This is a genomic window from Selenomonas bovis DSM 23594, from assembly GCF_000381005.1.
GTDB lineage: Bacteria > Bacillota > Negativicutes > Selenomonadales > Selenomonadaceae > Selenomonas_C > Selenomonas_C bovis.
The window spans coordinates 1-54,981 of sequence record NZ_KB908383.1; the positions used below are offsets into that span (position 1 = coordinate 1).

At 52.7% G+C, this 54,981-nt stretch carries 44 protein-coding genes; 41 read left to right on the top strand and 3 right to left on the bottom strand.

What is annotated here, in order from left to right; all coding sequences use genetic code 11:
• Window positions 1-252 precede the first annotated feature (252 nt).
• The 19 genes from F599_RS13540 to tnpC all read left to right on the top strand — a co-directional run bounded on the left by F599_RS13540 (window position 253) and on the right by tnpC (window position 24,254).
• Entirely contained in the window at window positions 253-2,355 is a 2,103-nt protein-coding gene (locus F599_RS13540) for a sulfatase-like hydrolase/transferase (RefSeq protein ID WP_019542258.1), read from the top strand.
• Between the two features lie 2 nt (window positions 2,356-2,357).
• Window positions 2,358-3,479 carry a phosphonopyruvate decarboxylase gene (aepY, locus tag F599_RS0104080; protein WP_019542259.1) on the top strand — a complete coding sequence of 374 codons (1,122 nt, stop codon included), beginning with the start codon at window positions 2,358-2,360 and terminating at the stop codon, window positions 3,477-3,479.
• Window positions 3,480-3,517: 38 nt separating this feature from the next.
• A complete protein-coding gene (locus F599_RS0104085; RefSeq protein ID WP_019542260.1) occupies window positions 3,518-4,213 on the top strand; it encodes an NTP transferase domain-containing protein in 696 nt (231 codons plus the stop codon).
• 31 nt (window positions 4,214-4,244) lie between these two features.
• Entirely contained in the window at window positions 4,245-5,543 is a 1,299-nt protein-coding gene (aepX, locus tag F599_RS0104090) for a phosphoenolpyruvate mutase (RefSeq protein ID WP_026327800.1), read from the top strand.
• A 116-nt stretch (window positions 5,544-5,659) separates the two neighbouring features.
• Window positions 5,660-6,784, top strand: a complete 1,125-nt coding sequence (locus F599_RS0104095) for a 2-aminoethylphosphonate aminotransferase (protein ID WP_019542262.1) — start codon at window positions 5,660-5,662, stop codon at window positions 6,782-6,784.
• Between the two features lie 272 nt (window positions 6,785-7,056).
• Window positions 7,057-9,300, top strand: coding sequence for a glycosyltransferase (locus F599_RS14725; RefSeq protein ID WP_071592839.1), 2,244 nt, complete (start codon window positions 7,057-7,059; stop codon window positions 9,298-9,300).
• A 156-nt stretch (window positions 9,301-9,456) separates the two neighbouring features.
• Window positions 9,457-10,317: a hypothetical protein gene (locus F599_RS15480; RefSeq protein WP_211209066.1), complete on the top strand. Its 861-nt coding sequence runs from the start codon at window positions 9,457-9,459 to the stop codon at window positions 10,315-10,317.
• A 172-nt stretch (window positions 10,318-10,489) separates the two neighbouring features.
• The gene (locus F599_RS14730) at window positions 10,490-11,998 is read left to right on the top strand and encodes a glycosyltransferase (RefSeq protein WP_071592840.1); all 1,509 of its coding nucleotides are present in this window, start codon (window positions 10,490-10,492) and stop codon (window positions 11,996-11,998) included.
• Window positions 11,999-12,030: 32 nt separating this feature from the next.
• Entirely contained in the window at window positions 12,031-13,806 is a 1,776-nt protein-coding gene (locus F599_RS13560) for an O-linked N-acetylglucosamine transferase, SPINDLY family protein (RefSeq protein WP_019542266.1), read from the top strand.
• A 97-nt stretch (window positions 13,807-13,903) separates the two neighbouring features.
• Window positions 13,904-15,514 carry a glycosyltransferase gene (locus F599_RS0104125; RefSeq protein WP_019542267.1) on the top strand — a complete coding sequence of 537 codons (1,611 nt, stop codon included), beginning with the start codon at window positions 13,904-13,906 and terminating at the stop codon, window positions 15,512-15,514.
• 92 nt (window positions 15,515-15,606) lie between these two features.
• On the top strand, window positions 15,607-16,776 hold the full coding sequence (locus F599_RS15075; RefSeq protein ID WP_019542268.1) for an FkbM family methyltransferase: 1,170 nt from the start codon (window positions 15,607-15,609) through the stop codon (window positions 16,774-16,776).
• 6 nt (window positions 16,777-16,782) lie between these two features.
• The gene (locus tag F599_RS0104140; RefSeq protein ID WP_019542269.1) at window positions 16,783-17,559 is read left to right on the top strand and encodes an XRE family transcriptional regulator; all 777 of its coding nucleotides are present in this window, start codon (window positions 16,783-16,785) and stop codon (window positions 17,557-17,559) included.
• Between the two features lie 292 nt (window positions 17,560-17,851).
• The gene (locus tag F599_RS0104145) at window positions 17,852-19,045 is read left to right on the top strand and encodes a glycosyltransferase family protein (RefSeq protein ID WP_019542270.1); all 1,194 of its coding nucleotides are present in this window, start codon (window positions 17,852-17,854) and stop codon (window positions 19,043-19,045) included.
• A gap of 102 nt (window positions 19,046-19,147) precedes the next feature.
• Complete coding sequence (locus F599_RS13570; RefSeq protein WP_019542271.1) at window positions 19,148-20,731, top strand: O-linked N-acetylglucosamine transferase, SPINDLY family protein; 1,584 nt, start codon at window positions 19,148-19,150, stop codon at window positions 20,729-20,731.
• A 688-nt stretch (window positions 20,732-21,419) separates the two neighbouring features.
• Window positions 21,420-21,692 carry a hypothetical protein gene (locus tag F599_RS0104160; RefSeq protein ID WP_019542272.1) on the top strand — a complete coding sequence of 91 codons (273 nt, stop codon included), beginning with the start codon at window positions 21,420-21,422 and terminating at the stop codon, window positions 21,690-21,692.
• 247 nt (window positions 21,693-21,939) lie between these two features.
• Complete coding sequence (locus tag F599_RS15080) at window positions 21,940-22,236, top strand: virulence factor (protein WP_071592841.1); 297 nt, start codon at window positions 21,940-21,942, stop codon at window positions 22,234-22,236.
• 382 nt (window positions 22,237-22,618) lie between these two features.
• Window positions 22,619-22,906 (top strand): IS66 family insertion sequence element accessory protein TnpA, encoded by a 288-nt coding sequence (gene tnpA, locus F599_RS16240; protein WP_420902056.1) that lies wholly within the window; start codon window positions 22,619-22,621, stop codon window positions 22,904-22,906.
• Window positions 22,907-22,919: 13 nt separating this feature from the next.
• Complete coding sequence (tnpB, locus tag F599_RS0104170) at window positions 22,920-23,279, top strand: IS66 family insertion sequence element accessory protein TnpB (protein ID WP_019542274.1); 360 nt, start codon at window positions 22,920-22,922, stop codon at window positions 23,277-23,279.
• 24 nt (window positions 23,280-23,303) lie between these two features.
• Complete coding sequence (tnpC, locus tag F599_RS0104175) at window positions 23,304-24,254, top strand: IS66 family transposase (protein WP_277613094.1); 951 nt, start codon at window positions 23,304-23,306, stop codon at window positions 24,252-24,254.
• A 280-nt stretch (window positions 24,255-24,534) separates the two neighbouring features.
• Here the strand turns inward: tnpC and F599_RS15485 are convergent, their stop codons facing one another.
• Together F599_RS15485 and F599_RS0104185 are read right to left on the bottom strand one after the other, a co-directional pair.
• Window positions 24,535-24,873, bottom strand: a complete 339-nt coding sequence (locus tag F599_RS15485) for a hypothetical protein (protein WP_020700492.1) — start codon at window positions 24,871-24,873, stop codon at window positions 24,535-24,537.
• Between the two features lie 93 nt (window positions 24,874-24,966).
• Complete coding sequence (locus F599_RS0104185) at window positions 24,967-26,247, bottom strand: IS256 family transposase (protein WP_420902055.1); 1,281 nt, start codon at window positions 26,245-26,247, stop codon at window positions 24,967-24,969.
• Between the two features lie 311 nt (window positions 26,248-26,558).
• Here F599_RS0104185 and F599_RS0104190 point away from each other — a divergent pair, with 311 nt between their 5' ends.
• The 19 genes from F599_RS0104190 (at window position 26,559) to F599_RS16000 (ending at window position 49,315) form a co-directional block, all read left to right on the top strand.
• A complete protein-coding gene (locus F599_RS0104190; protein ID WP_019542277.1) occupies window positions 26,559-27,248 on the top strand; it encodes a NeuD/PglB/VioB family sugar acetyltransferase in 690 nt (229 codons plus the stop codon).
• Window positions 27,223-27,696, top strand: coding sequence for a 3-hydroxyacyl-ACP dehydratase FabZ family protein (locus tag F599_RS13575; protein ID WP_081626324.1), 474 nt, complete (start codon window positions 27,223-27,225; stop codon window positions 27,694-27,696). The genes F599_RS0104190 and F599_RS13575 overlap by 26 nt, the downstream gene beginning before the upstream one ends.
• Complete coding sequence (locus F599_RS0104200) at window positions 27,693-28,469, top strand: SDR family NAD(P)-dependent oxidoreductase (protein WP_026327803.1); 777 nt, start codon at window positions 27,693-27,695, stop codon at window positions 28,467-28,469. Before F599_RS13575 ends, F599_RS0104200 begins: the two co-directional genes overlap by 4 nt.
• Window positions 28,470-28,474: 5 nt before the next feature.
• A complete protein-coding gene (locus tag F599_RS0104205) occupies window positions 28,475-29,296 on the top strand; it encodes a transketolase (RefSeq protein ID WP_026327804.1) in 822 nt (273 codons plus the stop codon).
• Entirely contained in the window at window positions 29,283-30,263 is a 981-nt protein-coding gene (locus tag F599_RS0104210; protein ID WP_019542281.1) for a transketolase family protein, read from the top strand. The genes F599_RS0104205 and F599_RS0104210 overlap by 14 nt, the downstream gene beginning before the upstream one ends.
• A 5-nt stretch (window positions 30,264-30,268) precedes the next feature.
• A complete protein-coding gene (locus tag F599_RS14740) occupies window positions 30,269-31,309 on the top strand; it encodes a radical SAM/SPASM domain-containing protein (protein WP_169337810.1) in 1,041 nt (346 codons plus the stop codon).
• Window positions 31,306-31,551 carry an acyl carrier protein gene (locus F599_RS0104220; protein ID WP_019542283.1) on the top strand — a complete coding sequence of 82 codons (246 nt, stop codon included), beginning with the start codon at window positions 31,306-31,308 and terminating at the stop codon, window positions 31,549-31,551. The genes F599_RS14740 and F599_RS0104220 overlap by 4 nt, the downstream gene beginning before the upstream one ends.
• 26 nt (window positions 31,552-31,577) lie before the next feature.
• On the top strand, window positions 31,578-32,405 hold the full coding sequence (locus F599_RS0104225; RefSeq protein WP_019542284.1) for a transketolase: 828 nt from the start codon (window positions 31,578-31,580) through the stop codon (window positions 32,403-32,405).
• Window positions 32,402-33,376 (top strand): transketolase family protein, encoded by a 975-nt coding sequence (locus F599_RS0104230; protein WP_019542285.1) that lies wholly within the window; start codon window positions 32,402-32,404, stop codon window positions 33,374-33,376. Before F599_RS0104225 ends, F599_RS0104230 begins: the two co-directional genes overlap by 4 nt.
• 14 nt (window positions 33,377-33,390) lie before the next feature.
• On the top strand, window positions 33,391-34,812 hold the full coding sequence (locus tag F599_RS0104235) for an AMP-binding protein (protein WP_019542286.1): 1,422 nt from the start codon (window positions 33,391-33,393) through the stop codon (window positions 34,810-34,812).
• Window positions 34,802-35,881: a LuxE/PaaK family acyltransferase gene (locus F599_RS0104240; protein ID WP_019542287.1), complete on the top strand. Its 1,080-nt coding sequence runs from the start codon at window positions 34,802-34,804 to the stop codon at window positions 35,879-35,881. The genes F599_RS0104235 and F599_RS0104240 overlap by 11 nt, the downstream gene beginning before the upstream one ends.
• The gene (locus F599_RS0104245) at window positions 35,865-37,055 is read left to right on the top strand and encodes an acyl-CoA reductase (protein ID WP_019542288.1); all 1,191 of its coding nucleotides are present in this window, start codon (window positions 35,865-35,867) and stop codon (window positions 37,053-37,055) included. The genes F599_RS0104240 and F599_RS0104245 overlap by 17 nt, the downstream gene beginning before the upstream one ends.
• A 294-nt stretch (window positions 37,056-37,349) precedes the next feature.
• Window positions 37,350-38,231 (top strand): hypothetical protein, encoded by an 882-nt coding sequence (locus F599_RS15490; RefSeq protein ID WP_156021930.1) that lies wholly within the window; start codon window positions 37,350-37,352, stop codon window positions 38,229-38,231.
• Between the two features lie 61 nt (window positions 38,232-38,292).
• The gene (locus F599_RS0104260) at window positions 38,293-39,405 is read left to right on the top strand and encodes a DegT/DnrJ/EryC1/StrS family aminotransferase (protein ID WP_033369058.1); all 1,113 of its coding nucleotides are present in this window, start codon (window positions 38,293-38,295) and stop codon (window positions 39,403-39,405) included.
• 171 nt (window positions 39,406-39,576) lie between these two features.
• Window positions 39,577-41,151, top strand: coding sequence for an AAA family ATPase (locus tag F599_RS0104265; protein WP_019542292.1), 1,575 nt, complete (start codon window positions 39,577-39,579; stop codon window positions 41,149-41,151).
• Between the two features lie 802 nt (window positions 41,152-41,953).
• The gene (gene ileS / locus F599_RS0104270; protein ID WP_019542293.1) at window positions 41,954-45,085 is read left to right on the top strand and encodes an isoleucine--tRNA ligase; all 3,132 of its coding nucleotides are present in this window, start codon (window positions 41,954-41,956) and stop codon (window positions 45,083-45,085) included.
• A 136-nt stretch (window positions 45,086-45,221) separates the two neighbouring features.
• Window positions 45,222-45,566, top strand: coding sequence for a metal-sensing transcriptional repressor (locus F599_RS0104275; protein WP_019542294.1), 345 nt, complete (start codon window positions 45,222-45,224; stop codon window positions 45,564-45,566).
• Between the two features lie 280 nt (window positions 45,567-45,846).
• Window positions 45,847-47,226 (top strand): NAD(P)/FAD-dependent oxidoreductase, encoded by a 1,380-nt coding sequence (locus F599_RS0104280; protein ID WP_019542295.1) that lies wholly within the window; start codon window positions 45,847-45,849, stop codon window positions 47,224-47,226.
• 289 nt (window positions 47,227-47,515) lie between these two features.
• Window positions 47,516-49,315 carry an ammonium transporter gene (locus tag F599_RS16000; protein WP_019542296.1) on the top strand — a complete coding sequence of 600 codons (1,800 nt, stop codon included), beginning with the start codon at window positions 47,516-47,518 and terminating at the stop codon, window positions 49,313-49,315.
• Between the two features lie 375 nt (window positions 49,316-49,690).
• On the opposite strand, the gene F599_RS0104290 is transcribed toward F599_RS16000, so the two are convergent.
• The gene (locus F599_RS0104290; protein ID WP_019542297.1) at window positions 49,691-50,950 is read right to left on the bottom strand and encodes a diaminopimelate decarboxylase; all 1,260 of its coding nucleotides are present in this window, start codon (window positions 50,948-50,950) and stop codon (window positions 49,691-49,693) included.
• 290 nt (window positions 50,951-51,240) lie between these two features.
• On the opposite strand from F599_RS0104290, the gene F599_RS0104295 reads away from it, so the two are divergent.
• The 3 genes from F599_RS0104295 (at window position 51,241) to F599_RS0104305 (ending at window position 54,814) form a co-directional block, all read left to right on the top strand.
• Complete coding sequence (locus F599_RS0104295; RefSeq protein WP_019542298.1) at window positions 51,241-51,609, top strand: YkvA family protein; 369 nt, start codon at window positions 51,241-51,243, stop codon at window positions 51,607-51,609.
• Window positions 51,610-51,785: 176 nt separating this feature from the next.
• A complete protein-coding gene (locus tag F599_RS0104300) occupies window positions 51,786-54,338 on the top strand; it encodes a DNA topoisomerase III (protein WP_026327811.1) in 2,553 nt (850 codons plus the stop codon).
• 104 nt (window positions 54,339-54,442) lie between these two features.
• Complete coding sequence (locus F599_RS0104305; protein WP_019542300.1) at window positions 54,443-54,814, top strand: endonuclease domain-containing protein; 372 nt, start codon at window positions 54,443-54,445, stop codon at window positions 54,812-54,814.
• The last annotated feature ends 167 nt before the right edge of the window (window positions 54,815-54,981 follow it).

Sequence of the window (54,981 nt, forward strand, 5' to 3'; positions counted from 1 at the left end):
AGGAACCACTGATTAATTCGGCACCCTGCCTTTGCGTATCTGCACTGTCCTCTCGTCGTCGACAAATCCTCAGCGTAGCTCTGCTACGCCTCCGGTTTGTCTCCTAGAGAGATACAGCGCATCTACGCAAATTCAGGGCACCTCATTTAATCAGCGGTTCCTTAACGATAACGACTATGAGATTTGAGCCATGCGGGATATGTGGATAATAGGAATATTTTCTTATCTAAATAATAGAAGGATATTACGGAAATGATATTCGAAAAAAATGATAAATTGGAACATGGAACCGACAATATCTCAATTGTGCTTAGGCAACTACAAACGAAAATATGCCAGGGACAGTATGATGATGTATATCTACAGATGCTGATTCGTGTGCGTAAGCTTGCCCCACAGGCTGAATATTTTGCAGTATTCTATAGCCTATATGCTTTGGCACATGGAAATTATGAAGTAGCTTTATCCTGTGCAAGGGATGCATTCCATGTTCGCAAGGTGAACCGGGTTATTTGGCACATTATGATAGACTGTTATAGCCATCTGAAACGGTATGATTATGCAGCCTATTTTCAGGGGCTCTGTAAAAAATTCTATGGCGAACCGTTGAAGCTGAATCTGGATATGGAGCAAAAGGAACACATACTCAGCATGCTTTCTCTCGGCAATGGCATTGCTAATTATGCTCCGCTGTCTGCTGGACGAGCATTTTTTGATGAGAATGGACTGAGATTTCAGGGGTCATTATTCACTGGTGAATATTTGCCAGAGATTCGACGTGAAGGCGTATTGCCGTATTTCGTAGGTATATATCCGCACGGAACGGTATCATCACAGAATATGGATCATGTAGTAAAAAAATTGTCCAGTGATGAGGAATTCATAGCAAATTGTAGTGTGGGCACCATATTCGATCTGATGCGCTCAAATAAAGCTAAAGAAGAATATTTCAATCCTGTTGGCACATACATCCTGCCGCTGGCCCCAACAGTCAATGGGCAGGCAATACAGTTTGATTTTGCGAATGAAAGCAGGAAAGTGTTGCTTTACGGTCGATTGAACTATAACTTTTATCGTATTGATGGTCAGACCAGAGTGAGTTCTAAGCAGGATATGGTTATCGGAAAGACAATTCGACTCGGGCATAGTCCGAAGCGTAAGAAACTGGTACTCAATATCTTGGCAGATGCCTTGGCTTGGGAATATGTACGGACGCGCTTCGACAAGCTTATGCCGCGAACGAAAGCGTTTTTCAGTCACGGTATGATTTTTGATAATCATTATTCGGTCAGCGAGTATACATTTCCCTCATTGGCTACCATAGAGACAGGACTCTACCCAGCCGAGTCGCAGATATTTCATGAGAAGTGCGCTGTAGGAATCGATAATGAAGTGAAAACGCTGTCGGAGCAGATGAATGCGCTGGGCTATTATTGTGTGAATATCATGAGTGATGGCAACGGTGTATATACAGGTGTCACGCGCGGCTATGACAGAATAATTGTCAAATCATACGATAACAAAGCATATGAAGGTGTCAGCCGGACCATAGATCAGTTGGAGGCATTCTCAGAGTGCGACCAGTTCATATTTTTGCATATAGATGATTCTCATCCCTGGCCTTTGCCAGATTATAGAGCACGACTCTCTACGCAGACGCATTTGCCACTTGATGACCGGCTTACGACGCAGCGTTATAAGGCAAGTGTCAATATCTATGGCCGTGTGCCGTTCTATATGAGAGCCTTGGATGATTATGTGCAGATGATGGATCGTAATTTAGGAGTGCTATATGACTACCTTGAGGCAAATTACCACGATGATGAGTATGTAGTGCAGCTTTATTCTGATCATGGCACGGGAGTGTATGAGCTGGGGGCAAGCGGGAAAATTCCCATTCTCGTAGGAGATTATTCTACACATGCGGCACTCATGATGCGCGGTTGCGGTATTCCTGCGCGCGGCCTTGTGACAGATGAGCTGACCAGCACAGTGGATTTATACAATATTATGGCGCATCATGCAGGCGGCAAATGGAAAACAAATGACAGCAATCTGCCTGCTGCACTTGGCGGCAAAAAGCGGGAGTATACTGTCAGCTATGTCATGTATCCGGGGCAAAAATTTGCTATGTGCATTCGTACCGGGATAGATGAGTTCGTATTAGAGAGCCAGGGACCATTATATAATGATGGCACAGTAAATTTAGATGATGCCTCCTGCCGCATTCTGCCTCGCGATGGCAGTGCGGGAGCAGATACGCCTGAGCGGCGTGCGTACTTTATGCAGATAGCGGGATATTTAGTACGTCATATTCATAATCAGGGCATCAGCTGGGTGCAGGGGAGAGTCTGACTATGCAGGTAGATGATTTTCTTGCGATACTGGGAAGCGATTTCTATGCGGGGGTGCCGGACTCCCAGCTGCGGCCTCTCTGTGATACGCTGCTGGCGCGCTATGGCGCGGCTGGAGCGCATCATCAGATATGCGCAAATGAGGGCAACGCGACAGCGGCAGCGGCAGGGTATTATCTGTCCACGGGACGCGTACCAGCCGTGTATTTGCAAAATAGCGGCATCGGTAATATAGTGAATCCTGTAGCCTCGCTGATGAATCGGCGCGTCTATGGCATACCGTGTATCTTTCTTGTGGGCTGGCGCGGTGAACCGGGCGTGAAGGATGCGCCGCAGCATGCCTTTCAGGGCGAGGTGTCGTATTCGCTGCTGCACGACTTAGGTATGCGCACATATATCTTTTATCGCGATACCACAGCCGCAGAGCTGAAGGAGATATTGCAGGATGCTGCGGGTGAGCTGGCGGATGGGAAACAGGTAGCACTGCTCATACAGAAAGGGGCGCTGCAAGGCGAGAAGGTATCCTATCATAATGGTGATACCATGCAGCGCGAGACAGCTATACGGATACTGTTGCAGACGGCTCCGGCAGAGGATGTCTTCGTGGCAACGACAGGTAAGGCCAGCCGGGAACTCTATGAGATACGTGAGCAGATGCAGCAGAGGCATGACCACGACTTTTTGCTCGTTGGGTCGATGGGGCATGCAAGTTCCCTGGCTATGGAAATAGCCCGTCAGAGACCAGAATGCCATATCTGGTGTATCGATGGTGATGGAGCAGCCCTCATGCACATGGGCGCTATGGCCGTGCTGGGAACTAGCGGTCTCGGCAATATCACGCACGTGCTCATCAACAATGGTGCACATGAGTCGGTCGGAGGTCAACCGACAGTCGGGCACCTTATAGACTTCGGGCGGATAGCGGCGGGCTGCGGCTATCGGGCGGTATACAAGACCTCGACGGAGACGGACATGGCGAGCGCCGCCAGAGAGGCCTGTACGGCAGCAGGACCGGTATTCCTAGAGGTGCGCTGTGCCATCGGCTCGAGGCCCGATCTTGGACGACCTGGGGGTTCACTCATAGAGGCGAGGCAAGCCTTCATGTCGACGTTGCAGAAAAGATGAATAGATGGGGACGGTAGTAAAAAGCAGGAGGTAATCGGATGGAGGTAGCGCGCGCAGTATTCCTGGCGGCGGGCAGGGGCAGCCGCATGGCGCCGGTGACTGATAAACTGCCGAAGCCGCTCGTGCCGGTGAATGGCAAGCGCATCATAACGACCTTGCTCGATGCCGTCGTAGCGGCGGGCATCCGCGAGATATATATCGTATGTGGCTACCGCCGGGAGCAGTTTGCTATGCTGCAACACGAATACCCTATGGTGACATTGCTCGACAATCCCTACTACAAGCAGGCAAATAACATATCCTCGATATACGTGGCCGGGAATAGGGTACAGAATGCCTATATCATCGAGAGCGATTTGCTCCTAAGACGTGGCGCGCTCATATCGCCTGATCAGATGCGGTCGAATTATCTGGCGATACCGGTAGAAAAGACGGATGACTGGTGTTTTTTCACCGATTTGGATAATAAGATAAAGAAAATAATGGTGGGCGGTAAAAACTGCCAGCAGATGGTTGGCATATCTTATTGGACAGCGGCCGATGGCAAGAGACTTGCGGAATGTACGAAGAAGTTATTTGCGGATAGACAGAATTGGCAGCTCTACTGGGATCAGGTAGCGCTGGAGTATTTCCTGGGAGAGTTTTCTGTATATACGCGGCCATGTGGTCACGAGGATGTTGTGGAGATTGACACCTTGGCTGAGCTGCAGGCGCTGGATAGCACATATAGGTGAAATGGAAATTGTCAATGGTGAGGTAAAGAGGATGGCAAAGACTGTCTATGCATGCTTTTGTACTGATGTGATACATGAGGGACATCGCCATATCCTGCGCGAAGCCGCAAAGCTCGGGCGGGTGGTAGCAGGGGTGCTCTGCGACAGTGAAATGGTGCGTTACAACAGGTTTCCAACTATAACTCTGGATGAGCGCATCGAGCTGCTGCAGCGGGAACCTGAAGTGGACGAGGTCGTGGTGCAGCAGCAGATTATGTACAATCATATCATAGATGAGCTGCGGCCTGATTTTGTCGTGCACGGAGATAACTGGCAGACCGGTCCAGAGAAGGCCATCCGTGATAATGTCGTAGCCTGTCTGACAAAATATGGCGGGCAGCTCATAGAAGTGCCATATACCTATAATGATACTGTGAAGAAGATAGACGACCGCATGCGCGAGAAGCTGGCTATGCCGGAATTTCGCCGCGGGCGGCTGCGCAAGCTCATCGATATGGTGCCAGTCGTCAAGACGCTCGAGGTGCATAGCGGCCTTACAGGGCTCATCGCTGAGAAGACAGTCGTCGAGCATGACGGTGGTCTCGATCAGTTTGATGCGATGTGGATTTCGAGTCTTTGTGATTCTACGGCAAAGGGCAAACCGGATATCGAGCTTGTTGATATGTCTTCACGCATACGCACGATAGACGACGTACTCGATGTGACAACGAAGCCCATCATCCTCGATGCCGATACCGGCGGTCTTATCGAGCATTTCGTCTATAATGTGCGCACCCTCGAGCGCATGGGGGTTTCGGCCGTCATCCTCGAGGATAAGACAGGACTCAAGAAGAACTCGCTTTTTGGCACAGAAGTCGAACAGACGCAGGATACCATCGAGCATTTCTGTCAGAAGATAGCGGCCGGCAAAGCCGTGCAGCGCACGGACGATTTCATGATCATCGCGCGCATAGAGAGCCTGATACTCGAGAAGGGACTGGGCGATGCACTGAAGCGGGCGGAGGCCTACGTGAAAGCCGGAGCCGACGGCATAATGATTCACTCGCGTAAAAAGGAGCCCCGGGAGCTCTTTGATTTCTGTCGGTATTTCCATCAATCATATCCCGATATACCGCTCGTAGTAGTACCGACATCATTTCCTCAGTATACCGAGCAGGAGCTCGCGCAGCATGGGGTGAAAATAGTCATCTATGCGAATCAGCTCACGCGCAGCGCATTTCCGGCTATGGAGCGGACAGCCAAGAGCATCCTCGAGCATCACCGAGCGCTTGAGGCGTCAAAATACCTCATGCCGATCAGGGATATCATCACACTCATTGATGAACTGTGAAGCGGAGGAAAACATAATGTTGAAATTGAGCTGTTATGCCTCTGCTATGCAGGAGGATCGGAATAATCGCTATATCTATCATGTGATATTTACACGGCAGGAGGGGAAGCAATAAAATGGTGGAACGCAAGATACTATTGAATCCTGGACCGGCTACAACTACTGATACAGTGAAAATGGCTCAAGTCGTGCCTGACATCTGTCCGCGAGAGGCAGAATTCGGGCAGGTCATGCGCGAGCTTGGGGAGGGGCTGCTGCACATAGTGCATGCTGCGCCGGAGAAATATAGTTGTGTGCTCTTCTGTGGCTCGGGCACGCTTGTCATCGAGGCCTGTGTGACCTCGCTTGTACCGGCGGGAAAGAAGATGCTGTTTATCAATAATGGCTCTTATACTTCGCGGGCCGTGGAGATAGCCGAGGCCTGTGGTGTACCGTATCTGGAGTTACGGCTCCCCATAGATGAGCCAGCTGACATCGGGCGTGTTAAGCAGGCTTTGGAGTCTGATAAAGACATAGCTGTAGTCTACATCACGCATCAGGAGACTGGCACGGGGCTGCTGAATCCCATTCGCGAGATAGGGAGGATCGCCCATGCGCATGGCGCTTGGATGGTGGCGGATACGATATCTACGCTTGCGATGCGGCCTATAGATATCGAGCGTGACAATCTTGACTTCTGCATGAGCTCGGCGCAGAAGGGGATACAGGCCATGACAGGGCTGTCCTTCCTTATTGGCCGTACCGACTGCATAAAGGCTTCGCAAGTTTTTCCGTGCCACTCGTATTACAGCAATATCTACCTTCAGTACGACTCCTTCGAACGCAGCGGACAAATGCGCTTTACACCGCCTGTGCAGGTCATATATGCCGCACGTCAGGCCTTAAAAGAATACTTCGCTGAGGGTGAGAATGATAAATGGCGTCGTCATCAAAAGACCATGGCCGCCATACATGCGGGGCTCTCTGAGCTGGGCTTCCATGAGGTGCTGCCACATGATTATCAGGCCGGACTCGTGGCTGCTGTGCTATACCCTGATGATCCGAACTGGGACTTCGCGCAGGTGCACGACTATTGTTATGTGCGCGGATTTACCATATATCCCGGCAAGATGCAGCAGTTAGGCACATTCCGGATCTGTGCTCTCGGGGCTATCACAACCAGAGATATCAGAGATTTCTTTGTCATATTCAGAGAAGCATTAGCCAATATTTCTGTAACGGTGCCTGTGAAATATGAATAACTTAGCAGGAAAACTGTGAGAATTCGACAAACATTGTCATACTGAGCTGCAACATTATAAAATATCTGCGATGCTTTCTTGCCAGCATCCGTCGCTATACTGTGGCTGGCATGGCTGTAGATAATGCCTCCAGTAGAAGCCCAGTGCGGTGACTGAGCGAGAAACAGGTGCGCAGCACGGATTTTCGAATAATGTCGACTTTCCGAAAGGCTGTAATCAAGTAAATGAAATTGGCATGAATCGTATAGGGAAAACGAAAGAGAGGAATTCATTTGAAAAAGGTAAGTATTATCATAGTGAGCCACAATACAAAAGAATATTTATCTTTTTGTATTGCAAGTATTCGCAGATATACTCGGAAAGACTTATACAGAATAATCGTTATAGATAATGCCTCCACAGATGGATTTGTTGAAGGGCTGCAGGAACAGGAAGATCTATCCTGCATAACGAATAAAGTAAATGTGGGCGCTTTAAAAGGACGCAATCAAGGAATCGCTTTAGTAGAAGATACAGATGTATTACTTTTGAGTAGCGATACGATTGTTACACCGAATTGGTTGGATAATTTGCAGAATGCGTTATATTCTAATGAAAAAATAGGGATGGTTGGTTGTGTGACGAATCATATTTCCGATGATGCACAAGCAATGGTGCCTGGAAATTATCGTACCATAGAGGAACTGGAAGAATTTTCCGAAATGTATAATAAAAGCAATCCTTCCAAGTGGAAACGGCGCACTACCCTAGGGGATTTTTGCTGTTTAATCAAGCATGAAGTCATTGAAAAGGTCGGGATTTTTGATGAAGGTTTTTCATCGGAACGGTATGGGAACGATGATTATTCTTTACGCGTCCTGATTGCAGGATATGATGTACTTCTTTGCAAAGATACGTATATTCATTATTTCGGCATAGAAGACCATATTCAAGGGGCGAATAAAGAAGAGCAGTGGCAGAATGCGAAAAAGTATAATATCTTACAGGATGAGAATAAAAAAATACTTGCAAATAAGTGGGGAATGAATGTATCATTAATATCTCATTACAAAGAAATGCAGCCAGACATCTGGAAAGCAGAATATTATTTTCTGCTAGGAGATTATGACAATGCATTATCCTCTGCGTTCATTGCGATAGGAACAGATAATCCTCAGGCAACTCATACAGAAAAAATCTATCGAATCATATTAGAATCTATGATTGAATCCTATTATGGACTCGAAGATGAAATAAGAATTTTGAAGAATGCGTTGAACTTGTACCCAGGCTCGGCTGTATTCCTTGGTTATGAAGGGTATTTTCTTGCAAAAAATGAAGACTGGGACAAAGGAAAAGAACTCTTGGAACGAGCATTGATGTTCTATGAACAAAATGCAACAGAGGAACTTCCCTTCGCCCATGAGGAGAATAAATTTAGGACAGCATTGGCAGAATGTTATTTCAGATTAGGGGAAAGAAATTTCGCTGCTGGACAATATGTACGCGTTTTGCAAGACGACCGGTGGTATTTGGATGCTTTAGAGGGATACTACCTTCTCGGTCCCGATAAGAATCTGCTTTTACGGATTTATGCAAATAAGGACGATTGGAAACGGATGATTGGTGTATTGAATTTGATGGGGATTTTTTCAGATGAATACGTTAATTATTGGGATTTAGATCCGAATATGAGAGAATTGGGAGACAATATTCAATTCTTGTTTGTTAGCATTTTGGGTAGAAATACAGATTTTTCTGATTCGATTGTCAGGAAACAGATGAAATTATTGCCTGCCTGTTTGCAGGAACTGGTGTATATTTATTATGGGAAGCATGGAAATGGCAACTTGCCGTTGAATGCATATCGGGCAATGTCCGATACGGTGAATTTTCTAGGGACAGATGATGTGAAAAAAAGATATCAAAATATGATATTAAATCAGAAAAATAGAGATGAAATAAAACGTGTATATTCGCCACAGGAAATTTATGCAAAGGCAGATTCTTTGGAGAATGATTGGCGGAAATTATCTGCAGATAAATATGACGCAAGTTTATTGCGGAATTTCTATAGAGCGTATGGTCAATTCAAAGAGATAGATTTTCGAAAACTTTTAAGTACATTGTATCAATTTAAATGCGATGGAAAATTCCTTCTGCAATCATTGAAAGATGTCGCCCCCAAGGATCTCCTTTTATCCTTTGCACAAGAGAGTGATATCTTATCAGATTTAGAAAGATATTGCTTGTTAGGAAAGTATGAACTTGCTGGTCATATTGCAGCAAAGAATATTTGGAATATTGCTTGTGAAATTTCTTGTATGCTGGTAGAAGATGAACTTTATGGAGTAAAGAATCAAGAATTTAAGAAAAACATAAAGCCCATATTGCCGCAAATGTGTTACAAAACAGCATTTGAGAATATCCCTGAAACAGATACGATCATGGGAAGAGCGATGATTCGTAAATTAAATAAATGGCATATCAGCGTGAGAGATAATCAATTTTTTAATAAAGAAGACTCAGGTATTTGAAAAGAAAAGTATCTTTAAATGAGGAAAGGTAATGGAAAGAGAATGAAGAAAAAATTTGTGATATGTAGTTTTAGAAGTACAAACGGAGGACCAATCGTACTCGAGATGCTATGCAAACTCCTTATAGAAGCCGGCTGTGATGCGAGAATGTTTTATATGAAAGATGAAATGCCCAGGTATGTTCCTGTGTTTTCAGGTCATAAGGCGTTTGAGTCTTATTATGAAGATTATCATAAATTTGAACAGAGAATGTTACGACGTTCGCACTATTGGGAAACAACTGGTGAAGGATATGAAGAGCAATATCAACCGTACATTTATCATCCGGCAGGGAAATTACCTGTATGGGAAAAAACGTATGTAGATAATGATACTATCGTAGTTTATCCTGAGGTGATTCCAGGTAATATTTTAGAGGCAAAGAATGTTGTTCGATGGCTTCTGTACTATTATAAATACTCAGATGGATTAGGGACTGCGTATCAAGATACGGATTTATTTATAGCGTATCGAGAAATTTATAATGACTGGAAATTGAATCCGAAAGGATATATTCTAAATATGATTTATTATAATAGCGATCTTTATCAAAATAAAGGTTATCCTAATCGTCAAGGAGAATGCTATATTATTCGGAAGGGAAATAAAAGGAAGGATTTGCCATCGTTGGATGGTAAATTGATTATTGATAATAAAATGGAATCGGAAATAGCAGATATTTTTAATAGGGTGAAACGGTGTATCTCGTATGATACGCAAACATTTTATTCGTCTTTAGCTGCTCTTTGCGGATGCGAATCGATCGTAGTGCCAGAGCCAGGAAAAAAACGGTCAGATTACAAAAAAGGCGAAGATGAAAGTTTTGGCATTGCTTTCGGAGATACCCCGGAGGAACTTTCCTATGCTAAAAGGACGCTTCCATTGTTGAAAGAAAATATTTTACAAAAAATGGAAGAAAATCGGAGACAGGTGAAAAATTTTCTTTCTTTATGCAATGAATATTTTAGTTCGAGATAAATAACAATAGCGAGAGGGGCGAGTAAAACGGACAGTCTGTGCGCATTTTTCACCGTTGGAATACATGATGTACATCGCCGTATCCGGCGTGCTGTTGTCAGCATCGCCCGCAATTTGTATATTGAGGGAAAAAGGCTTCCCAATAAAGAGAAAAAGGAAAGGATGTGATAAGTTGACCAGTATCGTCATATTAAGCTATAACACATTGGAATATTTGCAGTTTTGTATTGCGAGTATCCGCCGTTACACAAAGGCTGGCAGTTATGAGATCATTATCATTGAAAATGCTTCGACGGATGGTTCGGCAGAGTGGCTGTGCGAAGAACAGACCGGTAGCACGGACCTTCGAGTGCTGTACAATCACACAAATGTCGGCTTTCCGAAAGGCTGCAATCAGGGCATGGAGATTGCTAGAGGGGATGAAATCCTACTGCTCAACAGCGATACCATCGTGACACCACGTTATCTCGAGCAAATGCTTACAGCGCTTTATGCGGATGAGAGCAATGGTGCCGTGAGCTGCGCGGCGAACAATATATCGAATTTCCAACAGATTGAAACAGATGGTTATACAGATATTGCAGGGCTTGAACGTTTCGCGGAAGGCTATAATCATACAGATCCGTCAAAGTGGGAACAGCGCACGATGCTGGTCGGTTTCTGCTTTCTGCTGCGCCGCTCGACGTATGAGCAGCTGGGAGGCTTCGATGAGGCATTTTCGCCGGGGAATTACGAGGATGCAGACTACTCCATGCGTCTCCTGCGGGCGGGGTATCATCTGATTTATGCCGGAGATACTTTCATTCATCATTTTGGTAGCGCTTCCTTTGTCAAACGTAAGACGAAAAACGCAGGGAAAATGAATAAGAAATATGGAGGAATTCTGACGCGTAATCGCCGGCAATTCTTTGGCAAATGGGATGTGCCATGGTATTTTCGGCGCATGAGCGAACAGGATTTTCGTGCGATGCAGGCAGAGAAGCATCCGGACGGGCATTGGCAGCTCGATGCACACAAGATCTGTTTCATCACTTGCGTCAATGATGTTGCACAGTACAACGAGTCGGTTGCCTATCTGCAGAGACTCCATGTGCCGTCGGGCATGACGGTCGAGTCGCTTGTCGTGAGTGAGGCAGAATCAATGACAGCAGGTTACCAGCAGGCGATGGAGAGTTCCGATGCAAAGTACAAGATCTATCTGCATCAAGATGTCTGGATCACGGACAAAGATTTCCTTCTAATGCTCGTGCGAGAGTTCTGGCAGCATCCGGCGTATGGTCTCGCAGGTGTCGTGGGTGTGCGTCGTATGCCGCCGAGCGGCATCTGGTTGGAGGATGAGAAGATTGGTATGATTCGTGATAAGCTCACGGGAGCGTTCAGGGATTATGTCTATCCGCATGACAGCAGACACAGTCAGCTTGCGGCGGCTGTCGATGGTCTGCTGCTTGCGACACAGTATGACGTGCCCTGGCGGACGGATCTTTTTACTGGCTGGCATTTCTATGATTTGTCGCAGGCCTATGAATTCCGGCGCCTGGGCTTCCAGACGGTAGTGCTGCCGCAGGGGACGCCACTCTGCGTCCACAATAGCGAGAAGCCATCAGTAGAAGGATTCGAGACGAACAGGCAGAAATTCCTGCAGGAATATGCAGAGTGTATCGCAGAGGATGCTGCAAAATAGAGAGAAAGCGGCTGGAAAGAAGGGAGTCAGGGGTGGAAGACTGCGCGCAGGAGGAAACGGAACAGCGAGCGCTTGAGGAGGCCTATGCCAGACATGATTGGGGGCAGGTCGCGCAGCTGGCAGAGCGAATCATTCTCCGACATTGGCCGGACTGTACAGCACCGAGCCTTTCCAAGGTTTATTATTATGCCGCGATGTCGCTCGTCATGCAGCAGGTGACGGAGGAGGAGGGACTCTCGCTGGCATCCTGGTGGATCGGGCAGGCACTCTCTCTGCCGCAGAGCCCGGCAGGGGAGATGCTGCTCTCGCGCGTGCTCGGCGACGTGAATATCTCGCGTCATGACTATGTGGCCGCCAGGGCAGCGCTCAAGCGCTGCCTGAACGCCTTTGATAAGATTGCGTTGCCGTCGGGAGATTGGCTCGAACGAGAACTCAAAGCGGGGACATTGATGGCGCTCGCTCATGTCGAGGGGTATCTTGGGGATAACACGGCAGGAAGAGACCACTATCTCGCTGCTGCTCTACTCTTTGACAATCTGCCGCAACGCTATGCCGCCTATAGCTCGGCGCTGCACTCAGAGCATTTCTGCGCCTCTGGCACGGTGTACGGCGTACAGGTCATGAATGAGCTGCATCGAGGTGTCAATGCAATTTTTGCAGATATCAAGCCGTTGCCCGCAATGACGGCGGCGTCATTGCGCAAGCGGCAGCACAGGCGCCTGCGCATCGGCTATATCTCGGGGGATTTCCGCCAGCATGTTATGTACCAGTTCTATAGCGGTCTTTTGCGCGGTCACGATGCACGGCGCTTCGAGCTCTATGCGTATTCTCTCGGGCAGGTGCATGATGGCTGTACAGATGCTGTGGCGGCAGCCGTCGAACATTTCATCGATATGGGAGATGCGGCAGGCGACTATGCTGCCATCGCGCAGCGCGTGCGCGAGGATGAGATCGACATCCTGGTCGATCTGTCTGGGCACTGCACGTTATCCGGACTGCCCGTCCTGGTCTATCGTCCGGCGCCCATACAGCTCTCCGGCATCGGCTATATTCACCCGACGGGCATGGAGGCAGTAGATGGATTTCTGACGGATGGAGATACTGCTCCCTGGGAATATCTGGCGGATTGGGAGAGCCTGCATGAAGCGCCAGTACGGCTGAGAAGTCAATTCTGCTATGTCAGGGATGCGGAACTGCCTTGTTCGACGGGAGCGCCATGCAGGAAAAATGGCTATATCACCTGGGGTGTATTCAACCGCTACGAGAAGATTACCGATGATATGTTAGACGCTTGGCAGGAAATCCTGCGTGCTGTCCCCGAAAGCCGGTTATTGCTCAAGAACCTCATTGCCGCTTCTCCCAGCGGGCAGTGGCTCATGCAGAGACGATTACAGGAACATGGTATCGATAGTGCCCGCGTCCAGATAGAGAATGTATCGAGCAACTATATGGAGCGCTATCTCGATGTGGATATCGCGCTGGATACCTATCCCTATGTCGGCGGCGGCACCACCTGTGATGCGCTCTATATGGGCGTGCCCGTCATCACTCGTTATGGGCGGCGGTATGGCACAAGGCTGGGGCTGTCCATTTTGTGCAGTGCCGGCATCGGGGAGCTTGCGGCTGCGACGATGCAGGAATATATCGCGCGCGCTGTTCAGCTTGCACAGGATCAGGAGCTCCTGAATGCCCTGCATATCCGCTTGCGCCAGATGCTGCGTTCCTCGCCGCTCATGGATGTGACGCGCTATGTAGGAGAGATTGAGACGCTCTATGAGTGGCTTTGGCAGCAGAGGATAGTGAAATAACGATGCCATATCGTCTTTTGCAGGAGCTCCAGGTGTTGATGTGGAATATATGAAAAGAAATACGAAAGATTGTTCAGACTAGAAAAAGAGGGCTTCCATGGAACAAAAAATGTATGACGATCACAAGATATTATTTGTGCTGAATGAAACCGAGGAACATGCAGAGAAAGCCGTCGTTTATCTGCAATCTTTGCAAATCCCAGAAGGATATACGGCGGAGGTTGCTCTGCCGGAGCAGGAGGTATCCGTTGCCGCGTATTACCATGCGGTACAGCAATCCAGCAATGCCAAGTACAAGGTGTATTTGGATGAAGGCACGGTGATTCTCCAGAAGGATTTTCTCGAACAGGCACTCGGGGTGCTTTCTGCCAATCAGGAGATTGGTCTTCTCGGTGTGCTTGGCACAGATCAGCTGCTGACAAATGGCGTGCTGTATCTCGCACCGCACAAATGGGGACAGGTCATCATAGAGCGTGGACAGCGTATCGTAGGGGAGACAATTCCTGGAATCTGCCGAGATGCCAAGATTGTCGGCGGTGGGGTTCTCGTCACGCAGTATGATATTCCTTGGCGGTATGATCTTTTTAACAGCGCACTGTTTCTCAGTGCATCTGCCTCGGTGGAATATCAGCGGGAGGGATTGCGTACGTCAGTACTCCGCACAGAGGAGGATGCCATCATGCTGCCAGATGCAGCAATGGAAATCGACGAAATCGATCAGACGCGATTCCTCGATGAATATTCCAGCGAGCTCTACCCTCTTGTGTCCATTGTTTTGCCGACTTATCAACGACCGGAGTATTTCCGCCTGGCGCTCGAGAGCGCTGTGCATCAGACGTACCGCAATCTTGATATCTTCATCACGGACAACAGCCATAATACCGAGACGAAGGAAGTTTTCGAGAAGTATTTTGCAGAAGACCAGCGCATCTGTTACGAGCATCATCCGGACTTCGGGGAAAGGGAGAACTGGGAGAGGGCCATCGCCTATGAGAACCCGGAAGCCGACTACGTCAACTGGCTCATGGACGACGATGTCTTCATGCCGGATAAAATCGCCAAGATGATGGACTTCTTCATCACTTATCCAGATATCATGCTGGTGACATCCTATCGACAGCGTATCGATGCTGATGGGAACATCATGCCGGACACACCGATGAATAAGCCGCCTGTTGACCATACGGCCCGCATCAAGGGAGAGGATATGGGGCGTCATATCCTCATGATGATGAACAACTTCGTGGGTGAGCCGACGACAGCTCTGGCGAAGAAGTCCGGCATGCTCGAACATCATCGGTTAGGCTGGACGGGGAACGAGGGGAAATACCGCATCTCGGATTTCCCTACTTGGCTCCGTCTGCTGACGCAGGGAGATGTGATTTATATCCGTGAGCCGCTCAGCCAGTTCCGGCAGCATCCCGGTCAGGAGCAGCATAATATCTTCACTTATATTGCGGGCAATATCTGCTGGGGACTCATGATGCGCGAGGCCATAGAGCAGAACGTGTTCCTAGTGACAGAGGACGAGCGCAGGACGGCGCTCGTCAGGTACCTCTACCACTTGGGCAGCGCCCTGCGTAAGCTGCTGCCGTATCCCGTGTGGCAGGATGAGCGGTTTCTCGATATGCTTACGGTGTATCAGGGCACGATCGAAGCGCTGAAGAACGGGTTTCGGTTCTCGTATGAGATTCATACCGAAGGATAACGGATGCAGATAGAAGATGTAGGTATGGATGAGGTAAAGAAGATTTCAAAAGCTGAGGAATTTCATGATGTTTATCGAAGGAGATTGCTGAAATGAAAAAATTTATTCATACATTACAGAAGATATATGCGCATGACTTTTATCATGTTATTCAGGACTTGCAGAACAGCAAAAAAGAATGTTCGATGTTTATTCCTTGCTCCGAAGAGATGTTCCAAAATCCGGAAATCCTTTCAAAATATTCTACGATGATATCGCAGCTGGTCGTGAACTATCAGTTGAACTTGACAGAATGCATTTTCCCTGATGGGGTCAATGTATCGAATATAGCGATTAATGGCTTGAAAAAAACAATCCAGATGGTTCATTTGAGCGATATCAAGGATGGACATGATGACGGGAAGATTATCTGTTTTACGGGCGAAAGTCATAATGGGTTTTATAAATATTTCAAGGATCATGGTTTTACCCCGATTGTTATGATGACGGGGCATGATTCGAATCACATCAAAAATCTGTATTTCAATCATCTCGATGACTTATATGAAGCATATTGCTGCCTCAATCCACATGACGGGTCACGAGAAGTTTTCTTGGCAAGTATCCTGGGAGATTGCTCTCATAAGCTAGACGATTATTTGTTCGCGAATTTCCCGCAATATCTGATGCCGGGATTCTTACCACAGGCAGGCGATATCCTGATCGATGGAGGCGCTTTTGATGGCGGAACCGGAAAGATGTTCAAAGACATGGGGTGCGAGGTTTATTCGTTTGAGCTTGATAGGAAAAATTATGAAAATGCGCGTCGAGTGGCAGATGAAAATGGCTTTGTGTTAGAGAACATGGGCTTGGGGAAAAAGGAAGAAGAAGTTTCCTATGTGGTCAACAACGCTGGAAGCTGGATTGATGATAGAGGAAATGCAAGTTCGAAAATCATTGATATCGACACCTATGTAGCAAGAAAGCAGCTGCCGCAAGTGGATTTTATCAAATTTGACATTGAAGGCTCAGAACTTGATGGCTTGCGCGGTGCAGAAAAGACGATTCGCGAATATAAACCGAAATTAGCGATCAGTATTTATCATAAACCAGAGGATATGTATACCTTGATTCGCTATATCAAGGCTATCCGTCCGGATTATGAAATCGCATTCCGTCATCATAAATGCGATTTTAGTCCGAATATGAGCGAGATTGCCCGGCAATATCGTTTGGGAAACAGTTTCCCAACTTGCTGGGAAAAAGTGATTTATGCGCGGTGAGATGCGATGGATGCGGAGAAAATCGGCAAAGGCATCAGTTTCCTGCGCAGAAGATACGGTTTCACCCAGCGACATCTTGCAGAATTGCTTCACATCAGCGACAAAGCTGTCTCGAAATGGGAGCGAGGACTCTCCGTACCGGATGTTTCTCTGCTTTCTCATCTGGCACAGATTTTTGATACGGATATCGAGAGCCTGCTCGAGGGGAATTTGGCAAATTTCCAACAGGATTGGCAGGGAGAGCTCGTTCTCGATTATCCTCCCTCCATCCATGCTGATACTTTGATTTACGACAAGCCAGCGATATTTTATCAGTTGTCTTATTTCATGCTCGCTGGAATCACATGTATATGTGTACTTGGTAATGAGGCAGAGGCAGCTCGTATGAAAGTACTGTTGAATCGGAATGCACAGTTTGGTCTTGATATTGCCTATGGAGTAATGCACAATGAGGAAACATCATGCCATACTATGCGTGTCACAGGACTTCCTTTTATCTATGGCAAAGATTTTACAAAGATAATGCGGCGGATTCTCTATGGAACAGAGGCTCAGACGAGGCTTACAGATGTGAAAAAAAATCCACTAGGGATAACTTTTATACGTGAGATATCGGACGGTTGGCATGATGTAGCACTAGAGCGTGGAACGATTGCCTTTACTATCAATAACTATGAAAAAATATTTGCTGCCGCCGGTATTGTATCAGTGCTGGCGAAAACGATGGGAGAAAATATCGCTGATCTGAGGGAAATTGCTATAGCAAGAAACTTTTTAGTTTAGATAAGCGACGGCTATCGAAGGTGTTTTGACAAGGGGATTAGCGAGTTATTGAAGATAACAGAAAACATGTCATAGTAGTCTGTGGGAAATAGATCTAGGCCATTGGTAGAGCGTATTTTTCAGCTAGTGCATCAATCTGTACGTTACTTTCTGATTGATTAAAGATGTAGTTGTAAGCTCATCAGGGATATTGTTACTGTAATATCGGTACCTTTTTGTTTAATTCCTAGAACATAATGTCTATACTTGTTCTTTGCTGAATCAGAAAAGTTATGGAGGTAAGGTTAGGGCTATGGAGGCAAAAGCCAGACGAGAGTTTTATAAATGTTATTTGGCTGGGGATGCCATAGGCATGGCTGAAATTATCTATGAATGTAGAGACGATATCTTTATGGAATTTTCCAGCAGGGCATATAGGCGTGAAAAGGACTTTAGTGTTATAGGGGGTGATATTCTAGCCCTGGTAGATTCGCGCGAAGCTTTGATACTGGCAGCAGAGGAGATGTTATTTCGGGAAGAACCAGCGCAGGCTGCAAGATGCATGGAAGTATTGTTTGAGATTTGCACTGCCTCAAATCGCCCGATTTGGTGCCAATATCTGCAGGTATATGGACTTGCGAAGGCGGTAAAGGGAGAATATGAAGCGGCGTTGACATTGCTCAATGCCTATTTAGAGAGAGCACCACAGGATTTTAGGACAAGGGAATATATGAAAAAGTTACAAAAGGTGGCGGATGATCCCGCTGTTCCTTGTCTCAAGAAAAAGTATAGGGATCTGATGATGCATCCCCATGCAATGGAACTGCCGCATGGGCGTTGGCAGGAAATCCCGGTCTTTATCAATTCGCGCGATCGTATGAATGGTTTACGACCTTTGTTAGAGTGGCTGTTGCAGGCGGGGCATGAGAGGATCTACATCTTGGATAATGCTTCGACGTATCCGCCGCTTTTGGCGTATTATAGGCAAATGATGTGCGAGTTTGGTGATAGGGTAGAGGTCATTCACCTGCCTAATCTTGGTCATACGGCGCTTTGGGAGATGGGAATATTGGATCGCTATGCGGCAGGGATGCCGTTCGTGTATACAGATTCCGATGTCGTACCCATTGATGAGTGTCCGATGAATCTGGTTGAGAAATTGTATGAGATTCTTGAGGAGCACCCTTATCTGGTAAAGGCAGGTCCGGATTTGAAATCTGACGATGTCACGTGTGATATTGCCCAGGAAGTGCAGTATGAGTGCAATCAGATGCGCAATGTGCCGATGGGGAAGGATAAGTATTTCTCTATCCTTGATACGACGTTCGCTCTTTATCGTCCACAGACGCCCTATGTACTATTTCCAGCGGTACGCACGAGTGAAAATATGATGGTCAGGCATATGCCTTGGTATATGAGTGCGGATAAAATCCCGCCAGATGAGAAATATTATATACGACATGCTAATCAGTCTACGCATAGTAAGAATTATCTTGTGAAGCAGTAGAGGGCGGTGTGATAGAAGATGGATATTTGCTGGAATTTATTGAATATGCGTGTGAGCACTGACACATATTGAAAAAACAATGGTCAGCGCGGGAGTGGGACGATGATGGACTCGGAGAATCAGGCATATCAGTATGCTCTGCAGCTTTGGAAAGGGAAAAAGCTGTTTGAAGCGGAAACTGTGCTGAAAAAAGTATGGGCAGATACGGGGCGGCGGTCGATTTATGGAACGCTGCTCATGGGCTATATTTTGCGTGATTCGCAGCGATATGTATCGGAAATCCGTTGGCTGCAGCAGATGATGACGGAGTTTGCAGATGCACCGGAAAGAAAGGTGCTGGCGGAGGCATGGAGTTTGCTCGGGACAGCGCTGCGAGAACTCGGTGAAGGTGCGGGAGCGGTAGAGGCGTTGTTGCATTCAGCGGAGGTTGAGCCGGACCTCCGTCAGAAAATTGTAGAGTGCAGCAACGCTATTTTCGCGGCGAATGCAGCGCCGGAGTATGGAGCAATAGAGATGCAGGCGCTCTATACAGAATATCGGGCACTCCTTGCAAGGCTTATGAAGGTCGGGAATGCGGTGCCGTATGATAGGCCTGTGTGGCGCCATGAGAGGATTCGTGTGGGCTACCTTTCGGCTGATTTGCATGCACATCCCGTAGGGAATTTTGTACATTCGCTCTTGGTACACTACGATGTGACGCAATTCGAGGTCTATGTTTACAATATCGGGCGGAAGCATGATCGGGTGACGCAGGCATTGCATGATGTGCACGCCGTTTGGCGAAATGCAGCGGACTGGGTAGATCAAGGCGCATACAGTCGTTTGGCGGCACAGATTCGCGCAGATGAAATCGATATTCTTGTCGATCTTGGCGGCCATACGAAGGGGAACGCGTTGCCGGTTTTCGCGTGGCAGGCAGCGCCAGTGCAGATTTCAGGCATCGGCTATTTCAATAGTACAGGGCTTTATGAGACGACGGGATTCCTCTCTGATGTTTATTGCGCACCTGCGGCGCAGTCGCCATATTTCGTCGAGCCGCTTTTACAGCTGCCGCACACGCATTTTTGCTATGAGCCGTTTGCGGATTTTCCTGTTCCAGGAGAGCCTCCATGCCTGACGAAGAAATATATCACGTTCGGTTGCTTCAATCATTTTGCAAAAGTAACGGATGAGATGTTGAGGCTTTGGCGACAGATCTTACAGGCATTGCCGACCGCACAGCTCGTGCTGAAGCACCGCTTGTTTGGCAGTCAGGAGGGCCTTGCCTATACGAAGCAGCGTTTGGCGCGGCTCGGTTTACCTCTGGAGCGCGTCGAGTTTCGTGGATTTTCGGCGGATTATCTGCAGGAGTATCATGATATCGATATTGCGCTCGACACGAGTCCGTATCAGGGCGGTGCGACAACGTGCGAGGCGCTCTATATGGGCGTGCCGGTCGTGTCGCTTGCAGGAGAACGGCACGGAGCGCGATTCGGCGTCAGCTTCCTGACGAATATCGGCCTGCCGGAGCTCGCTGCGCATACGCCGGAAAATTATCTCGGCATTGCCGTAGGCTTGGCTAACGACAAGGAGCTATTGTGTGCGCTTCATGCCAGACTGCGTACCATGATGGAAGAATCTCCGCTGATGGATGGGCAGCAGTATCTGATGGATATGGAAACGATGTATCGAAGTTTAAGAAAATGATAGGCTGAATTTCGGTCGTGCTTGCTGGCTATGAGTCAATCATGGTGACAATCTGTATGGTGTTGTTTTTATATTAAAATTCCATGTTATAAGTGTCATTAGGTGATGTATTCCATGACAGTTCGCACTTAATCTATGTGAAAATGGAGCCTGTGACGGTGATGACATGTAGGGTGGTTGATGAATGACTTTCGTACTTTTTCGCCGGATACGATGTACTATGCTCCGTTGTGTGAGGCAATGGATAGATATAAGGACAATCAGGTGGAGGTGCCTGCTATGTGTGATGAACTGGAAAAATGGTGCAAAGAAGAGCGCAATGAGGGCTACGCCTAGGGCCGCAAAAAGACTATTCTAGCGATGTTGAAGCATGGTATGCCGACGGATACCATAGCCCAGATTGTCGGCTGGACGAATGAAAAAGTTCGCGAACAGGGGAAAGTTCATGGGATTCTATGAAGGCTGGTTGATGGTTGATGCTTGCATTGCAGTTGCGGCCTGTGCCTGTTTTGCAGGAGAATAGGATTTATTGATGAGAAAATTTGCTATAGAGGCTGGCCATCCGCGCAGATTCAATGGCAATGATAGGGAGATCATATTCTGGCGTAGAGATATTTAACGCCGGAATATGCCTTTTACTATATTCAAATTTCTCAGTTGTGAAACCGCTCATTTAGAAATTATTGAGATGTTAAAGTCCTCAAAAGAAGTGTTTGAACGGGAGAGGTGCCTGCATGTGTATCTTGGCCAGGTGAGCTGCCAACTGGTTGCCATGGCACTGACGCTTATGGATGACGCATTGTGGAAAAAGCATCAGAAAGAAAGAGCATGTTCGAAGCGCAAAGACTGGCGCACACTTGTGACCCTGTATGGAGAAGTCAAGATCCGTCGCCGCCTTGTGCAGCTTGAGAATGGCGAGAATGATTATCCCGTGGACAAAATCATGGGATTTATCAAATAGTCATGCTTGAGATACTATCTGCAATACATCATTGTCGTGCTGGCGGCTAAAAGTGTTTATCGCGCAACGGCGCAAGCCGTGAAAATGCTGATCAATGCAACAGTAAACCATACGCAGGTAGGCACAGTATTAGTTCACCGAGAAAAGCTTGACACATACCTGGGAGGCTTTTGTGTTGACACACAAAAAAAAAAGTTGTATTATCAAACTGATAAATTGAGATGTCTTATGAGAAAGGGTGAGACTGATGAAATATGCAATTGCATTCGATCTGGATACAGAGGCTCTCAGTCGTGCATATGATCGCGCTAATTATACGAATGCTTATGGAGAAATTAAAAATATCCTCCTTAATGCTGGATTTGTTCATCAACAGGGGAGTGTCTATTTTGGGGACGAAACTGTTGATGCCGTGAAAACAGTTATGGTAGTTCAGAAATTGGCAAGAAAATTACCATGGTTCGTGACTTGCGTGCGGGACATCCGAATGCTTCGGATTGAAGATGATAATGACTTATTACCGGCAATTCAGAATAATGATTGAAGAGCGAGCGAAGATGATTAATTGAGGCCGCAACCGAGAAAATGGTTGCGGTCTCAATTGTTATGTTTGTTGTCGCTTTTGCAGGAAGTATTGTAAGCGCCTAACAACTGACCGTCTTTAATCCATAAAATCATGAAGCTATAATGGAAGCATATTCCATGCCCGGAAGATTATAGTATGCCTCGTGAATATCCGGAAATGTCCGGGATACTCCGTACAGCTCCAGAGATGTCCGGAAAGGTCCGGTACGCTCCCAAAATCTCCAGAAATATCCAGAAAGGTCCGGAGGTATCCGGAAAGCTGTAATCAGACAGTCTGCCCTATGGGAGGTAATGCTTCATGACCACAATCAAGGAGGCTAAACGAGCCTGCATGGGCCCGCATCATTAAGGATTGCCAGGTCAGTGCTCTTACTCAGGCTGAGTACTTCGAAAAAAATAACATCAGTAAAAACTCTTATTACTACTGGCAACGTATCCTCCACTTGAAGATGCTTGAGAATCAGGACAGACCCTCTGCCCCCTCATCATCAACGTCTCAATTTGCCGAGGTCGATGTGACTACTGGAAAAGCTATGAGAATCGTCTCCTGCTCCGCTATCATGGCTTTGAGCTGGAAATCACGGAATCGACGTCTCCTTCACTCCTGCGGAAGACTTTGGACGCTTTGAAAAGCGTGGGCCTATGATGATGCTCAACCTGGATAGCATAGACAAGGTCTATATTGCCTGTGGCTATACGGATATGCGTAAGGCCGTCGATGGTCTCACCGCCATCGTACAAGAGAAGTTCCAGCTGGATCCGTTCACCCGGTCGCTGTTCCTCTTCTGTGGCAGGCGCCGCGACCGCATCAAGGCCCTGCTTTGGGAGGAGGATGGCTTCCTGCTCCGCTACAAGCGATTGGAGAACGGCCGTTTCAATTGGCCGAACTCAGAAGAGCAGGTCAGAGCCATAACCAGACGTCAGCTCGAGTGGCTGCTCGAAGGTCTTTCCATCAATCAGAAGAACGTCATCAAGCCTGCCTTCCCTCAGAAATGTATATGAGCGTAGAGCCTGAAAAGCCGTGTAATTACTGGCTTTTCAGGTTCTTTTCCGCTCACGCGTGCAACCATGGTCAACAGGATCATAGCTGCCTCGAAGTACTACTTCTCAGTATTGGCCGGACATATGAGGGAGCGCCTCATCGAGGAAGATGTGCCCCATGCTGATGAGACCTGTATACAGGTACATAAGGAGAAGGGCAAAGGCAATGCCACGAAATCCTACATGTGGTGCTACTGCAGTAGCCCGCTCGGAGCCCGGCATGCCATCTGGCTGTTCCAGTATGAGAAAGGCCGCAAGGGCGCTTATGCCGAGGAATTCCTGAAAGGCTTCGACGGCATCCTGGTACGTGACCGGTTCGCTGGTTACAACCAGGAGCCCAGCGTCCGGCATGCCGGATGCTGGGCTCATCTCCGGCGGTATTTCGTGAACGCTATCCCGCCGAGGATGAAAGCTAGTCCGGAAAGACTGGCCGGGCAGGCAATCGCAAAGATCGATGAGATCTTCGCCATCGAGCGCGAGCTCAAAGAGGCTGCCGTCGAAGAACGGCAGAAACAGCGTCAGGAGCGGGAAAAGCCTCTGGTCGACGCTTTCTTCGCGTGGGCAGAATCGAGCCAGTCGAGTGCCGTGCCGAAATCCAAGATCGGCGCAGCCATCAACTATGCCATGAGTGCCCGAAAGACATTCTATACCTACCTCGACGATGGCCGTGTCAGCATAAGCAATGCCACGGCTGAGAATGCCATACGCCCCTTCGTCATTGGGCGAAAGAACTGGATGTTATCCGATAGCCCCAGAGGGGCAGCAGACAGTGCTGCAATCTACAGCCTGGTAGAGACCTGCAAGGCCAATGGCCTTGATCCAGCCAAGTACTTTGAGTCCATACTCACTCGGATGCCCAACGAGCCATTCTGGCAGAAGCCAGAACTCCTGGATGAATACATGTCCTGGAGTAAAGCGATGCAGGATAACTGCTGAATATAGAATCGTGAATATTGATCTTCTTAAAGTCTAGCAGAAAAGCTAGGCTTTTTCTATACGGTCAGTTGCTAGGCGCTTATGATGATTCTCTGGGATTTCACAAAAAAATACAAGAAGAGAGCAACATTGACATGAATTATTATCAGTGGTTGCTCTCTTTTTGCCTGTGGATAACTCTTTTTTGTTTTATGCGGGCTTTTTCAGTGCCCTCCTATGCCGGGGGGATTTATTTAATAGGCCATTTTGTTACAGCCTATTCATGTGAATGCGATTAAAGTTAATCGCCGTTGCGCACACTTGAAGCACATATAACATAGCTCATATGATAATTTTGATTTTTATTCATATTCTTTACGCATATCCAATTTGCATCGCCATCATTTGGGCGCGCACATGTTCCATCATCCTTTTCGAAATCTGTCGTTTCTAAAAATAAATCTGGTAGGCAAACTTCCTTATAGACAGCATCAATAACAAACTTTTGGCCTCCATATGACAGATAACCTTCAAGCACAAGATGATATTTTGGAGCTAGATTTTGTGCTGCAATATCTTTGATTTCCTTCAACGAATATTGCTTATTCTGATCGAAATATTGGTCTCGTATGTTTGACATTGTATCATTCCTTTTAGATAATTCTTCTATGATATATTCTATAATTCTATAATTCTATTTTATCATCCTACCATAAAATGTCAATAACTAGGACTAAAGGGCGTGCCAAGCATTTTGTGTAAAATCTTTATCGTATTGTTCCATTAGGCCTGCCATCCATTCGTCCATCAGCAACTGATTGCGGATGAGCGCCAAATTCGGAAGGTGGTGCTTACTCCATTTCTGGTAGAGTTCGAGGATGCGAAGATAGAAAATCTTGTAGACTGCCTCCTCGTTCGGAAACGAGCCTTTCTTTGTGACTTTCCGGAAGCTGGCGTTGACGCTCTCGATGGCGTTCGTCGTGTACATCACTTTGCGCACTGCGCTACCGTAATTGAAAAGCTGTTCGACGTGCTGGAAATTGTTCTCCCACACGGCAACGGCTCCCGGATAGTCTGCCCAGTCCTCCTTGAATTTGGAGAATGCTTTCCGCGCAGCTTCTGCTCTGACAGCGCCATAAACCGTTTTCATCTGTCTGGTGAAAGCGCTCCAGCTCTTGCGCGGGACGTAGCGGACAGAATTGTGGATGAGATGCACGATGCAGCGCTGGACGACCACCTCGGGAAAGATGGCTTTCGCACCTTCCTCCAAACCGCTCACGCCGTCCATAGAGAGGAAGCCGAGATCGCGGACGCCGCGCGCCTTGAGCTCATCGAAGATCTGCATCCAGGTATGCTTGCTCTCTGTCTCGTTGATCCAGAGACCGAGGACGTCCTTGTAGCCGCTGGCATCGTAGGACAGCATGGCGTAGACCGCCACCTGCTGCACGCCGCGTTCCGTGCGCACGGAGACGTAGATGCAGTCCACAAAAGCAAAAGGGTAGAACGACTTCAACGGGCGCGTGCGCCAGCGGTCCACTTCCTCCATGACGCAATCCGTGATATTGGAAATCTGCTCGTGCGACAGCTGGAAGCCATAGATGTCCTCGATGGTAGCGGCGATATCTCTCTGGCTCATACCGCGTGCGTACATGGCCAATACCTTGCCCTCGATGGAGGAGATATCCTTCTGGTGCTTCTTGATGACCTGTGGCTCGAAGGTGCCCTGACGGTCACGGGGAATCTTGAGCGGCAGCTCGCCCAATGATGTCCGAATGTTCTTCTTGGAATAGCCGTTGCGGTAGTTGTCGCTTTCGGCGGTACGCTCGTGCTTCTCATAGCACAGGTGATTCTCAAGCTCGCCCTTCAGCATGGACTCGAAGATGGGCGCGAAAATCTGCTTCAGGACATCCTGCACGTCCTGGGCATCCTTGATGTCATAGTTGGATAAAATCTGCTGAGCAATTTGCTCACCAGGCATATTGGGAGTGTTTTTCTTTCGTGCCATTGGTTCCATCCTTTTGATTATTTTTCCCAGTATGGGGCATGAAGCGTATTCTTGCAATTCCTGATTTACACAAACTATTTTACACTCCCACTCCTTCTGTTTCATCACACCATGTGGTATGGGATGGTACTAGGAAAAATGATTTCGTCATAAACTCTACGATGGGTTTACATGAAAAGCAACGCAGATGAAAAAATACAGTGTATGTAGGGAAGGATGAGCTTATCTGTCGTATAGGGGTAAACCGTAGGGAGGTTATTCAGATAATGGAAAAAACGATAATAAAGATAGAGAAACGGAGATGAAGAGGGAGGCTGTTTATGAAACGCGTTTTGGGTATCTATGGCTCGGGGGGGCTTGGCAGGTGTATTAATGAGCGTCTTCCTAAAGCGGAGCCAAGGTTCGCTGAGGTGGTATTCATTGACGATACGGTTCCGGAAGATATTTTCAGGAATCGGCGGAGGATGTCCTTTGCGTCGTTCTGCGAACGATATGCGCCGACGGAGGCGGATGTCATCATTGCGCAAGGGGAACCGGCACTTAGGGAGGATCTGTATTGCCGAGTGAAGAAGGCGGGGTATGCGCTTGCAACGATTTTGTCGGAGGGCGCATTTGTCAGTCCTTATGCACATGTAGGCGAAGGCGTTTTTATTTTCCCTGGTGCTGCCGTGGAAGATAATGCGGTGGTCGAGGATGATGTCTGCATTGCCGACCATGCGGTGGTCGCGCATGATGTCCACATCGGCAAGCATGTCTGTGTGGAGGCACAGTCTGTGGTTCCCGGGCATGTGGTTGTAGGCGAAGGAGCGTTCATCGGTATCGGGGCGCTGCTCCGCGACCGCGTGCGCGTCGGAGCGCATGCCGTGGTTGCCATGGGCGCCGTGGTCATGCGGGATGTGCCTGAGGCGGTAGAGGTGATGGGAAATCCCGCGCGCGCCTGCCGCAGGATTGATACATCGCAGCGTGTTTTTGCTGAGTATTACCATGGAACGGAAAGTGGAAAAGAGTAATATCATGGTGAGGTTAGATCGGAACGATTTTCCTGCCTATTTCCGGCAGACGCTGGATTATGTCTTTCTCGACGTGGTTGAGGTCGAGCCGGGAGAGCGCGCAGATGGATATTTGAAGCTCGTGCCTGAGGCTTGGTATTTCCCAATGCATTTCCCGGGGAATCCGGTCTTGCCTGGTGTTTTCCAGATGGAGTGTCTCCAGCAGACGGGAGGTCTGATCCTCAATACGATGGAGGGACGCAGGGAAGAGCGTCTTTACTTTTGTGCTTGCCAGGACGTCAGGATTCACCGGAAGGCGGTTCCCGGCGACTGCCTGCATTCAGAGGTCTCTTTGCTGCGGTTCCGCCGGGGGATCGCGAAGTTTCAAGGAACGTTGTATGTGAATGATGCCGTTTCCTGTCAGATGCAGTTCGCGTTGGCAGATCCGGATGAGGTGAGTGTATTATGAGTGATTTACTGAGGGGACACTGCGCTGTGGTCACGGGGGCGCGCCGCGGTATCGGCCGCCAAACCGTCGAGGTGTTTGCGCGTGAGGGCGTCCGCGTCGTATATGCCTGCGCACGCAAGGAGGATGACGCTTTTGCCGCTGACATGCGCAGTATCGCGGAGAAATATGGGGTGTCTGTGCGACCGGTTTATTTTGATATCTCGGATGAAGCAGCCATTGTTCGAGGTGTTCGCGAGATTCGCTCACAGAAGGATGCGGTGCCGGATATCCTTGTCAATTGTGCGGGGATTTTATCTCGTCCCTGCCGGTTCAGCATGATGTCGATTCAGGAGGCGAAGCGTCTTTTCGATGTGGATTTTTGGGGACAGGTGATTCTCACACAGCATCTATCGAAGATATTCCATCGGCAGCGGCGCGGCAGCATTGTCTTTGTGACTTCGATCGCCGGGATGGATGGATTCTTTGCCTCGCTGGACTACGTTGCGTGCAAGGCGGCGCTGAATGCTGCAGTCGTGCAGATGGCACGGGAACTCGGGGAGGTGCATGTGCGTGTGAACGGCATTGCGCCGGGGCTTACCAAGACGGACATGATCGCGCATCAGAACCCGGCGGCTATGGAGATGTTGAAGCCCGCTATTATGCTCGGACGTTTCGGAAAAAAGCAGGAGATTGCAGAGGCAATCGCGTTTCTCGCCTCGGATGCCGCGTCCTATGTGACAGGACAGATTTTGCGTGTGGATGGCGGGACGCATCCGCCGAAAGCGAATTGGTGATAGAGATGAAAACACGAGAAGAATTAGAAAAGATTGCTTATGAAATGCGGAAGGATATCTTGCAGATGGGCTTGCAGTCAGGGGTGAAGGGCGCGCATCTTGGCGGCGGTATGTCCATTGTAGAACTGCTGGCAGTGCTCTATGCGGACGTCATGCAGTATCGTGTAGAGGAGCCTGACTGGGATGGGCGTGATCGGTTTATCCTGAGTAAGGCACACAGCGCGATCGGGCTCTATGCGGCGCTTCATTTTGCGGGATTCCTGACGGATGAGGAGATTGCAGGAGCCTTTGTTCCGGGCAGTGTGCTTTATAAGCATCCGCGTCTGGATCTTGCCAGAGGGATCGAGTTCTCGGGGGGCAGCTTGGGACAGGGGCTTTCCCTGGCAGTTGGCTCCGCGCTTGCGTTGCGGCTGCGGAGAAATCCGGCGAGGATTTATGTCGTGGCAGGCGACGGCGAATGTGATGAGGGTTCGCTTTGGGAAGCGGCGGCATCGATCGTCCATTTTGATTTGCGGCAGGTGGTTCTGGTGATTGACAGGAATGGTCTGCAAAATGATGGAACGACGGAGGATGTCATGCGTCTGGGAGATCTCGGAGAGCGGTTCCGCTCGATGGGATTTGCTGTGTCTGACGTCAATGGGCATGATGTGGTCGCGCTCCGAAAGGTACTCACAGAAGATGCTGATCGCCCAAGAGTTATCATCTCGCATACGGTCAAGGGGAAGGGTGTTCCTTTCGCTGAGAATCAGGTGGCATGGCACATCGGTTATCTGACGAAGGAGCTTTATCAAGAGGCAATGGAGAGTTTGTCATATGTTAGAGATTAATCGCAGGAACGCCAGAATCTGGTCGATGCTCGGCATGCGCCGAGTACTCGGGATGGCTCTTTCTGAGCTGGCGGAACAGGATGAGCGTTTCGTATTCGTCACAGCGGATGTAGCGCGCTATTTCGGCGCGGAGAAATTCGCGCAGGCATACCCGGATCGTTACATCGATGTGGGGATCGCAGAACAGAATATGGTCACGGTGGCGGCTGGTCTTGCCAAGGAGGGATATCATCCCCTGACGGCGACCTACGCGACATTCACTACGGCGCGCGCCTTGGATCAGGTGCGTGTGAGTCTTGCCTACATGGGGCTTCCTGTCTTGCTCGTGGGAGTCGGCGGCGGATTGGCCGAGGGGGATCTCAGTGCAACTCATATGGGACTTGAGGATGTGGCCGTGATGCGTGTGCTGCCGAAGCTCACCGTGATCGAGCCGGCAGATTGTGCGGAATTGTTGCTGGCTCTGCAGGCGCTGATTCGCGAGCCGCGTCCTGCCTATCTCCGCCTGACGGGGAAGACAGGGCAGCCGATGCTGTATCGTAATATGTTCGAGTATACGATAGGAAAGGCGAATTGTCTCCAGGGGGGGGACGGTTCCCTCGCTTTTCTCACTGCAGGTACCGTCACGGCGCAGGTGCTCAAGGCGGCGGAGTCTCTTGCCGATGCTGGCACGGTACATGCCTCTGTGTATGACATGCACACCATCAAGCCCTTGGATGCGGCACTTCTAGAGGAGCTCTCGCATTGCGGGCGGCTGGTCGTCGTGGAGGAGCATATGCAAAGCGGCGGTCTGGCGGGCGCCATAGCGGAGTTCTATGCTGAGCGCGCCCAAAGGCCGCGGATCCTTGCTCTCGGCGTGAAGGATGCCTATCCTGCAGCAAATGATTATGAGGAAATGCTCCGCTTGAGCGGACTGACGGCGGAGGGGATTGCGTCCTCTGTGCAACGATGGATGGAGGCAGAACAGTGAGCGTCATGAAAAAACCTCTGGTTCTTGCGAAGATGCATCGTTTTTTGAGAGATGTGCGCAAGAGAGGAAATAAGATCCAGGGGGGGGAGACTCCAAGACAACTTGTCATCGACTATGACAATACCTGCAATTTTCGCTGCAAGTTCTGTTATGAACAGGAGGACAGGGCGCACAACGGGGAGCATCTTTCCTTGGAAGAGATCGCGGACATCGCGGATCAGGCCTATGAGCTCGGCATTTGGGAAATCATTTTTCAGGGCGGAGAACTGCTGGTGGATTATGAAGCATTCCGCAGACTCCTGAAGGCTGTCCGTCCGGAAAGGTTCCGCACGGTACTCGTGACGAATGGATATTTGCTCTCGAAGCAGCGTGCGGAGGAGCTGGCAGACGATGGCCTCGATTGCGTAGGCGTCAGTATTTCAGGGCTGGATGCGGAAAGCCATGATGCGGATCGCGCCGTCCCGGGCGCGCATCAAAGGGCGCTGGAGGCGCTTGATGCGGCAGCGTCCGCGGGGCTGACGACATGGGCGCAAGTGGTGTTCGGACATCACAATGCACATTCTAAGGATTTGTTTGCGCTGCTGGAGTATCTGAAGCAGAGACGTCTTGGCACGTATTTTATTCTAGCGATGCCGTATGGAATTTACGAAGGTTCGACCTTGACGAGCGAGGATCTCGCCGTCTTTCAGAAGATCCGTCAGACGTATACCTGCTATTTTGATACGTGGGATATGTATGATCCGGAGCGCAAACGTCTTACGGGATGCTGGGCGGCCGGCGGAGCGCGGCTCTTCATCACGCCGAAGGGGGATGTGCTCGCCTGTCCGTTCATCAATATCCGTTTCGGCAATGTGAGGGAGAAGTCCCTGAAAGAAATCCATGACGCGATGACTTCCATCCGGTATTTCGGCTCGTATTCGCCGATCTGCCTGGCTGGTCAGGACAGGGCGTTCCGCAAGAAGTATCTGGATGGCATTGGCATGTCGATGTTCCAGCCGAAGGATGCTTGTGAGGTATTTAAGAATAAGGAGGATTTTTTACGATGAATGACAACATGAAAAAATATCTTGAGGTTTTTGAGACAATGTTCCAGGTGGATGAAGCGAAGGCGAAAACGCTGAACTATCAGGACGTGGTCGCTTGGGATTCCATCGGACATATGGATTTGATTGCGACGCTGGAGGATACGTTCGATATCGAGATGGAGACGAACGATATCATTGATTTCAGTTCCTTTGCAAAAGGCGTGGAGATTCTGAGGAAGTACGGAATCGATCTGGGAGAATAAGCTGACTTTTCTGGTGGAGGACTCAGATGAAAGCATCTTTTGACGAAAAAGAAGTGCAGCGGCTGGCAGCGCGCATTCGGCTGGATTGTCTGAATATGACGTATGCACAGGGGACGGAGGGCGCTCACATCGGCGGCGCATTGTCACTTGCAGAAATTTTAGCGGTTCTCTATCACTCTGTCATGCGGGTGTCCCCTGATGGCAGGCGAGACGAACAAAGGGATCGCCTGATACTCAGTAAGGGGCATGGCGCCATGGCGCTATATGCGGCGATGAAAGAAGAAGGTGTCCTGCAAGAGGAGCTGGCCACTTATAAAAACGATGGTTCGCCGTTATCGGCGCATCCCTCCCGCGCGTCCATTCCGGGGGTGGAGTTTTCCAGCGGCAGTTTGGGGCAGGGGCTTTCCCTGGGCGTCGGGTGTGCTTTGGGGCTGCGGCGCAAAGGGAATCAGGATGCCCGCGTCTTCGTCATTGTCGGCGATGGAGAGTGTGATGAGGGAGCGATATGGGAAGCTGCGCAGTCGGCGGCTCATTTTGGTTGCCGGAATCTCGTCGCCATTGTGGATCATAATCGCTTGCAATACGATGGCCCGACGGAGCAGGTGATGGCTCTTGCGCCGCAGCGTGAAAAATGGGAAGCGTTCGGATGGAAGGCACTGCAGATCGACGGCCATTCTGCGGAGGCGCTTTACGAAGCGCTGTCTATGCGGAGCAATCGGCCTCTCGTGGTCATTGCGGACACGGTGAAGGGGAAAGGTGTCTCTTTCATGGAAGGACACCCGGAGTGGCATAATCATGCACTGAGCGCGGAGGAGTTCGCGCAGGCTGTGAAAGAAATCGAGGCATCCTTATGAAATTTACGAAGTCAAAAGTCAGGATGATGTCGCACCTTGGTTCCTGCGGAGCCTACGGCTATGCGATGACGACACTTCCAGAGGCGGATGCGCGCGTCGTGGCATGTACGGCGGATCTGTGCTTCTATTCCGGCCTCGAGCGCTTCCAGCGCCTTTATCCGGAGTCGCTCTACAATGTGGGGATTGCGGAACAGAATCTAGTCGGGATTGCAGCGGGATTGGCACATGAGGGCTATCGGCCATATGCTTCTACCTATGCGTCATTCGCTTGTACGCGGGCGCTGGATCAGGTCAAGGTCAATCTGGCATATATGCAGTTGCCGGTGCGGCTGATCGGTCTGAGTGCGGGGCTGGCTGCCGGTATTTTAGGCCCGACGCATATCTGCACGGAGGATCTGGCTATTCTGCGCTCCTTGCCGAATCTCGTCATCGTGTCGCCGGCTGACGGCATGGAAATCGTGAAAGCACTGGAGGCCTCGCTGACTTTGGAGGCGCCGTTTTATTTGCGGCTGACGGGCGGGATGGAACTTCCTCCTGTCTATCAGGAGGATTACGACTTTGTCATTGGTAAAGCCGTCGAGCTCCGTTCAGGCGAGGATGTCGCGGTGATCGCGCAAGGATCGATGGTATCCTCCGCACTCAAGATGGCGGATCATCTGGAGCAAGCGCATGGCATCCGGTGCAAGGTGCTCAATCTGCATACGCTCAAGCCGCTTGATGAAGAGGCGCTGGACGCGCTTCGCAGCTATCCCTTGGTCGTTACGATCGAGGAGCACAGCGTTTACGGCGGGCTGGGTAGCGCTGTCTCGGAGTTCTTTACCCGTAGATCGCAGGCACCGCGCGTCCTGCGGCTGGGCGTTTCGGATTTCTATCCGCATGCCGCGCGCTATGGAGCGCTTCTCGAAGAATGCGGTCTGACACCGGAGCGGATGGAGATACGTGTTTTGCAGGCGTGGCAAGAAGCGCGATAAGGGGGCGTGTTCTGATGTTTCATTGGAATGGAAGGGGGGATCGCCCCGCACTGCTGACGGAGAAGGATGTCTGGAGCTATGAGAGGCTGACTGAGGAAGCAGATGGAATTGCAGCGCATGTCGGTAGGCGCTGCCTTGTTTTCCTTTTGACGAAGAATGTCCCAGAGGCAATTGCCGGATATGTCGGTTTCCTTTCGCATGGCATTGTTCCGGTAATGGTGGATGCGGCACTTGATGCAGAGCTTTTAGCAGAGCTGGTTGTGAGGTATCGCCCATCGTTTATTTGGACGCCGCAGGCAAGGAAAGCGGAGTTCGTTGGAGCGGAGGGGGCATTTTCTCTCGGCGACTATGTATTGCTTGACCGCAGGGAGACTGCGCCGTTCCCTCTCGCAGAGGAGCTTGCACTCCTCATGACGACGTCCGGTTCGACGGGGAGTCCGAAGCTGGTGCGGCAGAGCTATGCGAATCTGGAGGCAAACACGGCGTCCATCATAGAGTATTTGCACATCACGCCGGAGGAACGGGCCATCACGAATTTGCCGTTGCACTACGTGTATGGGCTCTCGATTCTGAATACGTATCTGACGGCAGGGGCTTCTCTTGTTGTGACGGAGAAGTCGTTTTTCTCGCGGGAGTTCTGGCGCTTGATGCGGGAGCAGCGCGTGACTTCGCTCGGCGGAGTGCCTTATACGTATGCGATGCTGAAGCGTCTGCGGTTTTTCCAGATGGATTTGCCGGCGCTCAGGACGCTGACACAGGCTGGTGGCAAGCTCGATCCGGAGCTGCATGCTGCTTTCGCTGAGGATTGCGCCCAAAAAGGACGACGCTTTTTCGTGATGTATGGCGCTGCTGAGGCGACGGCGCGCATGGGGTATCTGCCAGCTGAACTTGCCTGCGCGAAGGTCGGCTCGATGGGGAAGGCGATTCCTGGCGGCAGGTTCGAGTTGCTCGATGATGCTGGCAAGATTGTTACAGAAGCAGGACGTATCGGCGAGTTGGTCTACTATGGCGACAATGTGACGATGGGCTATGCGACATCGGGGAAGGATCTCAGTCGGGGGGATGAGCGGCAGGGGCGTTATGTGACGGGCGACTTGGCGCAGTTTGATGCGGATGGCATCTATACGATTGTCGGCCGGAAAAAGAGATTCTTGAAGATTTTCGGCAAGCGTACGAATCTCGAGGAAGTGGAGCATATCCTGCGGCGGTGGCTGGCTGAGACAGGAAGTAGTGCTGAGGTAGCCTGCGCAGGCGTAGACGATCATCTCTATGTGTTTGTGACCGATGGGGCAATGGCTGGAAAGGTCGTTCCATATCTTAGCAGCAAGCTGGGGCTGCATTTTTCGGCGTTTGCGGCGAAGTTCATCCCCGCTCTGCCGAAGAGTGCGTCAGGTAAGACGCTGTATCGCGAGTTGGAGCAATATTATGACGTATGACGAAATCTTGAATCTGGAGCCGTTTGCCATAGGGCGAGAGGAAAAACGTCGGCTGATGACGGCGGGGCTGTCAGAACTTACAAGGCATCACCAACAACAATGTTCTTTGTATGGGAGAATGCTGGACACCATCGGCTATCAAGAGTCGGCCGTGAAAGAGTTGGAAGATATGCCGTTCCTCCCCGTTCGTCTGTTCAAGGAGCTGGAACTAAAGAGCATTCCGCAGGAGGATGTGTTCAAGGTGATGACGTCCTCTGGGACAAGTGGTCAGCAGGTATCGCGTATTTTCCTCGACCGCGAGACAGCGGGCAATCAGCAGAAGACGCTGGTGCGCATTTTTGAGAGCATGACGGGAGCGAAGCGCATGCCGATGATAATTGTTGACTGCCCTTCAGTGGTGAAGAACCGTGCGATGTTTTCGGCGCGCGGGGCTGGTATTCTGGGGTTTTCGATGTTCGGACGCAAACGGATCTATGCGCTTGACGATGACATGCATCTGCAGCTGGATGCTGTCAGGGCATTCATTGATGAGCATGCTGGGGAGAGAATCTTCCTGTTTGGCTTCACGTTCATGATATGGCAGCATTTCTACAGGGCGTTAAAGGAGAGCGGAGTGCATCTCGATCTCCGTAATGCTGTGCTCGTGCATGGTGGCGGCTGGAAGAAGCTCGAGCAGGAGGCAGTTTCACCGGAGGAGTTCCGCTCGGCGCTCCGCGAGGTGACGGGTATTCCGCGCGTCGTCAATTACTATGGCATGGTAGAGCAGACAGGCTGCATCTACATGGAGTGCGAGGCAGGTCATCTGCATGCGAGTACGTACTCGGATGTTATAGTACGTCGAGGAAATGATTTTTCACCTGCTGCGATTGGTGAAAAGGGCATCCTTCAGGTGGTTTCGCTTTTGCCGCATTCCTATCCGGGGCATTCGATGCTGACGGAGGACGAGGGCGTCTTGCTCGGTGAGGATGATTGTCCGTGTGGACGCAAGGGGAAGTATTTCAAGGTTCTTGGCCGGCTCAAGAATGCAGAGCTCAGGGGGTGCAGCGATACCTATGCAGCAAGATTTTGATGTAGAATATGTAATAGGGTCTCCAAAGGTAGAGGCGGCTTTGTCTGAGGCAGCGGCATTGCCGCCGTTTTCGGAACAGGCGTTGCAGTTCTTATCGGTTCTTTCCGGGTTGGCTCTGAAAGATGCGGAGGGACATGTCTATCCGGATGTCGTGACATTCGGCTTTTGGTGTCGTAAGGCGTCATTGATGAAGCAGCGAGCGATGTATGATGATTTGTCCGTGCGCCTGGGGCGCGGTGTTGTTTTCCATGTGGCACCGTCCAATGTGGCTGTGAATTTTGCCTATTCCTGTGTAGCGGCATTTCTTGCAGGGAATGCAAGCGTAGTACGCTTGCCATCCAAGAAATTCCCGCAGGTTGATATTTTCTGCCGTCTATGGCGTGAGGCACTGGCGCAGGTGCCGGAACTGCAGCAGTATTTCCTCTTTGTGCGTTATGGGCATGAGGACGAGGTGAATGCGCGATATTCGTCGCTGGCCGATACCAGGGTGATCTGGGGCGGCGATGAGACGATCAGGAGGTTTCGTCAGTATCCTTTGAAGCCGCGGGCGAATGAGGTTACCTTTGCGGACAGATTTTCGCTGGCGGTCATCGAGGCTGATCGATATATGGCGAGCGAAGGAAAGGATGCTTTGGCGCAGGCATTCTATAATGATACGTATCTGTCTGATCAGCAGGCTTGTACATCACCACATCTGGTTGTTTGGTTCGGGGAGCGAACGGCTGAGGCGCGCAGGGCGTTCTGGGAGCGGCTGCATGACCTTGTGGCGAAGGAATATGATTTTTCTGCAGTGCAAGCAGTAGACAAATATGATGCGTTGCTGCGGCTTGGTGCGGAGATGAAGCTGCGACAGGTGAAGATGGAAGATCAACTCGTAGTGCGGGCAGAGGCGGAGAAGCTGACGCCGCGCCTGATGGAGGTGCGGACAGGAAGTGGTTTCTTCGTCGAATATATTGCGGATGATCTTGCGGAACTGTATCCGGTATGGGGGACGATGACGCAGACCGTTTCCTATTTCGGATTTACATCGAAAGAGATACAGGCAACCGTCATGGCGGGATGTCCTCGCGGTGTTGACCGCATTGTGCCGATAGGCCATACGCTTGATTTTTCACTTTTCTGGGATGGCTATGACCTGATTCGCAGTATGAGTCGTGTGGTTGGTGTAGTGTGAAGATAGTGGGAGATATTGTAGGCTGCTGTTTTTGTGACGCAGTCATCGATGCCGTTGGTTACTATATGTGGAGGTAGGAATGTATTGCTGGATACATAAGGGCGATTCATTAGCGAGATCTCTTTTGAAAGATGATATAGAAATACGGTATATAGAAGAATCAAAGAAATTTAGTCCATCTCCGGTTGATGTTCTGGTTGTACCAAAAGGAGATATTATTGCAAGTCTGATAGAAAATAAAAAAGCTGTCGAGTATCTTATTATGATGCATATGTAGAAAATGTTTTCAATCATATGTCAGGAGTTAATACATATGACTATATGTATTTGAATTATCATTTGCATAATAAAGCAGTAAGTACTGTTTTTATTGGTTCGTCGTATATGAATTTTGGCATAGATGTGTCTTTAGTTGATAAGGCGGCGAATCTTGCTCTAGCTTCACAAGATATATACTATAGCGTGATGCTTGCAAAAAAACTTTATAATCATACTAAATATAAAAAAGTATTTTTGGGCGGTTATTATTATACTATTTTTAGCGATTTGTCTATGACGAAGGATCATGCTGAACTGGCGAAAATATCTGATATATATAGCCGTATTTTCTCTGGCGCTGAGGGATTTCATCATGCAATATGTCTTCCAGATAGAAGTGAACCAGATAGAGTAAATGGGATATATGATAAAAAGCGCATTGATAACTATCTATCAAAAAAAATATTCGGAGCGACAGATGGTAATTATTGGGGAAGTATAAACCGCGAGATGCATCGTATGTATCCTAAATCATGGGGAGATTATACAGACGAGGAAAAGCAGGAATTGGGAAAGTGGCGAGCGAATTGTCATAATAAAAGCATACGATATAAGTCAAGCTTTAAGGAAAATTTGGATATCTTATGCGCATTTATGACTTGGTGTGAAACGCATGAAATAGAGCTTAATATCATTAATTTCCCTGTGACTAAGTTCTATCGTAGATATTTTTCAGATGAGTTTTCGCAGATATATTATGAATGCTTGGAGAGGATGCGAATGGATGGATTGAAGTTTAATCTTTATGATTTTGAGAGTGTTCCCTTTGATGATAGCGATTTTGTTGATACTGATCACTTGAATGACTGCGGTGCAAGAAAATTGACGAGTATCATTTTGGATATGGCTAGGTGTTAGTTTGTTGTTAGATTAAGCTGATATATGCGAAAGATATATTTTAAGAGTAGGTGAATACACGATGGGGAAGATCCTAGTAACGCGATCATCCATGCCGCTGTTCGAGGAGTATGTAGATGAGATTCGTGATTTGTGGGAGTCGCGTTGGCTCACAAATATGGGGGCAAAGCATCAGGCGTTCGTCAAGGCACTGGAAGAGTATATGGGTGTTGAGCGCATTGATTTGCTGGTGAACGGCCACATGGCGCTCGAGATGACGCTGCAGGCGATGAATCTGCACGGCGAGGTCATCACGACGCCGTTTACCTTTGCCTCGACGACGCATGCGATCGTGCGCAACGGGCTCACGCCTGTGTTTTGCGATATCGATCCTGAGGATTATACGCTGGATACGGCGAAGCTGGAGGCGTTGATCACGGATCGCACCTGCGCCATCGTGCCGGTGCATGTCTATGGTCATGTCTGCCATATCGAGGAGATTCAGCGCATCGCGGACAAGTACGGCCTGCGCGTGCTCTATGACGCGGCGCATACGTTCGGCGAGACGTACCGGGGCCGGGCCGTCGCGGACTACGGGGACGCCTCATGCCTGAGCTTCCACGCGACGAAGGTGTTCCATACCATCGAGGGCGGCGCTGTGGTCTTCCATGATGAGGAGCTGGGCAAACGCATCTGGGATCTGAAGGATTTCGGTATCCATGGGCCGGAGAGCGTGGAGGCGGTTGGCGCCAATGCGAAGATGAACGAGTTCTGCGCGGCGATGGGGCTTTGCAATCTCCGCCATGTGGATGAGGAGATCGCGAAGCGCGGTAAGATCGTCGCACGTTACCGCGAGCGTCTTGAAGGCGTGGAGGGCATCAAGCTCAGTCCGCAGCAGCGGGATGTGAAGCCGAACTATGCGTATTTCCCCGTGGTGTTCGACGAGAAGGTGTTCGGTGCGACGCGCAATGAGGTCGCATACCACCTGGCAGAGCACGACATCATGGCAAGGAAATATTTCTATCCGCTCGTGAATGACTTCGACTGCTACCGCAGCCAGTATGACTCCAAGGATACGCCTGTGGCGCTTTCCATAGCGAAGCGCGTGCTGACGCTGCCGCTCTATGCGGAGCTGGGGCTCGACGAGGTGGACGAGATTTGTCGACTGGTTTTGGAGTCGCGGGCTGCGGTTTGAGACGGAGCGCCCGGGGCAGGAGAATGATCAGGGCGCCGTGGTCATGAATTATCGGTGCGGCAGCAACTGGAAGGATAAGGGCGAAAGCTGCCGCGGATGGATATGCCTCGGCGCAGGACGGTTTCCTGTGCTATAATGGAAAAGATACATTGGCACGGAACGGAGGCGGAGATGGTGGGCATTTATCTGAATCCCGGGGCGGGGCGGTTCTTGACGGCGCGGTCGTCGAAGATTTATGTGGACAAGACGGCGCTGCTCGGGGAGCTCGATGCGGTCTTCGGTACGGAGCAGCGGTTTGTCTGCGTAAGCCGTCCGCGGCGGTTCGGCAAGACGATGGCGGCGAATATGGTCTGCGCGTACTATGACCGCACGGTGGCGGTTGATGTGTTCTCTGGACTTGCGATTGCCCGGGGAGAGGGCTTTTCAGACAAGCGCGGCGCATGTGATGTGCTGCGCATCAATATACAGGAATTTTTGAGCGAGGCGCAGAATATCGAGGATCTGCTGCAGGAACTTCAAGAGGCACTGCTTTGGGAGCTGTTGGGAGAGTATGCATTGCTGTGCTATCGGCGGAAGGATAAACTGAGGCTGGTCATGCAGACGATTTACGCGGCGACGCAGCGCCCCTTCGTCATCGTCATCGACGAGTGGGACTGCATCTTCCGCGAGTATCCGCACGATACAAAGGCGCAGCGCCAATATCTCGACTTTCTGCGGGACTGGCTGAAGGATAAGGAGTATGTCGGTCTCGCCTATATGACGGGCATCCTGCCTGTCAAAAAATACGGCACACACTCAGCGCTCAATATGTTTACGGAATACTCCATGGAGAATCCTGGCCCGCTCGCGCCGTATGTCGGTTTTACGGAGGATGAAGTACGCCGCCTTTGCGAGGTATATGATATGGATTTCGGGGAATGCTGTGCCTGGTATGACGGCTATGCTTTCCCGAATTGCAGTCATGTCTTTAGTCCGAAAAGCGTGGTCGAGGCCATGCTGCGGCGGGAGTATGACGATTACTGGACGAAGACGGAGACGTATGAAGCGCTCAAAGTCTATATCGACCTCAACGAGGGCGGGCTGCGTGATGCCATTGTCAAAATGATGGCTGGCGGGCGGCAGAAAATCAATACCCTGACCTTCACGAATGACATGACGACCTTCACCTCGGCGGACGATGTCATGACGCTCCTGGTGCACCTCGGCTACCTCGGCTATGACCGCCGGGAAGAAGAGGTCTTCATTCCGAACAACGAGATTCTGCGCGAATACATCGCGGCGACGAAACAGGGCGAGGAATGGAAGATCGTGAGCCGTGCCGTTCAGGCTTCGGATACTCTGCTCACGGCAGTCTTCGAGAAAGACGCCACCGCTGTGGCCGCAGGCGTGGAAAAGGCGCATCTCGAGACGAGCCAGATTCAGTACAACGACGAAAACGCACTCTCCTATACGCTGTCCTTGGCCTTTTACAGCGCGCGGCGGTTCTACAACATCGTGCGCGAGCTGCCGGCGGGCAAGGGCTTCGCCGACCTCGTGTTCCTGCCGCGTCCGCAGCACGCGGAGAAGCCCGCGCTCGTCATCGAGCTCAAGTGGGACAGGACGGCGCAGACGGCCATCCGGCAGATCAGGGAAAAGGAGTATGCGGGAGCGCTCGCGGGCTACGCTGGCGAGGTGCTGCTCGTCGGCGTGAGCTACGACAAGAAGACGCGGCAGCATGAGGCAGTCATCGAGGAATGGCGGCAGTGAGGATGGGAAAAGTCATCGGTATGCGCATCACATGTCCTGCCTGCAACATGGCATATCCCTGTCACAAATATTATTTGAAATCGCTGTTCCGCTATGCTAAAATAAGGAGCGTCAAGATGTAAATGCGATGACGGAGAGAGTACCGCAAGGGGAAACCGTAAGCGAGCCGGGGGAGGTGAGAGCCGGCGGGGAGTAGCCTGGCGCGAAGATCGCTCCTGAGTAGCGGGCTGAACGAGGAGTAGGCTTCGCCGTGTTTCCGCGTTAGGGAATAACAGATGCTGGTCTGTGAAATAGGTGGTTGATTGATGTGCGTAGGAGCCTTCATCCTGTTTTGGGATGAAGGCTTTTTTTAGGGACCGCTGATTAATAGAAGCCACGCATTCACTTAAGGAACCACTGATTAATTCGGCACTCCGTCTTCACGCGTCTGCACTGTCCTCCCGTCGTCGACAAATCCTCAGCGTAGCCCGCTACGCTTCCGGTTTGTCTCCTAGGGAGATACAGCGCATCCGCGCAAATCCGTAGCACCTCATTTAATCAGCGTTTCCTTAACCTTCCCCTCAGGGGGCGCGTTAGCGCGGGATGCCAGTGGCATCCCCGGGAGTGCCGAGCGTAGCGAGGCGGAAGAGGTGTTTTGCCTCGGATTTAGGTTTTTCGGCGCATTCCCTCGCCGTGCAGCACCTCTTCCACCGCTACGCGGTCCCCCTTCTCCTGAGGAGAAGGTATGTTCTCATCTACCCAGCAGTAAGTGGTAAAATTCTTGCATTAATCAGTGGTTCCTTAATGATAAGGAGGAGTTCGTTTGTATCAGAAAGTCGATACGAACCTCAATTTCGTGGACAGGGAAAAAGAGGTTCTGAAATTCTGGAAGGAGCATGACATCGCGCAGAAGGCCATCGACCAGCGCGAGGGCAGCGATACGTTCACGTTCTACGACGGCCCGCCGACGGCGAACGGCAAGCCGCACATCGGTCATGTGCTGACGCGCGTCATCAAGGATATGCTGCCGCGTTTCGCCTCGATGAAGGGCAAGAAGGTTTTGAGGAAGGCGGGCTGGGACACGCACGGCCTGCCCGTCGAGCTCGAGGTCGAGAAGGCCATCGGCATCAACGGCAAGGAGCAGATCGAGGCGTACGGCATCGAGCCGTTCATCAAGAAGTGCCGCGAGTCCGTCTGGAAGTACAAGGGTATGTGGGAGGAGTTCTCCGATGTCGTCGGTTTCTGGGCGGACATGGAACATCCCTACATCACCTATGAGAACGACTTCATCGAGTCCGAGTGGTGGGCGCTCAAGGAGATCTGGAAAAAGGGCCTGCTCTACGAGGGCTACAAAGTCGTCCCGTACTGCCCGCGCTGCGGCACGCCGCTCTCCTCGCACGAGGTCGCGCAGGGCTACAAGGATGTCACGGAGCGCTCGGCGATGGTCGAGTTCGGCGTGAAGGGCGAGCCCGATACCTGCTATCTCGCCTGGACGACGACGCCCTGGACGCTGCCGTCGAACCTCGCGCTCTGCGTGAATCCTGAGGTCGACTATGTGAAGGTGCAGGTCGGGGAGAAGAAATACATCCTCGCCGAGGCTCTCGTCGACAAAGTGTTCGAGGACGTGCCGGGCGAGCGCACGGTGCTCGCGCGCTGCAAGGGCAGGGAACTCGTCGGCCGGGAGTACGAGCCGCTCTATCCCTACGCTGTCGGCAAGATGAAGCCGGGCAAGAAATCGTTCCTCGTCCTCGCGGATGACTATGTCACGACGGAGGACGGCACGGGCATCGTTCATCTGGCGCCGGCCTTTGGTGAGGACGATAACCGTGTCTGCATGGCGAACGGCATCGGCTTCGTGAACTTCGTCAACAGCAAGGGCGAGCTCACGGAGGATACGGACTGGCCGGGCGTCTTCGTCAAGAAGGCCGATCCGCTGATCCTCAAGGATCTCGAGGAGAAAGGCAAGCTCTTCAAGGCGCCGGAGTTCACGCATAGCTATCCGCACTGCTGGCGCTGCGATACGCCGCTCCTCTACTACTCGTTCCCGACCTGGTTCATCAAGATGACGGCGGTCAAGGACGAGCTCGTCGCGAACAACAACACCGTCAACTGGATCCCGAAGTCCATCGGCCAGGGCCGCTTCGGCAACTGGCTCGAGCACGTGCAGGACTGGGGCCTCTCGCGCAACCGCTACTGGGGCACGCCGCTTCCTGTCTGGGTCTGCCCCGACTGCGGCGAGCAGCACGTCATCGGCTCCATCGCCGAGCTCAAGGAGATGAGCGACAACTGCCCGGACGATATCGAGCTGCACCGTCCGTACATTGATAACGTCACGATCAAATGCCCGAAGTGCGGCAAGGAGATGCACCGCGTCAAGGAAGTCATCGACTGCTGGTTTGACTCCGGCTCCATGCCGTTCGCGCAGTGGCATTATCCGTTCGAGAATAAAGAAATCTTCGAGAAGCGCTTCCCCGCGGACTTCATCTCCGAGGCCGTCGATCAGACACGCGGCTGGTTCTACTCGCTCATCGCGATTTCGACGCTGCTCTTCCACAAGGCGCCCTACAAGAACGTCATCGTGCTCGGCCATGTGCAGGACAAGGAAGGCCGCAAGATGAGCAAGTCGAAGGGCAACGCCGTCGACCCGATGGACGCGCTCAGGAAGCACGGTGCCGATGCCATCCGCTGGTATTTCTACGAGAACAGCGCGCCCTGGCTGCCGAACCGCTTCCACGACGACGCCGTGCAGGAGGGCCAGCGCAAGTTCATGGGCACGCTCTGGAACACCTACGCGTTCTTCGTGCTCTACGCGAATATCGACAAGTTCGACGCGACGCAGCACACGCTCGACTATGAGAAGCTCTCCGTCATGGACAAATGGTGCCTCTCGCGCCTCAACACGATGGTCAAGGAAGTCGACAGCGACCTCTCACACTACCGCGTGACCGAGGCCGCGAAGGCACTCGAGACGTTCGTCGACGAGCTCTCGAACTGGTATGTGCGCCGCTGCCGCAGCCGCTTCTGGGCCAAGGGCATGGAGCAGGACAAGGTGAACGCCTACATGACGCTCTACACCGCGCTCGTCACGACGGCCAAGGCCGCCGCGCCGATGATCCCCTTCATGACGGAGTCCATCTATCAGAACCTCGTGCGCTCCATCGACAAGGACGCGCCCGAGTCCGTCCATCTCTGCGACTTCCCGCAGGCGAACGAGGCGCACATCGACGCGGCGCTCGAGAAAAACATGGGCGAGGTTCTCGAGATCGTCGTGCTCGGCCGCGCCGCGCGCAACGAATCAAACATCAAGAACCGCCAGCCCATCGGCACGATGTACGTCAAGGCCGAGACCGTCCTGCCGGAGTATTTCCGTCAGATCGTCGAGGGCGAGCTCAACGTCAAGCACGTTGAGTTCAAGGATGATATGGAGGCCTATCTCACCTACACGCTCAAGCCGCAGTTCCGCGTGCTCGGGCCGAAGGTCGGCAAGAAGATGGGCGCCATCCAGAAAGCGCTCAAAGGACTCAGCGGCCACGCGGCCAAGGAGGAGCTCGACAGCACGGGGAAACTCGTGCTCCATCTTGCGGACGGCGACGTCACGCTCACGCCTGAGGACGTCGAGATCACGATGGCGCAGACGGAGGGCTACAACTGCCAGCGCTACGGCGGCGTGACCATCGCGCTCGAGACGACGCTCTCCCCTGAGCTCATCGAGGAGGGCTTCGTGCGCGAAATCATCAGCAAGCTCCAGACCATGCGCAAGGAAAACGGCTACGAGGTCACCGACCACATCGCCGTCTCCCTCGCAGGCAACGAAAAGCTCGAGGCTCTCGTGAAGAAGAACGAGGCAGAGCTCAAGCGCGTCACGCTCGCCGACAGCGTCAGCTACGGTGAGCTCGACGGCCATCAGAAGGAATGGAACATCAACGGCGAGACCGTCACGCTCGCCATCCAGTGATTATGTAAGAACACGGTGCGGAGCATTGAACCGCGCTGCGGTATGGGAATATGTTTCCGTAGCGCAGTGATTTCAGACAAGAAAAAGCGCCAATTCATTTCGACGCGCGCAGCGGTGCATTCGGGAGGTGTGCAGTATGGAAGCGAAAGATGAGGGAACAAACGCAGCGCAGGGGGACGCCCATCGCCACACGCAGGGCCATCCCCATGGCCATGTGCATTCCCATACCCAGACTAAGGCCGTGCTCAACCGCATGGCGCGCCTCATCGGCCACCTCGAATCCATCCGCAAGATGGTCGAGGACGGCCGCGACTGCAGCGACGTCCTCGTCCAGCTCGCCGCCGTCGACAGCGCCATCAAGGGCGTCGGCCGCCTCATCCTCAAGGACCACATCAGCCACTGCATCGTCCATGCCGTGGAGGACCACGACGAGGAAGCCATCGCGCACCTCAACAAGGCCATCGACCAGTTCTTGAAATAGCGGCAACGCATGAATCAACAAGCCAGCTTGCCTACCCAGAATGATGATGAGAAACTCCAATCATCGCGGTAGGTAGCTGGCTTATTTACTGCAAGGACGGGCGCACGATGTCCACGAAGTGGACGTTTGTGCGGTGAGTTTACTTTGTAAAGCCCCAAGAACGAAAGCCGCAGGCGCAGTGGGGGCGGGTCGCTTCTTGAAATTTTCCGAAGGAAATGATAAAATATAAGCGCAGGCAGATTGCGTTCTGCGCTTTTTTTATGCTTTGAGGAGGGCTTTTATGGAAAAGTATGATGTAGTTGTCGTGGGCGGCGGCCCGGCGGGGGTGATGACGGCGTATGAGCTCATCGAGAAGAAGCCGTCGCTCCGGATTCTCGTGCTCGAGAGCGGCAAGGATATCTATCATCGCGTCTGTCCGATTTCCGCGGGCCAGGTGAAGAGCTGCATCGGCTGCAAGCCCTGCAGCATCATGCGCGGTTTCGGCGGCGCGGGCGCGTTCTCCGACGGCAAGTACAATTTCACGACGAAGTTCGGCGGCTGGCTCAACGAGTATCTCGACGACGCGACGGTCATGGATCTCATCCACTATGTCGATGCGATCAACTGCAAGCACGGCGCGCCCGTGAAGGTCTTCACGACGAAGGGCTCATCGCTCGGCAAGCGGGCGCTCGAGCACGATCTGCATCTGCTCGAGGCGAGCGTGCGTCATCTCGGCACGGAGAACAACCTCAAGATGCTCGAGGCGACGTATGAATATCTGAAGGAAAAGGTGACGTTCCGCTTCGAGTGTCCCGTGGCGCATCTGTGTTCCGACGGCAAGGGGGAAAACGCCGTCGAGCTCGAGAGCGGCGAGCGCATCGCGGCGGAGTATCTCGTCGTCGCGCCGGGGCGCGCGGGCGCGGAGTGGTTCAGCAACGAGTGCGACCGGCTCGGACTCCGGCAGGAGAACAACCGCGTCGATGTCGGCGTGCGCGTCGAGGTGCCGGACGAGGTCTGGAACGATATCACCTCGCAGGTCTACGAGGCGAAGCTCGTCTACCGCACGAAGCAGTACGGCGATTTCGTGCGGACGTTCTGCATGAATCCGCACGGCCATGTGGTCATGGAGAATACGGACGGCATCGTGACGGTCAACGGCCATTCGTACAGCGATCCGAAGCTGCAGAGCCGCAATACGAATTTCGCGCTGCTCGTCTCGAACCATTTCACGGAGCCGTTCAAGGAACCGCATCAGTACGGCAAGCGCATCGCGTCGTTCTCGAATATGCTCGGCGGCGGCATCATCGTGCAGCGCTACGGCGATCTCATCAAAGGACGGCGCACGAACGCGCACCGCATGGCGAAGAGTTTCACGCGGCCAACGCTCGCGGCGACGCCGGGCGACCTCTCGCTCATCCTGCCGAAGCGCCATCTCGACAACATCATCGAGATGATCCAGCAGCTCAACTACGTCGCGCCCGGCATGACGAATGACGATACGCTGCTCTACGGCGTCGAGGTGAAGTTCTACAGCTCGCGCGTCGTGCTGAGCAATCAGCTCGAGACGAAGCTGCCGAATGTCTTCGCCATCGGCGACGGCGCGGGTGTCACGCGCGGCCTGTCGCAGGCGGGCGCGAGCGGCGTCTACGTCGCTCGCACGATCCTCAGCCGCCTCGGCTGAGTCTGCGGCGCTGGCGCTGTGCCAGTTTGGCACGCGTTTTGCTGCTGAAACTTTTCCTTGACAAAGCGCGCGGGCAAGACTACTATAATGGACAAGAGGTTTTACCTGCAGGATAGCCTTTACAAAGGAATCATCGACAAGGGCGTCGATTTCGCGATATGCGGAGTCGGCGCTTTTTTTGTTCTTTCGTCAGGAGACGGGACGTGCGAGGAAGCGCGGCGCCCGCCCTCACGAAAGGGGCGGGCACGCCTGTGCCTGCCGGTGGAATGATGAGAAAGGGTGAGACATTATGTTTTCACGCAGAAGCAAAATCGCCGGTGCGGCGGCGCTGGGCCTCGGGCTCGCGACGGCTGCGCCGCATGCCTTGGCTGCGGAGGCGGCTGACGCCGGGCGCTTCGTGGCAGTAGATACCATCTGGGTGCTCCTCGGCGCGGCGCTCGTCTTCTTCATGCAGCCTGGTTTCGCGATGGTCGAGACGGGCCTCACGCGGGCGAAGAACGCCGGCAATATCGTCATGAAGAATGTCATGGATTTCGCGCTCGGCACGGTGGTATTCTGGGTCATCGGCTTCGGACTGATGTTCGGCGATGACATCAGCGGCATCATCGGCGCGCCGGATTTCTTCATCCAGAATTGGCAGGTCGCGGACGACGCGGGCTATCCGACGATGGCGTATGTGATTTTCCAGACGGTGTTCTGCGCGACATCGGCGACGATCGTCTCCGGCGCGATGGCAGAGCGCACGAAGTTCTCCGCTTACTGCATTTACAGCATCCTCATCAGCATGATCATCTACCCGGTCACGGGTCATTGGATCTGGGGCGGCGGCTGGCTCGGCGAGATGGGCTTCCATGATTTCGCCGGTTCCACGGCCGTCCACATGGTCGGCGGCATCTGCGCGTTCGTCGGCGCCTACATGCTCGGCGCGCGCATCGGCAAGTACAACAAGGACGGCTCCGTCAACGCCATCCCGGGCCACAGCCTGACGCTCGCGGCGCTCGGCGTGTTCATCCTCTGGTTTGCATGGTTCGGGTTCAACGGCTGCTCGACGGTCTCGATGTCCGGCGATGAGACGCTCGTCTCGGCTGCGTCGATTTTCGTCACGACGAACCTCGCGGCCGCGACGGCGACGGTCACGGTCATGGTGCTCACGTGGCTGCGCTACGGCCATCCGGATGTCTCGATGACGCTCAACGGCTCGCTCGCAGGTCTCGTCGCGATCACCGCGGGCTGCGATGCCGTGAGCCCTGCAGGCTCGTTCTTCATCGGCCTCATCGCCGGTATCGTCGTCGTCTTTGCCGTTGAGTTCATCGATCAGAAGCTCAAGGTCGATGATCCGGTCGGTGCGGTCGCTGTCCACGGCGTCTGCGGTGCGCTCGGCACAATCCTCACAGGTCTTTTCGCTGTGAAGGACGGCCTGCTCTACACGGGCGAGGCGCATTTCTTCCTCGTGCAGGTGCTCGGCGTTGTCGCCGTCGCCATCTATGTCGCTGTCGTCATCTCGATCGTTTTCAGCATCCTCAAGGCCACGATTGGTCTGCGCGTCTCGGCGAAGGAGGAGATCTCGGGCCTCGACTTCGAGGAGCACGGCCTCGCGTCCGCCTATGCGGACTTCATGCCGGTGCCCGAGGTGCCCGGCTCGACGTCGGCGCCGACGCCGATCGACAGCGCGGAGGCGCCGGAGCCTGTGACGGTCACGCAGACGGTGACGCCGGGCGGCAAGCCCATCACCTGCGTCTCTATCGTCACGGCGCGCGAGCGCTTCGAGGCGCTTAAGAATGCGCTCGAGGGCATCGGTATCACGGGCATGACGGTCACGCCGGTCTCGGGCTACGGCCTGCAGAAAGGTCACAGCGAGATGTACCGCGGCGCGCAGGTCGCGTCGAAGCTTATCCCGAAGATCCAGGTGAAGGTCGTCGTCTCCGCGATTCCACCGCAGACGGTCATCGACACGGCGAAGAAAGTCCTGCATACGGGCCATTACGGCGACGGCAAGATCTTCGTCACGCCGGTCACGAATGTCGTCAAGATCCGCACGGGTCAGGAGGGCTTCGATGCTTTGCAGGATTTCCCCGCAAAGGATGAGTAAAGACCTGCCCCAGCAGCGATAGCATACCGCTTGACATAGGAAGAAAGCGCCTGCCTCGGCGCGGGTTTCCTTTCCCGGAAACCTGCGGAGGCAGGCGCTTTTGTTGTGCGGCGAACCTGGTAGGTGCTGGCGCTCCCACGTTTGTGAAGGGGCGTGAGATGCGGCGGTGTGCAATATATTGCACACCGGAGGAGCGCGCAGCTGATGTCATGGCGACAGGCCGGAGCATCAAGGAAGCGCTGATTCATGCAAGGAGTTTACTACTTCATGGAGATGCCGGGCATTCATGTTCGTAGTCTCAGCGATTTTTGAAGATACCACAAATGAAAGCGCCCCCTTCCCGTTTGGGAAAGAGGGCGACTGCCAGGTGCTGGGTTATTTGATGACGGAGCCAGGATATTTCAGCGTGGCGAAGTAGTCGTCGAGCGTTTCGGCGCGGCGGATGAGCTCGATGCTGCCGTCCTCGCGGAGCAGGAGCTCGGCGCACCAGAGCTTGCCGTTGTAGTTGAAGCCCATCGCACTGCCGTGCGCGCCGGTGTCATGGATGATGACGAGGTCGCCGATGTCGATTTTCGGCAGCATGCGGTCGATGGCGAATTTGTCGTTGTTCTCGCAGAGCGAGCCCGTGACGTCGTATTTGTGGTCGCAGGGCGCCGTTTCCTTGCCGGCGATTGTGATGTGATGGTAGGCGCCGTACATCGCGGGGCGCATGAGGTTCGCCATGCAGGAGTCGAGGCCGATGTAGTCCTTGTAGGTCTTTTTCTCATGGATGGCCGTCGAGACGAGCCAGCCGGCGGGGCCGGTGATGGCACGGCCGCTCTCGGTGAGGATCGCGACGTCGCCGAGGCCGGCGGGAACCATGAGCTCATCGTAGAGCTTGTGGATGCCTTCGCCAATCTCCATGAGGTCGAGCGGCTCCTCCTCGGGGCGGTAGGGGATGCCGAAGCCGCCGCCGAGATTCACGAACTCGACGTGGATGCCGAGGCGCTCCTTGAGCTCACGCGCGAGTGTGAACATGAGCTTCGCCGTGAAGAGGAACGCCTCCGTGCGGCGCTCGTTCGAGGCGACCATTGTGTGCAGGCCGAAGCGCTTGACGCCCTTTTCCTGCGCCATCCGATAGGCCTCGAAGAGCTGGTCGCGCGTGAGACCGTATTTCGCCTCGGTCGGCTTGCCGATGATGTCATTGCCCTCCATGAGGTCGCCGGGATTGTAGCGGAAGCAGAGGCACTGCGGCAGGCCGGCGTTCTGCTCGAGGTAGTCGAGGTGGCTGATGTCGTCGAGGTTGATGATGGCGCCGAGCTCGATGGCTTTCTGGAACTCATCGGCGGGCGTATCGTTCGAGGTGAGCAGGATCTCCTCGCCCTTGACGCCGGAGACGTCGGAGAGCACGAGCTCGGCGAGGCTGCTGCAGTCCGTACCGGCGCCCTCCTCGTGAAGAATCTGGATGATACGCGGGTTCGGCAGCGCCTTGACGGCGAACTGCTCGCGGAAGCGCGGCGCCCAGGCGAAGGCCTTCTGCAGCGCGCGGATGCTCGCGCGGATCTTTTTCTCGTCGTAGATGTGGAACGGTGTGGGATATTTCTTGACGACCTCGCGCAGCTCGGCGAGCGTCAGCGGGAATGTTTTTTCGGACATGGTCAGGTAGCCTCCTAAAAAGAAGCGGCAGGCGCCGCGTCGACGGCAGGCTCCGGCAGGCATCGCGCGGTGCCCACGTGGCAATCGCGCGGCTTGCTTTTGCCTGTAAAAATGTAAATCAATTATAACAAAATATACATACCTGTGTCAATTTCTATTCCATGAAAGTTGTATCAGAGAGCGCGCTGCGGCGAAGTGTGGCGGAGGGCTGCGCCTGCGGCTTGCGCTCTTGGGGATTTACGTAATATAATAGGGGAAATCATGATGTGTTGGCAAAAAGGAGGCGCGGCATGCGGAGGATTGTTTCATTTCTGAAGTTTTTCCGGCGGGATCTCGCGGTGCTGCTCATGGCAGCGAAGCAGCCGGAGACACCGGGGCGTGTGCGCGTGCTCTTCCTGCTCGCAGTCCTTTATCTCCTGAGCCCCATCGATCTCATCCCCGATACGATACCCGTCGTCGGTGTGCTCGATGATGCGGTGCTCGTGCCGTCGGCGGTCTGCGCGCTCCTGCGTCTGTTGCCGCCGGCGGTGCGGCAGCGGTCGGAGCACGAGGCGGATCTCCTGCTGCGTCACGGCGGGGCCATTCTCGCTGTCGCCGGGCTCCTCGTCCTGCTCTGGCTCGCGCTCATCATCTGGGGAATATGTCATTTGTTCGCGTGAGCAAGGGACGAGCGGAGGCGCGCTGCCGCCGTGACGCGACGGGGATGGCGCGCTGCGGCGTATGCGGGGCTGCCTGTGGATGCCGCGGCGAGGGAACATTTGCCAGGTTCGCTAATATTATAGAAGGAAATGGGAAAGCGCCTTGTCCGGGCGCTGTTTTTTGAGAGGTGTGCGTGTTGCGTTTGTATATTGCCGAGAAGCCGAGCATGGGGCGGGAGATCGCGAAGTGCCTGAAGGGGCCGGTCGCGCGCCATGACGGCTATCTCGTGACCGGCGAGGGCATCGTGACGTGGCTCTTCGGTCACATCCTGCGCCAGGCGGAGCCACAGGAGTACGATGCGCGCTACAAGCGGTGGCGCGCAGAGGATCTGCCCATCTTGCCGCAGGCGTGGAAGCTCTATGTCGCGAAGGGCAGCGAGAAGCAGTTCGCCGTCGTGAAAAATCTCATCGCCAAGGCAGACGAGATCGTCCATGCGGGCGACCCGGACCGCGAGGGCCAGCTGCTCGTCGACGAGGTACTCGACTATCTTGGCAACGAGAAGCCCGTGAAGCGCATCCTGCTCAACGCACTCGACGAAAAGAGTATCAAGAGCGCGAACGCGCACCTGCGCGACAATGCGGCGTTCTATCCGCTCAAGCAGTCGGCGCTCGCTCGCGCCCGCGCGGACTGGCTCATCGGCATGAATCTCTCGCGCGCCTACACGCTCGCGGCGCGGCGCGCGGGCCACGCGCGGCTCGTGCTGCCCGTCGGCCGCGTCAAGACGCCGACGCTCGCGCTCGTCGTGCGGCGCGAGCGGGAGATCGAGCATTTCAAGCCCGTCGATTACTACACGATCAAGGCGACGTTCGCGCATGCGAACGGCAGCTTCATCGCGCAGTGGAAGCCGCGCGACACCATCGCGGGGCTCGACAGCGAGAACCGCCTCATCGACAAGGCGGTGGCGGAGCAGATGCTCCATACGTTTTCCGAAGCGCCGCGTGAGGGCACCGTCACGGGCTACACGCGCGCGAAGAAGCAGGAGAGCGCGCCGTTGCCCTTTTCCCTCTCGAGTCTGCAGGTGCTCGCGGGCAAGCGGTTCGGCTACGAGCCACAGCTCGTGCTCGATACGGCGCAGAAGCTCTACGAGAAGAAGCTCACGACGTACCCGCGCTCGGACTGCGAGTATCTGCCGCTCAACCAGTTCGGCGAGGTGAAGACCATCCTCGCGAATCTGCGGCAGGCGGAGGGGACGGAGCTTGCGGCCTGGGCAGCGGGCGCGGACCCGGCGCGCAAGAGCCGCGCCTGGAACGATAAGAAAATCTCCGCGCACCATGCCATCATCCCGACGACAGTGCGCGTGAACCCGGAGACGCTACCCGCGACGGAGCGCAACCTCTACACGCTCATCGCGCGCGGCTACCTCGCGCAGTTCTACCCGAACCATGTCTACGACCAGACAAAGGTCGAGGTCACCTATAAAGACGAGCTCTTCACCGCGAGCGGCCGCACGGAGCGCGATCCCGGCTGGAAGGTCATGTACCAGGCGAAAGCGCGGCAGGCCGCAGGCGAGGAGAAAGACGAGGCGGAGGAAAAGCGCGAGGCGGATGAGACAGACGGTACGCTGCCCGCGATGAAGAAGGGCGACGGCGTCACCTACACGCAGGGCGAGATCAAGCAGAGCGTCACGAAGCCGCCCACGCGCTTCACGCCTGCGACGCTGCTCGCTGGCATGAAGGAAATCCATAAATACGTCAAAAATCCCGAGGCGAAGAAGCAGCTCAAGGATGTCTACGGCATCGGCACAGAGGCGACGCGCGCGACCATCATCGACGATCTCATCAAGCGGCGCTTCCTGCGCCCGCATGGGAAGAAGAAATACCTCATCCCCGAGCCGTCCGCCTATCTGCTCATCGACGCGCTGCCCGACGAGATGACGTACCCGGACTCCACAGCCATCTGGGAGGATCGCCTGCACTCGCTGTCGGAGGGCGAGGGCACGCTCGAGGAATTCCTCGCGGCGCAGATCGCGTTCACGAAAAAGCTCTGCGAAAAGGCGCTCGACCTCAAGCTGGAGGTCAAGGGCGAGAACGTCTGCCCGCGTTGCCACAAGGGCGTCCTCCAGCAGCGCAAGGGCAAGAACGGCATCTTCTGGGGCTGCAGCAACTACCCGCGCTGTCGCCTGACCTGCAGCGACAAGGACGGCAAGCCGGATCTCGCGGAAGCCAAAGCGCGCGCAGCGGGCGGCTGGCAGGGCGCGGCAAGCGGCTGGCAGAGTGGCGCGGAGCGCGGAGACGCTGCGCCTGCCTCGCCGTGGCGCAGCGCGCGTGCTGCCGCCTACCAGGCCGGGCAGGGCGGTGCGGCGGCTGCTCAGCGGCAGGGGAGCGGTGCGGCCGCGCAGGCGCGCGGCGCGGCAAATGCCTCTTCGCAGCAGCCTGCCGCGGACACTTCCGCAGCCTCCGCCGCGCCGACGGCCGCCGACTGGGCGGAGCTCAACGACCTCTTCGGCCCGCCCGTCCCCTTCGCAGGCAAAGGGCGCGGCTACGGGGACAAGCCGAAATACTCCGCGAGCCCGCTCGAAAAGATGGCGCAGGAAAAAACGCCCGCGCCGGACGCCGTCCTCTGCCCGCACTGCCGCGAGGGACACCTGCGGCGCGTGCGCGGCAAGAACGGCTACTTCTGGGGCTGCAGCAACTACCCGCGCTGCACCGCCACCTTTGACGACAATCACGGAAAGCCGGCACTCGGCTGAGGCGAAAGACTTGGGCTAGAGGGACACTCCTCCGCCATCGCTAGGGATGCTGCCGGCATCCCGCGCTGACGCCCCCTGAGGGGAAGGATCAAGGAGGGAGTCAAATGATTCATTATCGTCATGACCTTCACCAAAAGTCAAAGGCACTGCGCGCTCATATGACCAAGGAGGAGCGCCTCCTTTGGTACCGCTTCCTCCATGATTATCCCATTCGGTTCCGCAGACAAAAACCGTTGGCAAACTACATCGTTGACTTTTATTGTGCGAAAGCGCGCTTGGCCGTAGAATTAGACGGAAGTCAACATTATGATGAAAGGGGCCTCCAATATGATGCGGAGCGAACGAAGGTCTTGGAGGGACGTGGCATCTATGTGTTGCGCTTTACGAATCTTGACGTTCATCGAAATTTCAGGGCGGTATGCGAACGGATTATACAGGTTGTGGAGGAACGATGCGGTCATCTTCCTCAAACATGAGGAGCGGGCATCTTTTGTGTTTGCTGCTCAGCCTCTTCGGAGATGTCAGCAGGCAGGACAGGGAAATGTGCTGGAAAAAATCATTCGAGGCCAAACACCTCTTCCGCCATCGCTGCGCTCGGCACCTTCCCCTGAGGGGAAGGCAGGGGTGTGGCAGGACAGGGAAA

Coding starts and splice junctions, on each gene's coding strand:
- F599_RS13540 (WP_019542258.1), top strand. CDS start 253: ATGATATTCGAAAAAAATGATAAATTGGAACATGGAACCGACAATATC.
- aepY (WP_019542259.1), top strand. CDS start 2,358: ATGCAGGTAGATGATTTTCTTGCGATACTGGGAAGCGATTTCTATGCG.
- F599_RS0104085 (WP_019542260.1), top strand. CDS start 3,518: ATGGAGGTAGCGCGCGCAGTATTCCTGGCGGCGGGCAGGGGCAGCCGC.
- aepX (WP_026327800.1), top strand. CDS start 4,245: ATGGCAAAGACTGTCTATGCATGCTTTTGTACTGATGTGATACATGAG.
- F599_RS0104095 (WP_019542262.1), top strand. CDS start 5,660: ATGGTGGAACGCAAGATACTATTGAATCCTGGACCGGCTACAACTACT.
- F599_RS15480 (WP_211209066.1), top strand. CDS start 9,457: ATGAAAGATGAAATGCCCAGGTATGTTCCTGTGTTTTCAGGTCATAAG.
- F599_RS0104125 (WP_019542267.1), top strand. CDS start 13,904: ATGGAACAAAAAATGTATGACGATCACAAGATATTATTTGTGCTGAAT.
- F599_RS15075 (WP_019542268.1), top strand. CDS start 15,607: ATGAAAAAATTTATTCATACATTACAGAAGATATATGCGCATGACTTT.
- F599_RS0104140 (WP_019542269.1), top strand. CDS start 16,783: ATGGATGCGGAGAAAATCGGCAAAGGCATCAGTTTCCTGCGCAGAAGA.
- F599_RS0104145 (WP_019542270.1), top strand. CDS start 17,852: ATGGAGGCAAAAGCCAGACGAGAGTTTTATAAATGTTATTTGGCTGGG.
- F599_RS13570 (WP_019542271.1), top strand. CDS start 19,148: ATGATGGACTCGGAGAATCAGGCATATCAGTATGCTCTGCAGCTTTGG.
- F599_RS0104160 (WP_019542272.1), top strand. CDS start 21,420: ATGTTAAAGTCCTCAAAAGAAGTGTTTGAACGGGAGAGGTGCCTGCAT.
- F599_RS15080 (WP_071592841.1), top strand. CDS start 21,940: ATGAAATATGCAATTGCATTCGATCTGGATACAGAGGCTCTCAGTCGT.
- tnpB (WP_019542274.1), top strand. CDS start 22,920: ATGATGATGCTCAACCTGGATAGCATAGACAAGGTCTATATTGCCTGT.
- F599_RS15485 (WP_020700492.1), bottom strand. CDS start 24,873: ATGTCAAACATACGAGACCAATATTTCGATCAGAATAAGCAATATTCG.
- F599_RS0104185 (WP_420902055.1), bottom strand. CDS start 26,247: ATGGAACCAATGGCACGAAAGAAAAACACTCCCAATATGCCTGGTGAG.
- F599_RS0104190 (WP_019542277.1), top strand. CDS start 26,559: ATGAAACGCGTTTTGGGTATCTATGGCTCGGGGGGGCTTGGCAGGTGT.
- F599_RS13575 (WP_081626324.1), top strand. CDS start 27,223: ATGGAACGGAAAGTGGAAAAGAGTAATATCATGGTGAGGTTAGATCGG.
- F599_RS0104200 (WP_026327803.1), top strand. CDS start 27,693: ATGAGTGATTTACTGAGGGGACACTGCGCTGTGGTCACGGGGGCGCGC.
- F599_RS0104205 (WP_026327804.1), top strand. CDS start 28,475: ATGAAAACACGAGAAGAATTAGAAAAGATTGCTTATGAAATGCGGAAG.
- F599_RS0104210 (WP_019542281.1), top strand. CDS start 29,283: ATGTTAGAGATTAATCGCAGGAACGCCAGAATCTGGTCGATGCTCGGC.
- F599_RS14740 (WP_169337810.1), top strand. CDS start 30,269: ATGAAAAAACCTCTGGTTCTTGCGAAGATGCATCGTTTTTTGAGAGAT.
- F599_RS0104220 (WP_019542283.1), top strand. CDS start 31,306: ATGAATGACAACATGAAAAAATATCTTGAGGTTTTTGAGACAATGTTC.
- F599_RS0104225 (WP_019542284.1), top strand. CDS start 31,578: ATGAAAGCATCTTTTGACGAAAAAGAAGTGCAGCGGCTGGCAGCGCGC.
- F599_RS0104230 (WP_019542285.1), top strand. CDS start 32,402: ATGAAATTTACGAAGTCAAAAGTCAGGATGATGTCGCACCTTGGTTCC.
- F599_RS0104235 (WP_019542286.1), top strand. CDS start 33,391: ATGTTTCATTGGAATGGAAGGGGGGATCGCCCCGCACTGCTGACGGAG.
- F599_RS0104240 (WP_019542287.1), top strand. CDS start 34,802: ATGACGTATGACGAAATCTTGAATCTGGAGCCGTTTGCCATAGGGCGA.
- F599_RS0104245 (WP_019542288.1), top strand. CDS start 35,865: ATGCAGCAAGATTTTGATGTAGAATATGTAATAGGGTCTCCAAAGGTA.
- F599_RS15490 (WP_156021930.1), top strand. CDS start 37,350: ATGTCAGGAGTTAATACATATGACTATATGTATTTGAATTATCATTTG.
- F599_RS0104260 (WP_033369058.1), top strand. CDS start 38,293: ATGGGGAAGATCCTAGTAACGCGATCATCCATGCCGCTGTTCGAGGAG.
- F599_RS0104265 (WP_019542292.1), top strand. CDS start 39,577: ATGGTGGGCATTTATCTGAATCCCGGGGCGGGGCGGTTCTTGACGGCG.
- F599_RS0104275 (WP_019542294.1), top strand. CDS start 45,222: ATGGAAGCGAAAGATGAGGGAACAAACGCAGCGCAGGGGGACGCCCAT.
- F599_RS0104280 (WP_019542295.1), top strand. CDS start 45,847: ATGGAAAAGTATGATGTAGTTGTCGTGGGCGGCGGCCCGGCGGGGGTG.
- F599_RS16000 (WP_019542296.1), top strand. CDS start 47,516: ATGTTTTCACGCAGAAGCAAAATCGCCGGTGCGGCGGCGCTGGGCCTC.
- F599_RS0104290 (WP_019542297.1), bottom strand. CDS start 50,950: ATGTCCGAAAAAACATTCCCGCTGACGCTCGCCGAGCTGCGCGAGGTC.
- F599_RS0104295 (WP_019542298.1), top strand. CDS start 51,241: ATGCGGAGGATTGTTTCATTTCTGAAGTTTTTCCGGCGGGATCTCGCG.
- F599_RS0104305 (WP_019542300.1), top strand. CDS start 54,443: ATGATTCATTATCGTCATGACCTTCACCAAAAGTCAAAGGCACTGCGC.